The following is a 57,671-nucleotide window of genomic DNA, read 5'->3' on the forward strand; positions in this document are numbered from 1 at the left end:
AGTATGCCTTTATTGACTAATTTTCTGATGACTGATAACGAAGTGTTGCGATTCAAGTTAAAACGTTCACTAAAATCACTGCAACATAGTGGTTCCTGAGCATTCCAAAAACAAATCAGAATCTCCCACTCTTTTTTTGAAAAATTCAAATAATCCATATATGCCCCTTTCTCTTTACTCATTCCATGAACAATGTTCCATAGCTGATTTCCTGAAACCAGTCTCACTGTAACGCTGAATTGAAAAATCTTTTTTCAGTTATTCTTCATTCATACATCAATAATAATCTATATTTGCCATTTTTACAAAATAATTTTATGATTATTGAATAAATATAGCGTAAATTTAAACAAATAAACAGCCGACCACTGGTGCTGGTCGGCTGCTCCTTGCGATTTTAGGAAATAATTTATTTGATATTGAAGATAAGGCTTTCATGTTCCTGATCTTTCAAAGAATAACCGCAAGATTCTTTATTTAAATGAGTATAATCGGTTTCGATCATTTGGATGATTTCTTCTTCTGTCAAGAATTCATCTCTTACTAGAATCAATGAGTTCAATAAAACAAACCGTGAATCATACCCAAGTATTTCTGGAAAAAGTTCCCAAAAGTTTGAACCATCTATTTGTTGAACAGTACATTTGAAAGAATCAATCAATTGGTGGATGTAAGCATATACCTTAGGGTACTCTACTTCCACAAGGTCAAGGACCTCTTTATCGATCACTTTCTCCAAATAGTCAGCTGTTTCTTTATAGAGCATTAAATCAATCACGCGAATTACCAATCCTTTCATGCGGACAGTTCACAGTCAATCTACTGAAACTTCCTACGTATATATATATCATAAAATCGGCTAAAATTATTCTCATTTTGAGGGAATAACGAAGAAAAAAATGAGAATAACATCACAAAGTATGAGTGAAACTGAGATTTACTCAACAAAACAATGATTTTAGCCAAGATAAATTTGTTATATATAACGGTAGTATTATTAAAAAAAAGGAGGATTTTTAAGGACCTGCTTTAAGAATCAAAAAGGCCCGTAACTTATAAGGCAAACATAGCCAGATAATCTAAGTGTCTTGCATCTGCTATCACAAAAATCACAGTTATCGGGTTTGTTTGCTCTTAGTCACGGACCTACACCTATTAATGTGCCTGATGATTGACTGAAAGAGATGATGCTGTGCTAGTTGAATGATCATTCTTAGCACGAAGCGCAGATAGAATGGATACTGTATCGATCACTTCTTGTAACAAAGCGCCAAACAATGCTGGGATAACGCCCGTGCTGGCAATCAACATTAAAACGATACAAATGAAGATTCCTAGCAATACGGATTGGCGGGCGATTCTCATCGTGTCTTGAGAAATCTGTACGGCTTGAGAGACCTTGCTGAGATCATCTTGTAGTATTACCGCATCTGCTGCTTCCGTTGCAGCACTAGTACCATGGGCTCCCATAGCGATGCCTATATCAGCAGCTGCTAAAGCTGGGGCATCATTAACCCCATCCCCTACCATGATGATTGGGCGTTCAGCTGGTTCTGTTTCTTTTATAACGGCAATTTTTTTTGCCGGCAAGCAGTCTGCTAGAACGGTTTCGATCCCTGCTTCAGCTGCGATCTTCTGAGCAACGAATGCTTGGTCACCTGTCAACATGATCGTCTTTTTCAATCCTTGATGACGCAACTGCTCAACCGTTTGTTTGGCTTCCTTACGTAATGTATCTTCAAAAAAGATCGTTCCTATCCATTGGTCATCTTTCCCAACACAAACATTGGTTTTCGCTTCATCTACACCAACTGCTCCAACAAATTCGGGTTTACCGATTTTGATCTTGTGTCCAGCAACTGTTGCTTCGATCCCTTGCCCTACCACTTCTTTCAAGTTGGTGACTGGCAGCAAAGTCAGCTTTCGTTCCATAGCAGAAGCAACCAGAGAGCGGGCAAGAATATGAGTGGAATCCTGCTCAGCACTAGCTGCAATGCGCAGAAGCTCTTCGACCGATAGTTGATCATCGCACACTGTCATTTTCTCAACGTGCAACTTTCCCTCTGTCAATGTGCCTGTTTTATCAAAAGCGATCGTCTTTGCTTTGGCTAATTTTTCGATCGTGGTACCATTTTTCATGACAATCCCATTGCGGCTAGAGCGACTCATGCCTGCTACTAAAGCCACTGGTGCTGCCAAAATTAATGGACAAGGTGACGCCACTACTAGGACTTCCGCAAAGCGGACAGGATCTTTTGATACAAACCAAGCAATGCCTGCAATCACATAGGCTGCCAACGTAAATGGTACGGCATATTGATCCGCTAAACGAACAAAGCGCGCAGGTTTTGCTTCAGATTCTTTGACTAAACGAACAAGAATTTGATATTGGCTATCTGCTGCTTTTTTCGTCACTTCAAAAGTAATCGCAGTTTCCCCATTGACTGAGCCAGACATCAATTCATCACCAGGATTTTTCTCTATAGGTCGTGACTCACCAGTCAAGGATGATTCATCGACAAGGGTATTTCCTTCAGTGACACAGCCGTCTACGGGAACGATTTCTCCCGGGCGGACAATGACTAGATCACCAATAGCTAGTTCTTCAACCGGAACATCTTTTTTATCATTCAGCCGATGGGCTGTCTGTGGAGAACGCTGCAACAGTTGCCGAAGTTCTCGGCTAGCTTGTTTACTGGCGTATTCTTCCAGACTATCGCCGCCTGTCAGCATGATCAAAACCATCAAACTGGCCCAATATTCGCCAACAGCAAGTGTAGCAACAATGGCTGTGATCGCTAACAGATCCACGCCATATTTTCCTGAACGCAATGTTTGGATCATGTCGATCAACATCGTCAACGCTGTCAATCCGCCGATGATCGCGATCAAACCAAAAGCAATGGGAGGTCGGTCAAAGCCAAATTCAGCGATCAACGCCGCAGCTCCTACGCCGATGGCAATCAAAAATTTACTTAAACGATTCATTTTATCCACCTCACCTTTCACCAAAAGCGTACCACTTGCAGGAATCAAATGAAACAAAAAACCGTTAAATGAGAAAGAGAATCGTTAACGCAGCAGGCTTTCAACCTGTTTTCAAAGTTCATCCGCCTCATTGTAGATAAACCTACTGCTGGTGTTTTAAGGTAGCACGTCAAATCTCCCGAATCATTCATATGCAAGAAAATAGTGTATCCGCGGTTACTGATTGCTTTGAGAGGAGAACAGCGTTATCTCGGACATAAACCCGTTGTCCATGTATAATTGATAGTAAGAGATTGATGAAACATCGATAAAATTGCAAAGGAGACGGATCAAATGAAAAAACACTGTAGTTGCGGGAAAAAACTAGATGGCGCTGAAACGAAATGTGCTGCTTGCAAACAAAGCAAAAAACAAAAAATCGAGTCGCTTGAGAAATTTGTCAAGTATGGCAGTTTTGCCTTGGCCGCCCTTTCTTTAGTACTAAAAGTAGTCAAAGATCGGGAAAGCTGATTTCTTATCCTTAGATAGACAAAAAAAACGCCATTTCGGCGTTTTTTTTCTGTCTTTCTGACCAACGTGCATTAGTCTGTGATCGTGCTGTCTAACTGCCAATTGACTTTCCCTTGATAGGTTCCTGGGGAAAGGGTATCTATCTTAGGGGCAAAACGTAAATAACAATCATACTGACTTAAATCGACAGAGAGGTCTTTATTGCTAGGCGTCTGCTCAAAAATCACTTTTTTATCTGAGGTAATAGTGCAAAACAATGAATTATCAGTAGAATCGTATAGAACTAGTTGGACTTCATCAGCCAATGAGGCGCCACTATTCATAAATGGGGTGGTTTGTCCCGATAATTTCCACGTACCTTCACTCGTATTGCTGATTGTAAGAGTCTTGCTGGTTGTTGCAATTGGAACTTTTATTGATGCCAAGCCATTAGAATCCATTGCTCGAGCCAACTCGTTGATTGTGACTGTTGTTCCTTTGAAAGATTCTGGGACAGATTTTAATTCGACGATTCCTCGAAAATCAATGGCAAAGTAATGGATTGCTGATGAATTGCCTTCTGTGTCAACGACATATGCTGCAAAATAATAGGTAGTCCCTGGTGAAAGACCACTCGTCTCTGACTCTAAAGTGTAGTGGAACGGATCGGACAAATCTGTTCGTTCAAGAACTGTTTTTAGTGTAAAATCTTCTTCCTGTAACTCCTTCTGTTGTGAAAATAAATCACTTATAAATAATTGCGCCTGCGTTGAATTGCTGTCTTCCACAGAGATGTCAGTATAGGCATTTCGATTTTGTCGAAGGATCGGCGCAGTTTTCTGCGCTTCTGACATTGTGGCTTGTCCGCTGGTCAATGTTGGGGGGAGTTTACCCTTTACCGTATAAAAATGGGTATCGGCTCCGCCAGAAGTAAAACTGGATACAAAAGCATTTCCACCAAAGGTAGTTTCAACTGGTATTACTTCATCAATATTCGCATCTACAGGGGTCCCACTATACTTGACCCGAAAATGAACAATATAGGCATTCCCTTTTTCCAATTTCGGCAATACTATACTTATTTCTCCTGTCTCTCTTGTATATTCGATTGGGGTCCCCCCATCAGGAAAACCGTTGAGCATGATATCTTCTGGTTTACCAAAATAGACAGTATCTTTCACGGATACATTATCTGGAAGTGTCAGTTTGAGTTTAATTCCTGGATTCAAACTTGAAAGATCGCTTGTTTGTTTAAAATCAATATAGGTTGCATAAGTCATCTCTTTACTTGCATCCACTTCAACTGGTTTATCCATTACTGTTCCCGTGTCTAGCATAACCTGATCTGGCTCTCTTTGGAAGACACCCGTCCGCATATCAATTTCGACTAGACCTTGAACATCCACGAAAGCGACTGCTTTGTTTTGGGCAAAGCCTCCATTGGCACCGGTAAAACCAAAATAAACTGGCGCCGAATTTGTTAAATTAAGATTGCTTTTAAAAGTATCATCGACAGGAATCGTCACATCCACGTTGAAATCTGGAACAACGTAATGAAATTGCTGGTTAGCATGATTATACTCTACAATAAAGGTATGCCATTTCCCATCGGAAATATCAGACACACCAACCGTATTGTAGTGATTCAACACTTTATCTACCATTAACCAACCATCTGTCGTATAAGAAGCATTCGATCCGGGATAGGACCAAGCAATATGGTGGCCTTTTGTTGGCACATCACGATCCATCATCCGATCCGTAGCAAGAATACCGCCATTATTATTATAATAAGTATCAAATTCAATCGCGATACTATTAGGGATCGCGCCTTTACTAAGAGGATCAGTGCCAGCGATATTCGCCCAGACACCAATTGTAGAACCAACCTCAGCACCAATAGCTTTGGGACCGCTGCTTTGCATCACGAAAGCCAATCCATCACTATCATTAGCCGTATTCTCAATATAAAAGGCCATTTCCAGATGGAAATCTCGTGTGAAAGAGATTGGGTTATTGAACCACACCGCCCCACTTGAATTTGTTGTCGTATCATTGATTTGAACGTAGTTGTGCCCTTCTGTCCCTTGTAATGATCCCGCTTTCCCAGCAGTAGAGATCATCACTTGATTGATCGGTAAAGTAGTAAAGCCCGGCGCAGTGACCGCCGCAAAGACCGTTTGCTGTCCTTGCAACAGCCAAAAAGTTCCTATAAAAAGAAGCGATAAACAAAAAGATTTTAGCAGTTTTTTCATTCTTCTCACTCACTTTCATCGGAGTTTTTACGTCGCTTCACTAACAAGAAGAGGATGATTGCAATCAATAGAATGATTATAGCAATCAATAGATAGAACAGAAAATTTCTTTGAGCGATAGCCGCTGCATATATCGTAGTTTGGTTGACAGCTTTTGCTGCTTGACGATCGATAACGACCTTATCATCAAAAACCCATGTGCCTCGCTGAGAGGATAATTCGATGCGAATCGTATAAGTGCCCGGTTTGAGTTCTTCTTGCCCAAATTCACTGTAGAGATCCAAGACAGAATTTTGCGCAAATTGGAAATTTTCTGACTTAAAGCCGCCAACAACTGCTCGATTCTTGTCACGAATCACCGTGTTTACGGAAATGTTCCCAAACGCGACAGGTCGAACATTACTGATGCTGCTTTTCAAAGCCGGTTTACCGTTTTTTTCTACTGCTTTGGTTTCAATTAGTTTTAATTCTGGTTTAGGCAGTTCTTGTAAGCTTTGCCGCATGCGCACGCCTAACTGCAATTGATAGTTCGATTCTAAATTAGCATCAGATTCCGTAGCAGTTGCTTGCGGTTTGATTTCTTCAAATAAGAAAGCACCCAAGATTTCTCCTGGAAATTCAACATCTTTTAAATCTAGTTTAAAGCTCACATTTCGTTGCTCATCAGGTTTTAAGCGAATGTCCTGATGTTGCTTTGAGACAAATTCAGTAAAGGATTTTCCTCCATACTCTTCCGCTGTTTTCTTTTTTTGATAACTAATGATTCCAGTAGAAGCTGAATAGCTGTTCAATGCATCGGCGGCGACCGTTATCTCTTCGGAACTCGTATTGTGTATAGTGATGGTCAATTCCTGGACGGTCTCTTTATTTACCAGCAAATCGAAATAGGTTGCTTCACTTGCTTGATTTTGGGGAAGTTCTGGCGTCACAGTAAATTTGGTGGTCTCAGCATAACCACGAGTCACAGGAAAGTAGACAAAACCGATAAATAGGAAGACCCCTATTGCATTCTGAAGAAATTTTTTCATTGTCGTTCTTCCTGTCAATTTGCTTGATAAGAGTTCGTTAATGTCCAAGTGATCGTTCCTGTATAGTCACCACCATAGACATTTTGTTGAGGAACTGTCAAAGTCGTTGTCGAAAAATCAAATGTACTAATTGCTAATCCAGTCGTACCATTTGCTGTTGCAATGGAAGTAGGATCGGTAGCTCCGGCAATCAATTCAGCATTAGCTGTCAAAGCTGCATTCCCTACTGTTTCAGTACCTTTAAGCGTTACTTTCGCGTTTGTTAGTTCTTTTTGAGTGGCGTTTGTAATTTTTGATAGTTTTGCCGTCAACTGCCAACCTGCTGTATTCGGTCCATGAAAGTCAGAAACAGAAGACGTTTCATTCGACAACGTAGTGATTACTTTCTCTTGTTGGGCAAAATCCGCAATATCACCAGTACCAAAGTCAAAATTCGACACACTGTCAAGAGACAAGATCCCTGGATTAATGGTCAATGATGCTTCACTAGTCATTGAAGCAGTTGGATTTGCTTCAGCTGCTAAACCAGTCACTGGGATACCTAAACTACTCACACCTAAGATTCCTAATGCCAACACCAATTTTTTCATAAGTCATTCCTTCTTTTGTATTTATTAAATGAGTAATCAATCCATCGCTAGCAAACAACTTTTTCATTTATTTCTCAACCTATGCTTTGCGTTCCTGCATTGACTTCTCATTTGTACTTAGTATAATCAAAAGTGGCGAAAACGGAAGGAAGAAAGTCTTCAAAACAACCCTCCTATTTCGCGTAAAAATGGAGCAAAAAAGGAGAATCCAGATGTACAGAGAGTTCATTTCTCCCGCAGAAGAAAAAAAGTTAGAGATTTTCAAGCTTGTTTGCAATACGAATGGAATTACATTATTAAAATTATCAAAACTTTTGCAGATCCCGCTGAAAAGTCTACAAAAACATATCTATTTTCTTAACGAAGATCTCAGACATCTTTCCGTTGATTTAGCGTTGACCAAAAATTCCTACAATCAATATTTTATTGAAGTCAACAATGAGGATACTCCTTGTTATTCTCAACTGATTTATCATTACTTGCTCAGTTCTCCACAATACCAGCTTGTCCAATACCTCATTGGCCACACCGATTCATCGATGGCTAAATTATGTCGCGATCTTCACGTCAGTCAATCACATATGTATCGCTTGATGAAAAAAGTGAATCAAATACTAAAGACGTTCCATCTATCTGTCATTACAAATGAAGAAAACACCATTGAACTATCGGGAAAAGAATTGGATATTCGAATCTTTATTTACAGCTTTTTGACCCAAAGCGCCCCAGCAGACCTATCACTACTACCAAACAGCACATCTGCAGAAGCTGAGAAATTCAATGATTTTTTCGACTTCGCTAGACTAGATCAATTAACTAAAAACAAACTTTTCGCTTTTTGGAAAACAATCATGATCCGCACTTCACAAAAGAAGTACTTACCTGAGATTCCGAAAAAGTATCAAGCGCTGTTGAATTTCTACACTTTCTTGCCAAAAGACGTTCTTGAAATTTTTCCTATAACTTTAAAAATAATAAATGAGGAAATTGTTCAAGCAGAATACTTGTACTTAAATTTCTTTCTGCAAATTTTTCTACCTGCAGTGGTGGATAGCGAGAAAAATTTGGCAATTACTGATTCATTCCATCGATCAAAAAAATCGCTCGTATTGTTTTTTGCAGGCATGATTCGCGATTGGCAACAAACTTTTATTCCATTGATGGAGGAAGAAGATTTCGATCAATTGTTGAATAGTTGCCTCCTTTTTTTCAATCTATCCATTCTGATTGATGTGGACCTGTTAGAAGTATGGAATCTAGAGTATAATCTCCTAGCTGATGACACTCTGTACCATGATGATCGAACCTATACGGCAATTGCCAATCTGTTGACAGAGCACGCTATGCAATACCCTTATGATGATTTTGACAAAACATTCTTTGTCGAAAAGCAACTCTCTTATCTCACTCAGTTGTTGTATTTGGAGACTCGGATGCATCAAACACCAAAAATCAAAATCTATGTACGAACGACGATTCAATACCGTACAAAGAAAATGATCGAAACCCGGATTCGTGCCATTTATTCTGAGTCCTCAGTTTCTTTTACACAAGATATCGAAGAATCTGATTTGATCATTACTGATAGTTATGAAGAAGTCGCTGTGACCGAAAAATTACTACTTCTTTCAAGTATCCTGAATTCGCTTGAATGGGAAGCACTTTTCGCTAAAATCAACCAAACCCTTATGAAGAAAATGTTTGCTTTGAAGCACGGTTTGAGTTCTTAACTATATAACAAAAAAGGCAGCAACTGAGTACCCACGTGATTGGTGGGTTTCTCTCAGTTGCTGCTGTTTCATTAACGATCCTCTTAGGCGAAGAAGCTTCCGCCTGTTACACTATATACTTGTCCAGTAACATAGCTAGCTTCATCTGATGCTAAGAAGACATAAACCGGTGCTAATTCAACGGGTTGGCCAGCCCGTTTTAATAATTCTTTTTGTCCAAATTCAGGGATCGCTGATTGCGGTTGTCCTCCTGAAATTTGTAGTGGTGTCCAAATTGGTCCTGGTGCCACTGTGTTCACGCGAATACCTTTTGAACTCAATTGTGCTGCTAATCCTTTACTAAAGGAAGTAATCGCCCCTTTAGTTGCTGCATAGTCTAACAGATGAGCACTAGGCTCTGCACTTTGGATGGAAGTAGTGGTAATGATGCTGCCTCCAGCCGGTAAATAGTCTAGGGCTTCTTGAACCGTCCAATACATGGAGATGATATTTGTTGTAAACGTGTCCGTGATTTGTTGGGTGGTCAAATCTTTGATATCTTTGACCGCTTGTTGCATACCTGCATTCAAGACCAAAATATCTAGTCCATCCAACGCTTTCGCTGCATCATGAACCAACTGACGCGCAAAAGATTCGTCTTTCAAATCACCAGGAATCAATACAGCTTTTTGACCTGTATCTTCGATGATAGTCTTCACTTCTTGGGCATCTTCTTCTTCAAAAGGCAAGTAGTTGATAGCCACATCCGCGCCTTCTTTAGCAAAGGCAATGGCTGCTGCACGACCGATGCCTGAATCCCCACCTGTGACTAATGCTTTGCGGCCTGCTAATCGTCCTGAACCATTGTAGCTAGTTTCACCACAATCTGGTACTGGCTGCATTTTTCCTTGGACCGCTGGTGCTTCCTGTTCCTGCTTTTCAAATGTGCCGTTATAGTACTTCGTTAATGGATCATTGATTTTTTTTGACATGTTCATTTCCTCCTTATTTCTTTCATGCTCGTCATGTAGAACCATGACCTTACTTAAAAGTGTAGAGGAATGTTCATGAAATGAAAAACAAAACGCTCACTACATGGAAAAATGCGTTTTTCTTGCAATTTTTGAAAAAAAGGACCACGAATCCTTTAGGATTCGTGGTCCTTTGCTTTATTTTGCGATTATTGTTAATAGCGCGTCACGGAGAGTCTCATAATCAGATGCTGTTTGTAGGAACAGATCTGGCTGACTTTGGTGACTATCTACCATCCATTCTTGACTATTAGGGTTTGTCAAAAAAGTATCCAGTAAGTCTGCTGTCTGTTCTGGCTGTTGTCTTTCCGCCTGTTTGATTAGATAGAAATCTTCGATTCCCCGCTGTAATTGTTTGTAGCGTAGCGACAGTGCCAAATGTCCGGAGTAAGCTGGATAGATCAAGCACATATCACCGATCGGCAGCGAACTTGTATTGTAGCGAATATCTTCCCGCGCATTTTCTGGCCAGCAATTGTAGGCCCAGCGCAAAAGCCCATCGGTTTTAAAATGGTGGGCCAAGATCCCTTGAACGCGAGTTTCAAGTAATGGACTATGGAGGAATGTATTCGGCTTGTCTGGGTAATTGCAGACATAATACTGGGTTTTTCCTGAATGACTTTGACTCAACTCTTGGTAATGATTGCAGGTACAGTAATAAGAAGTCACTGGATAATCAATCAATGGCAAAAGTTCCGTCAAGACATCCTCTTTGTCAAAAGCAACTTTGACTTGCAGCGTCTCATCGATTGCTTTTAATTCAGCAAGCGACTCTTTGAACAGGTTGATCTGATGTTTTTTTGGTTCATCAGAAACGATCCGGACTTTTTCCCAGACACCCAGCTCTTTAAAGTGGGCAAAAACTTGTCCAATGTAGTTTTGCAAATCTGCTTTCTGCTGAATAAACATCATTTTGCCAGTCGCTTCATCTAAGTAACGAACCACTAACGCCTCCGGATAATCAATAGGCACTACCGGGAAGAAAGGCGGCTGCCAAACACCTAACAGACCAAAAACATCGATCTCTTGATCAATCCCTGCTTGAAAGAAACAATTCAAATACCGATCTAGGACAGAAAAATCACAGGTGATAGCCCCTGATTCTGTCTTATTGACGTTGATCATTGAATACTCATAGAGATTCGCAGGATAGTCTTTGACGATATAATTAAACCAGCCTTTCCAGGGAATTTCACCGGCAATCACAGTAATCGCCTTCTGACCGATTTTGGCTAGACTTGCTGCCATTTCCTCTAACAGACAGAAATGTTGTTCACTCCATAGCGGTACATCATAAGTTCGCGCAAGAATCGATGGCTGTTGCCAAACATCTAAGTTAAAGCCATCGCGGTAATCTACCGGAAATTCAAATGCGGAAACTTCCACCGTGATTTTTTTGCTTAAAACAAGTGAATCAGCGCCGGCCAATTGGGAGCGGTAAATAGCGATCTCCACTGGATAGCTGCCTGCTGCAATGGACTGATCCAATGGGAATTCTAAATAAACTGTAGCCATCCGATCTCCTGGATAGGTTTTGGCTGTTTGATCCAGCAATTTATCTGCAAAATCGATTTCATGCTGTCCGGTATAATAGCCGACAAATTGACTCGTAACCGGCAATTCGCTAGTGATTTCGATCCGGTACATAGGGATTTCGATCTCATCTGGGATCGCAAATTCACGTCCCAAAATAAAATGGTTTCGCTTCCCATCATGCAGCAAAAGCTGACAAGCGGCAAAACTATTTTTGCACCCTTTCACCGTTGATAGTTCAGATGGTACCTCAGCAAAAGGTGTCGTGGCTGCTTTATAGCTTTCATGAACGAGCCATGCTTTCATTGTGTTTCTCCTCTCCTTGGATCCACCAGCTGTGCAACTAACTGCTCACATTGTGCTTGTGAAAAACGCTCTGGAATGATGGCAGTCAACTGTTGCAAACTGAAGTTTTTTACGATTTTAAAGGTACTTTTCTCTTGCCAACTTGGAAAACTGCTGGCCAATAACGTGCGATTTTTCGGTTCTTTGATCAAGGATGTGATGGGCCAATCCGCAAGGTCTGCTGGCATTTCAACAGTCGCTGTCTCTTCCCAATTGATTTCCAACCATTCCACACATTCGTTGAACCAGCGGCCAAAGCGAGGATCGATCATTTCTTCACGATTACCGAAACGCTTTGTTGCCAATGAAAGACCGTGTTTGCCTTTTTGAAAAAGATGCGTTTCGAAAGGCACATCATTTTCTTCCAGCGCCCGCAGATATAAAAGTGAATTCTCAATTGGTACCACATTGTCTTCAAAGGTCGAAAAGACGAAAGTGGGCGGTGTCTCTGGTGTCACACAGGCTTCTAATGACGGGGCCTCAATTTGCATGACTTGTGCAAAAGATTGTAAGATCGCAGGATAACCTAAAATACAAAGACTGGGTTTCCTCTCAGAAAGCGTCGATAATGCGGCTGCCAGATGGCCACCGGCAGAAAAACCAATCACGGCGATTTTCTCTGCATCGATCGAAGGCCATGCTCCAGCACTCAATTCGGTGATTTTAGCTAGTGCTTCTTGCGCATCTTGCAAGGAAGCGTCAAAACTGCGAAACTCCCCGACATGATAACGAAGCACCCCCGCATGGTACCCTTGAGCAAGAAAATTCAATGCAATGGGTTCCGCTTCCCGTTCGCTACAAAAGGAGTAGCCTCCTCCGGGAATCACTAAAATGAATGGTCGTTTGCCGACACGAGCAAACTCCGGTTTTTCTTCATGAAGGTAAACGGTTAGTCCTGCCCCTGCTGCTTCATCGAAAGAGTATTCTTGCATGTACATAACTTACTCTCCTAATCCATTTTGTGCAATCACTTGTTGATACCAGTAAAAACTATCTTTTTTCACTCGGGCTAAATCCAACAAATCATCTTCTGTGCGATTGACATAAATGAAGCCATAACGTTTCGTGATGCCTTCATGGGTACTGATCAAATCGATGGCACTCCAAGGACAATACCCAATCACTTCGACGCCATCTTTGACGGCTAATTCCATTTGAGCAATATGCTGCTGCAGATAATCAATGCGGTATTGATCGTGCACCTGTCCATCTTCTGTTAAAACGTCTTTGGCTCCGATACCGTTTTCGGTAATCAAAATCGGCAAGCGATAGCGAGAATAAACTTCATTCAATGTGAAACGGAACCCTTCTGGGTCAATGGGCCAGCCAAATTCAGTCATTGGTAGATTTTTATTTTCAACTGCTTGGAAGAACCCTGGAATCCCAAAGCCTGATTGCTGATCGATTTTATTTTCTTTCTGATAATAACTGCTGACGGTCATCGTGTTGTAGTAATTCAATGCAATATAGTCACAAGTGCCGTCAAGAAGGATTTGTCGATCTTCTGCCGTAACTTCTGGTGCGGCACCAATGGTTTCCAATAAGTGCCAAGCATTGTGATTGTATTTCCCAAAAACGGCCACATCAAGGAACAACCAATTTCTCAATGCGCTCATGTATAAAGCGGCCATCTGATCTTCAGGCTTATCCGAAGCTGGATATACACTGGCAATATTTGGCGCTGGTCCAATCTTCCCGGTAAAGTTTCCTGCATGGAATTGCTTCGTGACTAACGCTTGTGCCACCAGCATATGATGATTTTCTTGGAATTTTTCTTTCATACTCTTTTGGCTTGTACCGATGACAGAACCAGCTAATGCCATCACATTTTGTTCATTGATGGTTTGCCATAATGGTACTTTGTCACCAAAGTGTTCAAACAGCACTTGGCAGTAGTCTGCAAAGGCCTGGATCGTTTCCCGATTTTCCCAACCCCCTTGTTCAGCGATATAAACAGGTAAGTCAAAATGGAAAACTGTGACGACCGGCTGAATCTCGTTTTCAAGCAATAAATCGATCAATTTCTGATAGAATGCCAAACCTTCTGGATTAACGACGCCATTTGGCATGACACGACTCCATGAAATAGAAAAACGGTAGGCTTTCATACCTAGTTCTTTGAACAGTTTGACATCTTCTTCATAGCGATGGTAATGATCCGAAGCCACTTTAAAATCTGTGGTTCCAGCAGGAATCTCTTTGACATCTTGGACAGAAGGACCTTTTCCATCTGTATCCCAAGCCCCTTCTACTTGATAGGCACTGGTTGATGCCCCCCATAAAAAATCATTTGGAAATTTACTCATACGTTTACTCCTTTACCGCGCCAATCAAATTTGCATCTGCCTGAAACTTGGCCGCTTCGATGTTGATTGGTCGTAATGTTTGTTCAATGATTGGTGCTGCTTTTAGTAGCCGCTGATAGCAGCTTTGGATGGTTGCAATTAGTTTCGGCTGTTGGCTGATCCCGCCGCCAATCACGATTTTGTCGATATCCAATAGGCATTGGATGTCAAAACAGAGAACGGCGACCTCTTGGCAATAACCAAGAAAGAGATCCTGTGCCGTTTGGTTATCAGAGTCCGTCAATGTTTGAAACACAGTCGGTCCATCGTTTGTGACTTGTAATGCTTCCGCTAATTTTTGGATCAATCCAACAGCGGAGAGTCCGATACCAACAAATGAATCTGGACCTGCAATCCGCCGGTCTCGGATCATGAAGCTGACCTCTCCTGCTTGATAGTGACTCCCTTTGTAAAGCTGACCATTGATACACAGTCCAACACCCACACCGGTCCCTAAAATAATCGCTGCTCCATTGGTTACATTTTGTAAATGCCCCCAAGTCATTTCTCCTAATGTGGCTGCCTTGGCATCGTTCTCAACGGATACTTGATAATCTTCCGTAAGATCGAGGTTTCCAATTAGCTGACCTAAGTTGACTTCATTTAGATAAGGCAATGCGCCACCAAAGAAGACAGTACCGGATTCGTTGACCGAACCTGGTACTGAAAAAGCGATTTTTTTAAATGAGTGGCTCTCTGAATAGCTGTTGATGATTGTTTCCAGCAATTCTGAAAATTCTTCGAGAGACTGAGGTGTTGGGAAATTGTTCTTTTCTGTGACGATATCTTGCTGGACCAATCCTGATTTGATTTTCGTACCGCCGATATCGATACTTAAATGACTCATTCTTCCCACTTCCTTTAATTACGCTTAAGCAAACTTGATTATGCTTGAATTTCTTCTGCAATCATTTCTGCTTCTGTTTCCTGTGCTTTCATCTTTTCTGATTCAAGTTCTAATTCGTATTCTTTCTTGTCTGCAATTTTCAAGAATGGATACCACATAACGATACCAATCAGCATACAAATCACCATCAAGATCGTGTAATTTACGCCACCTGAGAATGGCATCTTAATAAATGTAGGTGTTGTCCATGGCAATAAGCTCATTGTTGGATTCAAATTGATCGGTAAGATCGTCGTCACAAGTCCCCAAGTCACAAAGCCAGCGATCAACTGAGTAAATACTTGCGGGATAAAGAACAATGGATTCAAAATAATCGGCATCCCAAACATGATTGGTTCAGTGATATTGAAAATCGATGGGATAAAAGATAATTTACCTAATTGTTTCATTTTTGCTGATTTGCTGCGGATCATAAAGAATGTGACAAAGCCCATGAACCCAGCCGCATACATGCCCATGTAGATAACTGATGGAACGAGATAAGGAAGTTCTTGTCCTTGTTGGTATGCCGCAATATTTGAAACAACCATTGTCATACTGATTGCCCCAAGAGGTCCTTGTAAAACAGCATTGTGGATACCGAAGAACCATAGCACCGCCAAAACTTCCATAATAATGATGATGGACAGTGGACTAGCGACCAATGAATTCAACGGCGCGTTCACCACATCAATAAAGAATTGGAAGATTGATCCAGAAGCCGTTAAGCCAAATAATACGCGAATGATAAAGACAAGAACAAAGATAATCGTAACGACAAAGACTGGAGCCAAAGATTGTGTCACCATTGGCGGTACACTGTCTGGCAATTTGATCATGATGTTTTTCTTAGAAAGAAAGGCATAGAAACGAGTAACCAATAATGCCGTCAACATACCAATAAAGAGTCCTTGGCCCCCTAAGAAGTCCAATTTCAATGCGCCAATCGTTTGTTCTACGGCTTGACCATCTTGCATCACAGTTGTAGCGATCGTTTGAGGCATCAGCATGATAAAGCTGGCTAATGAAATAATCGCTGAGTTCCGTTCATTTGAACCTAACTGTTTGGCATATGAATACGCTAAGCTATAGACAACATACAATGCAAAGACGCCAGTAGCACCATTAGTGATGGCTTCGACATGTTGAAAAATACCGATTTTCGTTAAGTAGTCTGTCCAACCAGGAATTGGGAAGTTCCCGACGATCGTAATGAAGGCGATCCCCAAGGTAATCGGACTGGTACGAATAAATCCTTCCATCAATGCAGCTAACACTTTATTTCGTTGTAGCTTTTGAGACATTGGCAATAATTTGCTACTTAAAATTGCTTCTAATTTTTCCATGTTTTTTTACACTCCTTCTCTTATACTGTCACAGTTAGTGACTCTTCTTTTCCATCAATCGCTAAAACGAGCTGATAGTTTCCTTTAGTAAAATGTTTTTGTCCTTGATTATCATAAAAGGCAAGATCTGCCAGCGATAGTTCGATGTTTAAGGAACGTTCTTCCAGTGGTCCCAACGAAACAAATTCACTAGCCACCAATTGTTTTATGGGACGTACGATCGTTGCTGGCCGTTGATTCAAATAAACGTGAACAACTGTGTCGGCCGTGCGATCAGAATCATTCTTGATGTGACATTGTAAGTTGATCGTTTGCTCATTGACCTCACTGTCCAGCCATTTTCCTTGGAACGAGCTATAGCTAAGCCCTTCACCAAACGCAAACAATGGGTCATTTGACTCGTCCCGATATTTAGAGATAAAGCGATCTGTTGGATTATCCGCTTTAAAAGGACGTCCTGTCGGAAGCTGTGCCCCATAAATAGGAATCTGTCCCTCACTTCTTGGGAAAGTCATGGTCAACCGTGCAGATGGATTGGCTTTGCCTGTTAAGAGATTCGCAATTCCGATCCCTCCCATGATTCCGGGATACCAAACGAGTAACAAACTATCGAATAGTGGTTCCACATTTGTCAAGACCAGCGGGCGCCCGGTGTATAGGACACCAACGATTGGTTTGCCCGTTTCCTTCAGCGCTTTGATCAAGCGAACTTGTTTTTCCGGCAGGTGCAGATTCGTCCGAGAAGCGCCTTCGCCGCTTTCTAAAAACTGTTCGCCGAACGTCAAGACGATCACATCGGCTGCTTCTGCGGCTGTCACGGCTTCTGTCAATAATTGATCAGCAGGCTCGATCGGACCATTCAGCATTTCAATCCCAGCTTTTAGGGGACCAAACCCGTCATAAGAGTCAAACAAATTGTAGCCGCGAGCAAATTGAACTTGCTCGGTGGATAAATTCTTCAATAATCCTTCTTTTAACGGAACAGCATCTTGCGGTTTTCCACTGACGGATGCCCAGAAGCCTAAAGTCAATCGGCTTTCTCCATAAGGGCCGACCACAGCGATCTTTTGGTCTTTTTGCAAAGGAAGACTGCCATTATTCTTCAGCAGTACGCTGCTTTTTTCGACAAGTTTGACTGCTAAAGTTTTGGCTTCTTCCGTTAAGATTTCACCAGTTTGCTCACTCTGCAAGCCTCGGTAAGGATCTTCAAAAAGTCCTAATTTATTTTTTAATTCCAAAATGCGCCAAACCGCTTCATCCAATAATTCTGCGAAGGCAGGCTCTTTGATTAATTCCGGTAGATGTGTGGCGTAGACCGAAGTCATCATATCAAAATCGACGCCTGCTTCCAATCCTTTTTTGGCTGCTTCTCTGTCATCCGCAGCATAGCCGTGTGGAACTAGTTCTTTGATTGCCGCGTGATCTGAGACAAGAACACCATCAAAATCAAAACGTTCCCGCAAAATTTCTCGATTTAACCACTTGCTGCCAGTTGACGGTTCGCCGTTCAACACATTGAAAGCTGTCATGACTAACATCGTTTGCGCCTCGATCGCCGCTTGATACGGCTGCAAGTATTCATTGAATAGACGCTGATTGGACATATCGACAGTGTTATACTCACGGCCGCCTTCCGGAGCACCGTAAGCTGCAAAATGTTTGATACAGGCTGCGACATGATTCTCAGGGACGCCATTGCTACTATCTCCTTGGTAGCCAGTCACAACACTTTTGGCAAATTGTTTCGCGGTATACACATCTTCTCCTGGTGATTCCATCACCCGACCCCATCGTGGATCCCGAGATAAGTCCAACATTGGTGAGAAAATCACGTGCAATCCATTCAGATAACTCTCTTTCGCTGTCATTTCAGCTGCTTGTTGAATCAAATCAAAATCATATGATCCAGCTTGTGCTAAAGGAATTGGAAAAATCGTCCGAAATCCGTAGATTACATCTGACATGAATAGTAAGGGGATTTTATGCTTACTGTTCTTCATTGTTTCTTCTTGCAATCGTTTTAATTTTGCAAAATCGTTTACATTATAAATCGCACCAATCTCGTAAAAGTTCAACTCTTCTGGTAAACCCAAATCTTGCATCGGACCTGTATTCATTACATCGTTTTCCACGACCAAACTTCCGTTAAGCTGGACCGTCTGGGCAACTTTTTCTTCAGGTGATAATTGCATAAATAACTTTCTTAATTCTCTTATGTCCATTATGTTTCCTTTCTGTAAGCGTTTTAACATAATGTATTATAAAAAGAATTCAACAGATTTTATACTAAAAAAATAGCGTTCATAGCAAAATATTCGTTGCATGCTAAAAAATTTTGATTATACTTTGAGTAGAGGTAGAACTACTAGGTAGAACTATTATGCAGAACGAATAGATAAGGTGGTCAACACATGAATATAGAAAGCATTAAACTTGCGATGGATCTTTTATACCGGAAATATCTGATTCCTATGATGTTGTTAGATGAGGAAGGCATTTTGCTGCACCCAGAAAGTTCATGGCAGACAAAAAAGCCCATCAGCCACTATTTAGAAGCAGCTGACGAACAATCTGTGACGCTTTATCATTTTGGGAAATATATGCTAGGGTGTTTTCAATTTCAATTGGAAGGCAAACGCTGTTACTTAATGGTTGGTCCTTGCGGCGTCATCGGGACACCAGAAAACTCCTGTGTTTTTCTAGGGCACGAATACCATTACAACATTCACTACTCTAAAGAAGACAAATATTCATTTGAAGAATACATTCAATTAGTGCATACCTTGTTTGCGAATCAACCTCTAGCTCAAGAACAATTGCGCTGGTATTACCAAACAGAGCCAGGTAATCGATCGATCCAGACAGACTTTAATTTGGAAGCCAACCTGTACGACCGGCGTGTCCATGAATCAACTTTTGACTCTTATCATTTTGAGTTACGCTATCTTGATTATATCAAGCGGAATGAACCAGAAAAAGTCGCTTGGGTCTTCAATAAGATGAAGGAAACTTACAGTGTCTCTTTGTCTCCTTTTGAACTGGAGGGCTTGAAATTAAAATTTTCTGCTTTTGTGGCTGTAGTCACCCGCATGAGTATCGATGAAGGCGTCCCAGTCAATCAGGCATTCGGATTATCGGATTCATTGATTCAAGGATTGATCTACATCCACTCAGCGGATGAATGCCTGCGATATATCAAAGAAGCAACCTATCGTTTTATGGAGCTATTGCACAGCTATCCTTTCGCTCAAAAATCGTTGCTGGTCAAAACGATCGTCAACTATATCGATGGCCACCTCTATGAAAAAATCACCATCGATGATTTAGCGGATATTACTCAAAAGCATAAGACCCATCTTTGCAGTCAATTCAAAAAAGAAATGGACAAAACAATCCATAACTATATCCAAGAAAAGAAAATTGCTGAAGCCAAACACTTACTCTTATTTACGGATCATTCTTATGAAAAAATCAGTACATTATTGGCTTTCTCCAGTCAAAGCCACTTTATTCAAAGTTTCAAGAAAATCACTGGCACAACCCCAAAAGAATTCAAAAATATTCATTACGCTCATGCCCTAAGCTGATTTCGCTAAAATCATATCAGCTAGATCGATAGGATCTTTCCTGTCATTCAACCAGTGAAACGCTTTTCTCAGCGTTAAGCAGAATAATGAACAAACATACCCGAAAGACTTAGCAGCAGTAGCGCAAATGTACAGTCTGCGCCACGATGCTCTGGCATTTCCAGAACACGGCTACTTAGTCCTCCGGGTATTCATTTATAGCGAAATCCTTTTTACTTTTTTGCTTTATACTTTTTACTTTCTTCTATTTATTCTATCTCTACTTTACCGAGAAGTATCCGTCACACCAATCGCAGCCCATGGATTATGATCGACATCATAAGCCCATGAAAAATTCGTCACGCGGTCAGAGATCGGCAGGATCTCACTTCGGAACAATGTTGGAATCGCAAATGCTTCTTCAAAGGCGTATTCTTGCCATGCATCAAAAGCTTCTTTCCGTTTGTCATCATCAAATGAAGCATTCGAGTCGATCGCAGCTAATAGTTCGGTATTCTTATCTGACTGATAACGTGTATAGTTGAAAGCGGAATTTGGTCCCCATAGCCCTGTTGGCGAAGGATCGGATCCGGTACTCCAAGCACCCATGAAAACATCAATGTCTGGATCATCATTTTCCAATTTGTCATAAAATGCTTGAAAATCAATCAAGCGGCCAGTCGAAAACTGAACATCCAAACCGATTTCTTTCCATTGTTGTACATAGTAATCGGCTAATGGTTGGGCAGTCTCTCCGCCAGACATAGAAGCAAAATTGATCGTTAGTTTATTGCCATCTGGATCTTCACGGAACCCATCACCATCGGTATCGACATAGCCAGCATCGTCGAGTAGCTGATTGGCTTTATCCAAATCTAACGTATAGCCCTTGATCTCATCATTATGCAAAGAACCAAAAACTGGTGGGATCAATGTGGTTGCATTGGTGCGCAATCCATGATAGAAACGTTCACCGATGGCATCATTGTCTACTGCATAGCCCATTGCTTGTCGTAATGATTTGTTTGCCATTTTAGAATCAGGATCATAAGCAACAGTATTGTTCTCTGCATCCCATGTTCCAAGTTTAAAGCCAAGATAAGTATAAGACTGCTGTAAACGGCCAAGCATTTGATAGCCATTAGTATTTTTGTACGCGTCATAAGTATCAGTTGGCATCGACAAGGCTAAATCATATTGCTTAGCATTTAGTGCCTCATTGATGGAAGCTGTCGGTACACCTCGGAAAACGATCTTGTCTAATGTTGGTTTTTCCCCATAATAATACTCGTTGGGGACATATTCTACTGTTTCCCCAGCCACGATATTGGTCATCACATAGGGACCAAAGCCAATGGGATTTTTTCGAACGGGATCACTGGATTCCATGTCTTTGATTTCAATTCCTTCAAAGGCATGTTTTGCTAATGCAGACATCCAGACGCCTCCGCCTGCCTGCATCATACCCGGGTGAACTTCTTTGTATTCGATTTGAACAACTTTATCATTGACAGCAGTAATTCCAGAAATTGTGTCTGATTCACCAGCATGATATTCTTCCATACCAATCACGTTCGTGAAATCATTGTCATAACGAATCCCTGTGTAATCTGCGTGGCCGATCACTTCGTAAGCAAAGATCACATCTTCTGCAGTTACTTCTTCCCCATCCGACCATTTCAAGTTGTCTCTTAGTGTAATGGTGGCAATTTTGTTTTCTTGGTCCAATTCTAAATCCGCAGGGCCACCATCCACAATCTTAAAGTCATCATCATTTAAAAATAAATATTCATGACTTGGAGACATAAAGTGACGATCATAGGTATCTTGATAGAATTCCCATTGAAATAACCCCTGAAACTGTGTATCCATTACAACTGCTACATCAAGGGTTTCTCCCTCGATAGGATCACCATCATTTTTGACCTCTAGTGGCATATTTTCTACATTGTTTGCTGTTGTATCCTCTGTTCCTTGTGCCCCTGTCGAGTCCGTTTTGTTATTTCCTTGGCTACAGGCGCCCAGCACAAAGACTGACATAAGTGTAATTAAGCCAAACCGATATTTTTTCATAGCTTCCTCCTTAGTCTTACCCGATAATCGTTCACTTATTCGTTTTTCCTTCTCTCAGACTAATTTCTATTTATTCATATACTGCTACAACAGTTAACCTGTGAAAGAAGGCGACTTTCCCCGTCGACCAATAAGTTTGCTCTCTAAATGCGCATAAATTAAAAAATAAAGAGAGATTAATGTTGATTATAGCAAGTTTCCTCATTTTTTATATGTCATTATTTTCATCGATCACTGAAATATTTGATTGAAAGATGCGCTTTTTTTCAGTCATAATTAGTTCTGCCAATCATTCAATAACACTTTATGCTTTCGAAATTTAGCAGCTCATCTTTATGCAAATCCGTGCCAGGTCTATCCTATCTTTTCTCAGAAATAAAAATGTATAGCACTTTATTAGCGTATTCACTAACCAATCTCAAAAAACAACAAAAAAACTTTGTTGAATGACTGAAAGTATCCCGAATCCAGTCGATCTATGCTAACATAAAAAAAAAAGGAGGATTTATGGCAAATAAAAAAATCTTTTATCAAACAACGAATAAGTCTTTTGCACCGATTTCGCAATTGTTGACACAACGATTATTGATTGCTTACAGCATCCTTTTGATTGCTATTGGTGTCTTGAGTACACCGATAAGTGATCTATGGTTTGGCTCACTACGGATCTTGACTTCTCCTAGTAATCTCGTTTCGGATTACTTTGCCATCGGCAACTTAGGCAGTGCCTTTTTAAATAGCGGCGTGTTGACCTTGGTAAGTATCCTATCCACCAAAACAAAAGGAAACAGTATCACCGGGCCAATGATTGCTGCCTTTTTCACCATTTCTGGATTTTCTTTTTTCGGGAAAAATTTATTCAATTCGATTCCGATCCCTTTAGGCGTTTATCTTTATGCACGGATTCAAAAAAAGCCCTTTGGACAGTACTCACTTGTTGGTCTATTCGGGAGTGCAGCTTCACCTGTCATCAGTTATTTGGCTTTTGGGATGGGTTTTCCACTAATGACCGGCGTTCTATTAGGCTATACTATTGGAATTATCTTAGGCATTTTATTGCCGCCCCTAGCCGCACAATTCCTACACTTTCATCAAGGCTTCTCTTTGTATAACATTGGCTTTGCCACCGGAATCGTGACCATGTTCTTTACAAGTTTCACGCGTCTATTTGGACGTGACATTACCGAACAAACGTATTTGACGACTGAGTACAGTTCCTTTCTACTCTTCTTTTTGTGCGGCTTATGCGGGTTGCTCTTTTTAACCGGTTATTTATTGAATCACCGTTCTTCCCAAGGATTGGCTCATCTATTCGATGTTTCCGGTAAACTGGTGACAGACTTCGTCACGATTTTTGCATTAGGGGTCACATTGATGAACATGGCGATCATGGGGATGCTACTGCTTGTATTCATCTACTTGCTTGGAGGCCAGCTATCAGGCCCATTGCTTGGTGCTGTTCTGACAGTGATTGGCTTTAGTGCTTTCGGAAATCACTGGAAAAATAGTCTGCCGATTTTGATTGGGGTCGTTCTTGCCACACGTTTAGGTTTTACCACTGAGACTTCGACCTTTCAATTGCTGTTGACTGCGATTTTTGGAACAAGTTTAGCACCAATCAGCGGCTACTATGGACCAATTGCAGGAATCTTTGCCGGTATTGCCCATGCGGCGTTAGTAAGCAATATCACCTACTTACATGGCGGGTTGAATCTTTATAATAATGGTTTTTCCAGTGGCTTTGTGGCGGCAGCTATGGTACCTTTGTTAGATGAGATCAACCAAATCAAAAGGCGGATGAACCAATGATAGAAAAGGAACAAGCACGGCGGATCGTGGATGAAGTAGTCACCTACTTTCTTTCCCACGACTGCCCCCATATCACTACTGAGATGTCTTTCGAAAAAACAGGATTTCGAGCCATTATTGCTGGAACCTGTCCAGAAGAGCCCAGTGATTTAGCCCTATTTGCGGAAATGTTGAATACCCCACGCGACATTGCGCTAGAAAGTTATTATATTGAACTTTTAGGCGGGCACCAGTCGATTCATGAAGAAAAAGACTTTTATTTATTAGGATTGTTGATCGATGAAGCAACAATCAGTTACGAGAAGGACCGTTTGATCATTACATTGTTTCGAAAAAAATATTAAAGACCATGGGATCTCTTTGATGAAGGAGATCCCATGTTTTTTCGTTTTCAGCGATTTCTTGATACAAGGAATGCGTTGAAAAGGTGAACCTGTGATTAACAGCTCCCAATAGAAAGGAGGGCATCATGAAATTGCTTTCATGACAAAAATGAAAGTTTATTGATAGGTTTTTCACACTACAATTGTTTTTACGCCCGCTATAATTCTCTTTAGACTTTACAAATTAAAGGAAGTGAGAATAGATGAAGAAATTTTGGATCGGCCTGGGTATCCTAATGATCGTTTTGTTTGCCGGGTTACAAATTGCTGAGAAAGTCATCATGGGCGGCCAAAGTTACTATGTTCAGATCACGACCGATGGCGAAAAGATCGAAACCGAAGACGATCGAGGCAATCAAGTGATTGAATATAAATATGAACTACCTGGTTATGACAAAGACGCAAAGAAGAAAAATCTTGAATTCTTAGGGATGAAAGATCGTCCTTTGAAAAAAGACGCTTACTTAAAAATTACCTGGAATCAAAACAAGGGCGTGACTTCCTATGAAGAAGTGCAAAAGAATGCTATTCCTGAAAAAGCGTTGAAACAATTAGAAAGTGAACGGTGATGAACAAATGGCAAAAATTATTGAAGCAAACGAATTAACGAAAGTTTACGGCAAAAATAATGAGAAAAAAACCGAAGCCCTAAAAGGAATCAGCTTTGCGATTGATAAAGGCGAGTTTATTGGTATTATGGGTGCTTCCGGTTCTGGTAAATCAACGTTGTTGAATATTTTATCCACATTGGACCATCCATCTTCCGGAAACATCCGCATCAACGAAAAAGATATCACAAAATTACGCGGTGATGCCTTGGCAGACTTCCGCAGTAGAGAAATCGGCTTTATCTTCCAAGATTTCAATCTACTAGAAAATCTAACGGCTTCCGAAAACATTGCTGTGCCCCTCTCCTTACAAGGCGTACGGCCGAAGAAGATCAAACAGCTCATTCAACAAGTCGCGAATCGCTTATCCATCAGCCAAATTTTGGATAAATATCCTTCCGAGATCTCTGGTGGTCAAAAGCAACGGGTAGCCGCTGCGCGAGCATTGATCACCGAACCAACGATCTTGTTTGGGGATGAGCCAACGGGTGCCTTGGATTCAAAAAGTGCCAAAGATTTATTAGACATGATGGATGATTTAAACAAAAATGACCAAGTATCGATCTTACTCGTAACACATGATCCCCTTTCCGCAAGTTATTGCAAGCGAATCTTATTTATCAAAGATGGTAAGATCCATCAGGAAATCAAACGAAATAATCAAACCCAAGAAGACTTTTATCGTCAGATCTTAGTCATCTTAGGAAATCTGGAACAGTAGGAGGATAATGACATGCTTTGGAAATTATCACTTACTGGTATCAAAGGCCGCTTAAAAGACTACATCGTCTTGTTTTCTGGTCTGGTTATGGCTTCTGCCATCTTTTATATGTTTCAATCAATGGCTAGTAATGAAGAATTCTTGAAAAACAATTCAACGATCGGTGTCGTTGTCATTATTTTTCACTTTGGAACGGTCTTACTAGGAATCATCACATTTGCCTACATTCTCTATGCCAATTCTTTCTTGATGTCGATGCGGCAGAAGGATTATGCCATGTTTATGATGTTAGGAGCAAAAGGGCGAAAAATCGCCCAAATGATCTTCATCGAAACATTTTTTGTAGGGATTATTGCAACCATTACTGGTGCTTTAGCAGGTATCGGATTGACGAAAATTGTTAATGATCTTTTAGTACAACAGTTAAATATAAAGATTACTCATTTTTCGCCATTCAATGTAAAAGCACTTGTGATCACACTGGTCTTTTTTGCCATTCTCTTCCTGATCGCAGCAATCGTCAATGCTTCAGCCATTGCCAAAAAAGCCATCTTGGATTTGTTGAGAGAAACTAGTACTCCTGCACAAATCAAGCAAAAATTCCCATTCTTATTGATTCAAACCCTCTTGGGGATCGTCTTTCTTGGAATTGGTTATTATGTTATGAGCGATCTAATGAAATTTCAAATAATGGGTATTGCGATTGCCCTAGTCACGATCGTTTTAGGAACCTATCTAGTTTTCCGCTCTGTGATCGTATTGATTTTGACATTATTAAAGAAATCAGATGCCATCGCACTGAAAAAATTGAATAATTTCACTTTGTCTCAGTTAAACTTCCGTATCCGTGACTATACGCAGATGCTCTCGTTAGTATCCATGCTGTTCGCACTAGCACTGGGCGCATTAACCGTTGGTCTTGGTTTCAGAAATGAAATCCCTAAAATGGCCAAAGCTATGACCTCTTATGACTTGGTTCTGAATAATGCCCAAACTGTCGACCAACAAAAAATCGCGGATTTACACCCAACATTGAATGTCAGCTATCGCCAAAAAGAGGATGACACAGCCGTTTATTACATTCAAGAAGAATTTGACAAAGATCCTTTGATCGTTACAGAACAGGGAGATCTTAGTCAGAGAGATGGTTACCGCTCATTAAATGGTCAAGCGATCGCTGCTGATCTTGCAGAACAGGACCAGCTGCGCAGCTTTGAATTGCCAGAACAGCGGGCGAAAGAAGTCAAGCTGCTTTCTGCCAGTGCCTTTGAACAAGTGAACGCACCAGAAACGATCTTACAAGTCATTCAAGTCAAAGACTTTGAAGCTGTCCTGCCAAAATTAACAGCACTTGCTAAGCTGGATCAAAAAAACAATCCATCCTTAGCCGGAGAAAGTAATCTTATGCAGCGGGCAGATGCTTATGACACATTCAACGGCATTTTCTCGGGATTTGAATTCATGGGCTTCTTCTTAGGAATTGCCTTTCTAACAATGTTAGCTAGTTGCTTGATGTTCAAAATCCTTTCAGGGGCTAACAGTGATATTATGCGCTACACCATGCTTAGAAAAATCGGTGCTCGCAATGGGCTTCTGAAAAAATCGATCCGCAAAGAGATTGGCGTGCTTTTCTTAGTCCCAGGATTATTAGGAATCGTTCACGTACTGTTTGGACTGCAAATGTTTAAAATGCTATTGAGCGATCCCTACGATCAGATCTGGTTACCATTTGCGATCTTTGTTGCCCTTTATGCCGTTTATTATCTTTTAACGGTATGGCTCTACACCAATATCGTTTTAAAAAATACCGGAAAACAATAAGCACCCGCAAAATGAACACAGTGAAATAGACAGCAAAAAAACCAACGTCCAGTGTGAACTGACGTTGGTTTTTATTTTGATCTGAAGCACTTGTCTTTGTTTTCGAAAATGAGCTGATTTTCTCAGTAACATCCCTTTACCAGCTTCTATGTCAACACATGCTTTTTTATTGGATTCAGTTGGTTGGTTTATATCCGAGATGCATGGCTACAGTACCTCCACTATAGCTTTTGACAACTATATTAGTCAGTCCTGCTGATTGAAAGTAGCGAGCCAATTCTTCTTTGCCAGGAAAATCTCTAGCTGATTCTTGCAACCAAGAATATTCTTGGTAACTTTTAGCAAACAGTTTTCCTAACAGCGGCATAATGAATCGGAAATACGCATAATACAACTGCCGCCAACCAATTAAAGTGGGCTGTGATGTTTCCAGACAAACCACTTTTCCGCCAGGTTTTACGACCCGCTGCATTTCTTTTAGAACGGTTACAAGATCAGGAACATTTCTCAGACCAAACCCGATCGTCACGACATCAAAGGTATTATCTGCAAAAGGAAGTGCCATCGCATTTCCTTGCATCCATTCGATCTTTGTCTTTTGCCCCGCTGCTTTTTTCTTTGCCACAGCCAACATATTCTCACTAAAATCGATGCCGATCACGTTTCCAGTGGGTCCTGTTGCTTCTGCCAGTGCCAATGTCCAATCTCCTGTTCCGCAGCAGACATCAAGGATATCATTACCTGCTTGGACTTGCATCCGTTTCATCGTATCTTTTCGCCAGCGTTTATGTTGTTGAAAAGAAATCACGGTATTCATCTGGTCATAGTTCTCCGCAACACGCTCAAAAACGTGATGGACACGTGCTTCCTTGCCTTTGTCGCCTATCAACCTCTACACCATCCTTTTGCCTTCCAATCACGCAACCTGCGTAACCAAACGATTGAAAGCTTTTTCCATTTACTACAAAATTTAGTGTAGCATGGATAGTCAAAAAAGAAAAAATTCCTGTTTAAATCTGCATATTTTCTACTAACGTCTCTATTCTTTTCACTCTCAGACTTCTGGCTCTTCAAATCATTAGTAGAATTGGTGGTAACGCAGCAGAAAGGCTATATAGTTTCAGGAACATTTCTAAAAAAGGCTCCTGCGACATGGACACATCGCAAGAGCCTTCTCTTATGGATCAGCAATTATTTGCTTTGGTCCAGTTTCAGCAGTTATTGATTTTTTTTCTTTCTTGATTTGAAGAAACCAAGACCACCGATCGCAACCAGTGCAGCACCGATCATTGATGCAAACCAAGTACTTTCACTGCCAGTTTGCGGCAAGTATTTGCCTCCACTATTGTTACTATTGATGTTGTTGCCACCGCCAGTATTGCCACCGCCAGTATTGCCGCCGCCAACTCCAGCAACCGGAACTGTTACTGTAGCAGCTGCACTGCGATATTCTTTGCCACCAGCAACGACACTAGCAACAACGTACAAATTATCTTTTGGTTCGACGCGATTGGCTGCTACTACGATCCGGTAATTGCCTTCACTGTCTGTCGTACCAGTGCCCACCACTTCTCCTTGAGCATTAGTGATTTCAATAGTTACATTTGGATCAGCTTTACCCGTAACCGTATACCCAGATGATTCATTGCCGCTGATTGTTGCAGTAGGTGCGGCAACCGTCACGGGACTAACGACGATACTCATCGGATCACTGACATATTTCCCATCAGTTTGTGCAGTAGCCGTTAACACATCTCCTTCCGATAGCTCGGCTACATTGATACGCCAATTGCCAGCTTCATCCGCTCTTAATTCAACTGGTGCGGCAAAGGCACGGGTGGTGTTCATTCCACCCAGAATTCGCGCCATCACTAGTGCTGCTTCATTGATGGTCAGAATGACTGAAGAACCTGGCTCTGCGGTTCCGCTGACTGTTTCGTCCCCGGCAATCGCTGGATCAATGAGTGGCGTAGCCGTTTTTTCCATAGGTACTGTGATTGGTGTATTACCACTGCGGTATTCTTTGCCACCAGCGGTCACGATTGCTGCGACATTCAAGTTTTCTTCTGGGTCCACTTGATCTGGCGCGATCACGATTCGGTAATTGCCTTCTTCATCGGCTGTGCCGGTACCCACAACTTCGCCTTGTTCATTAGTGATTTCAATCACTGCATTAGCCACTGTTTCCCCAACAACTGGATAGCCATCGGTCTGATTGCCGCTGATCGCTGCGGTTGGTGCATCAACTGTCAACCCATCCACCGTCACTGTGATTGGTGCACTTGGATCCTTGCCATCGGTTTCTGCCACGACAGTTATAGTGTCGCCCTCCGAAACTTCTGGTACTTCAGCGGTCCAGTTTCCTTCCTCATCTGCTTCAACGACTACAGGATCTTTGTCGCCATTGGTGATGGTGACAGTGGAACCTGGTTCTGCTGTTCCAGTGATTGTATCGTCTCCGGCTGTGACGGGATCTACTGTTGGACTCGTTGTTTGATTCTCTTTTGGCACTGTGATTAGTGTATTACCACTGCGGTAGTCTTTGCCACCAGCTGTTACGATCGCTGCGACATTCAGAGTTTCTTCTGGAGCTACTTGATCTGGAGCGATCACGATCCGGTAATTGCCTTCTCCGTCAGTAGTGCCAGTCCCTACTACATCCCCTTGAGCGTTAGTAATTTCAACTGTGGCATCAGGTGCTGCTTTACCAACCACTGGATAACCGTCAAGCTCGTTGCCGCTGATTGATGCGGTTGGTGCGGTAACCGTCAGTCCATCCACCGTCACCGTAATTGGTGCGCTCGGATCCTTGCCATCGGTTTCTGCCACAACCGTTATGGTGTCCCCTTCGGAAACTTCTGGGATGTCAGCAGTCCAATTGCCTTGATCATCTGCTTCAACAACGACGGGATCTTTGTCGCCATTGGTGATAGTGACGGTTGAACCTGGTTCTGCCGTTCCACTTACAGTTTCATCACCAGCTGTTACAGGATCAATCGTTGGAATTCCTGTTTGGTTGTCTTCTGGCACAGTGATCGGCGTGTTGGCGCTGCGGTAGTCTTTGCCACCAGCAGTTACGATCGCTGCGACGTTCAAGTTTTCTTCTGGATCTACTTGATCTGGAGCGATCACGATTCGGTAATTGCCGTCGCCATCAGTAGTGCCAGTCCCTACCACATCTCCTTCAGCGTTGGTGATTTCAATAGTTGCATTTGCTGCTGCTTTACCAACTACTGGATAACCAGCAAGTTCGTTGCCGCTGATCGATGCAGTCGGTGCTGCAACATTTAACCCATCCACCGTTACTGTGATTGGTGCACTTGGATCTTTTCCATCGGTTTCTGCCACGACAGTTATGGTATCCCCTTCGGAAACTTCAGGTATATCAGCAGTCCAATCGCCTTGATCATCTGCTTCAACGACAACGGGATCTTTGTCGCCATTGGTGATAGTGACGGTTGAACCTGGTTCTGCCGTTCCGCTGATTGTCTCATCACCGGCTGTGACGGGATCAATCGTTGGCGTGGTCGTTTGGTTTGCTAAAGGCACGGTAATTGGTGTTGCCCCACTGCGATAGTCTTTCCCGCCAGCGGTTACGACTGCCGTCACCTTCAAACTTTCTTCTGGAGCTACTTGATCTGGCGCGATCACGATCCGGTAATTGCCATCGCCATCAGTGGTGCCAGTAGCTACCACATCCCCTTGCGCATTGGTGATTTCAATGGTTGTATTCGCCGCTGCTTTACCAGTCACTGGGTAACCATCGATCTCATTGCCGCTAATTGATGCGGTTGGTGCAGCAACGGTGATTCCTCCAACAGTGACACTGATCGGTGCGCTTGGATCTTTCCCATCCGTTTCTGCCACAACGGTTACAGTATCACCTTCGGAAACCTCTGGCACATCCGTCGTCCAATTGCCTTGATCATCTGCTTCGACAGTGATTGGAGTTTCTCCGGTGACTGTAATAGTGACGGTTGAACCTGGTTCTGCCGTTCCGCTAATGGTTTTATCACCGGCACTAACAGGATCAATCGTTGGTGTTGCTGTTTGATTTTCACGATTATCGGCTGGCACAACTACTGTGGTTGCTCCGCTGCGATAATCTTTCCCGCCAGCAGTCACTATTGCTGTCACATTCAAACTTTCTTCTGGAGCCACTTGATCTGGAGAGATAATGATTCGATAATTGCCTTCTCCATCGGCGGTACCAGTGCCAACGACTTCTCCTTGCGCATTGGTGATCTCAATCGTTGCATCAGCGGTTGTTTTGCCGACAACTGGATACCCATCAGTCTCATTGCCGCTGATTGTGGCAGTCGGTGCTGAAACAGTCAAACCGTTAGCAGTGACACTGATTGGAATACTTGGATCTTTTCCAGCCACTTCTGCTACCACCGTGACTGTATCGCCTTCGGAAATTTCCGGTACATCCGCCGTCCAATTTCCTTGACTATCTGCGACGACTGACACTGGATCTTCCCCATTCACCGTCACTGTGACCGTTGCATCTGGCTCAGCAGTTCCACTAATAGCTGTATCCCCTGCCGTCACTAGCTCGATCGTTGGTGTCTCCGTTTGATTTTCACGATTATCTGCCGGCACAACTACTGTAGCCGAAGCACTGCGATAATCTTTCCCACCAGCAGAGACGACTGCTGTGACATTCAAGTTCTCTTCTGGTGTGACTTGATCTGGCGCGATCTCAATACGGTAATTGCCATCGTCATCTGCAGTACCGCTACCCACGATCTCTCCTTGGGCGTTGGTGATTTCGATCGCTGCATTAGCTACTGCTGTACCAACCACTGGGTACCCATCGGTTTCGTTCCCACTAATTGATGCAGTCGGTGTTGCGACCGTCAAACCACTAACACTTACTGTCACTGGTGCGCTTGGGTCTTTGTCGTCAGCTGTAGCTACGACGGTCACTGTATCTCCCTCTGACAATTCCGGTACGTTCGCTGTCCAATTGCCTTCTTCATTGGCATTAACTGTTACTGGCTCTTCGCCACTCACATTGACAGTGACTGTTGCTCCAGGTTCTGCTGTCCCGTTGACCACTGTATCTCCTGCTTTAACTGGATCGACAGTCGGTGTTTCTGTAAGAACCGTTGCGGGAACAATGATTGGTGTATTGCCGCTGCGGTAGTCTTTGCCTCCGGCAGTTACGACCGCTGCCACATTCAGATCCTCTTCTGGTGACACACGATCCGGTGCAATCACGATGCGATAGTTACCATTCCCATCAGCAGTGCCACTACCTACGATTTCTCCTTGCGCATTGGTAATCTCGATCGCAGCGTCAGCCACAGATTTACCCGTAACCGGATAACCGTCCAACGTGTTGCCACTAATAGAGGCTGTTGGTGCATTGACGGTCAATCCATTGACCGTGACGCTCACTGGTATACTTGGTTCTTTGCCGTCAGCAGCAGCTACCACAGTCACTGTTTCACCTTCAGAAACTTCCGGTACATTCGCAGTCCAATCACCTTGGTCATTCGCAACGACTGTTACTGGCTCTTCTCCGTCCACAGCCACTGTGACGCTTGCCCCTGGTTCTGCTGTACCGTTGATTGCTGTATCTCCTGCTGCTATCGTATCAATGGTTGGGATTTCTGTTTGACTGGCTGCTGGAACCGTCACTGGTGTATTGGCACTCCGATACTCTTGGCCTCCGGCAGTCACGATTGCTGCCACATTCAAGTTTTCTTCAGGTGTCACTTGATCTGGGGCAATCACGATCCGGTAATTGCCATCACCGTCGGCAGTACCACTACCTACGACTTCTCCTTGGGCATTGGTGATTTCAATGTCTGCATTCGCAGTTGTTCGACCAGCTACAGGATAACCATCTCTTTGGTTACCAGTAATTGATGCAGTTGGTGCAGAAACACTTATTCCGTTGACGATGACACTAACGGGTGTACTTGGCTCTTTATCACCAGCAGTAGCTACCACAGTCACTGTTTCGCCTTCAGAAACTTCCGGTACATTCGCAGTCCAATTACCTTGGTCATCCGCAACGACCGTCACTGGCTCTTCTCCGCTGACAGTTACCACTACATTGGCATTCGGTTCAGCTGTACCGCTGATCGTTTGATCCCCGGCATTCACTGGATCGATCGACGGCGTTTCCGTTTGGTTTTCTTGAGTATCGGCTGGCACAACAACCGGTGTTGCTCCACTACGATAGTCTTGCCCTCCGGCAGTCACAATTGCTGTAACATTCAAGTTTTCTTCTGGGGCAACTTGATCTGGCGCAACCACAATCCGATAGTTGCCCTCCCCATCTGCGGTTCCGCTGCCGACAACAACTCCCTGAGCGTTCGTGATCTCGATGACAGCATTAGCAACCGTTTTTCCGATCACTGGATAGCCATCTGTTTCATTGCCGCTAATCGTGGCAGTCGGTGCTGCAACCGTCAAACCGCTAACGCTCACACTGACTGGCGAACTTGGTGCCTTTCCGTTAGCTGTGGCTATGACTGTGACCGTTTCTCCTTCAGTCACTTCTGACACATCAACCGTCCAACTTCCTTGATCATCTGCAACTGCTGTGACTGGTTCTTCCCCACTTACCGAAACCGACACGGCTGCTCCAGGTTCCGTTGTTCCGTTGATCGTAGTATCGCCAGCCGTTACTGGGTCAATCGTCGGCGCTGTTGTTTGTTCCGCTGTATCATCGATTGGAACAGTGATTGCTGTTTCTGGACTACTGTAGTCTTGACCACCAGCCGTCACAATTGCTTTGACATTCAAGTTTTCTTCTGGGGCGACTCGATCGGGGGCAATTACGATGCGATAGTTGCCATCGCTGTCAGTCGTTCCACTGCCGACAACGTCTCCTTGAGCGTTCGTGATCTCAATCGCTGCATTCGGCGTTGCTTTCCCAATGACCGGATAGCCATCTGTTTCATTGCCACTAATGGAGGCTGTAGGTGCTGCAACGGTCAAACCTGCGACGCTCACTGTCACTGGCTCGCTTGGATCTTTGCCATCTGCTTCTGCCACAACGGTCACTGTTTCCCCTTGAGAGACTTCTGGTACCTCGGCTGTCCAGTTGCCTTGGTCATCCGCCACTGCTGTGACTGGCTGTTCATTTCCGATAGTCACTGTTACCGTTGAACCTGGTTCTGCTGTTCCGCTGATAGTGGTATCACCAGCCGCAACAGGATCGATTGTTGGTGTTTCCGTTTGTTCTGCTGCAGGTTCTGCTGCTAACCAGATGGAATTATTGCCATCCTCATCTGTAAATAAATCAAGTGTGAGTAGATTAGATTGAGAAAAAGTACCTGCAAATCGAGCTTCGTATGGATTCGACGGATTCGTCACACCATTTGCAATCAGCTCTGAAGTCGTTGGTGTCGTCACGGTCGTTGGCATCACAACTGTCGTTTGACCTAAAACAGATGCCGATGCGATTTGATCAGCAAGATCTGTCGTTCCATTCAACACAGCTTGTGCAGCATCGACGGTAACATTCAGAGTGGCTTTAGCTGTGTTGACTGTTTCTTGGACAAGTGTATTAACGCCATTGATCAATGAGCCAATCCCAGGAATGTTACTTGCTCCGTCTAAGATGCTCACTTGGATTTGCGCCTGTTTCAAGTTCTCCAAAATGGATTGGATGCGTTGGTTGACCACAATAAATAAGCCGTCATCCACATTGGCAATCAAGGCACGTTCATTATCTGTCAATCCAGCAGGCACTTCAAAATCGGCTTGTCCAAATTGTCCTAACTGATTCAATAAATCCAATTGTTCATAGATGTCATCTAAATTAACGGATATGACTCGACTAATGTCGACAATAGAGGCTGCTGTATACAAAGGATTCGGTAAACCGGCAATCGTTCTAGGAATTTCTAAGGCATCTGCCAAATTCTGATTCACAAGAGCATCCACTGTGCCCACTAATGTGTCAACAGCAGGTGTAAGCGTTCCAATCAGTGTTTGGATAGCGGCAATATCACCAAGTTGCAGAGTGATATTTGTTGATACCCGGGCATTGCCATTTGGTTGTACAAAGCCAGTCAGCCCTTTTGGCACACCAACGATTGCTACTTTATCACCGTTTAAGACGTCAAGCGTCACCGCATTCGATCCGCTGATGGTAAAGTTGACTGGGTTGGTATCTCCAGGATTTGAATATGGCGCTGCAGCACTTGTTCCAGAATCATTTGATGCTTGGACATTACTAAAAATCTCAGCAGAAACTAATGATGCTTCTGCGGTCTTTGGTGCCCACAACAATGTAGTGGGAACAGCCACAGAACTCGTCAGTAACATCCCGCTGACCGTTAAATTCGCTAGTAGCGATTTTTTGTTTATTGCGCGTCTTTTTCTCCTTGAATTCATTATTTTTTTATAGTCGTTGCCCTTCATTCTTACTCCTCCTATTCAAATAAATAAAACCAACAAAAGTGACCAACCAACTTTGGCATTCGTCTTTTGATGTTCGCTATGATCACATATCCGGAGAAAGAGATCACTAACAAAAAACGTTTGCAAAATAAAAAAACACTCATTCAAATACTCGAAAAAAACCTCAATTACATTTTTCAACATACCAGAACGATTTCCGTGCTTTTTTGTGATTAAATAACTAAAATATTCAGTTATTTAAGCAAATTCTAGCATTTTTATTTTTATACAACAAATTATTAAGACCATGAATAATTAAAAAAACATTCTATTAGAAATAAAATAACAAAAACCTTTTATTTTTATCGCTATCATTAATTATTTATTACCTGTGTTCCTCTTTTCGCAAAAAAATCATTAAAAAGAGATTTTTTTGATTTTACTCCTTTTTATTAACAAAAATTAGAAACTTTTTAATGTTCTCAGAATGCGCTTCCATCTTTTCTTCTAATATTTATTTTGTAAAAAAGTGAAATCAGAATTATTTTCTGAACAGTATTCTGTTTTTTTAAAATCTTTTAAAAAAAACAGAAAAAATCTCCTTAAAAAGGCGATTTCCACCGCTTTCTCCTTTTTAAAAACAATTTTCAAACAAATAAGCCACCAGAAATCGTGAGTGATTTCTGGTGGCTTAGATCATTGTATGAGCTACTTCTAAAGGATCAATCTTGTAATTTCTTATGCATAAACAACGTTGCTTCTCGATAGTCATAAAAGATTTTTGAGAAGGCCATCAAGTCCCCTTCTCGCAGGTAACTGTCGTCTCGAACGACCAAACTAGGGCTCCCTGCGTTCATACCAAAAAAGGCCGCTTGTTTAGCAGTTAGTAATTCACAGCGGATAAATTTGTCGATGAAACTGACGGTCAGTTCCTTTTCTTGTGCAAAGTATTCAAACATGGAACCATAGATAGCCGACTCTGGAATCTGACCAACGATATCTGCCAGATAATAGGACTTCTCAATCAAATAAGGCTGATCATCCAGTGTGCGAAATCGTTCGACTTCTATAAAAAGCTGATCCTCAGAAAATCGCTGGTGGCTTGGCGAAAAGTCGATCTCCGCGTACGAGACCAAACGCTGCGTTGCTTGAACGGTTTGAATCAGTTTTCCTTCTCTAGCAAGATCTTCGGTAAACCCAAGATCACTTTGGACTGCTTTTTGCTCTTGCGTCAATTGATCGTGGACATAGGAGCCTCTCCCTTGAACTTGATAAATATAGCCGCGTTTACTCAATCTGCTTAGTGCTTGCCTTAAGGAATACCGAGAGACTTGATAGTGTTCCATCAATTCCTTCTCACTAGGTAACTTTCCGTTGCGATCAGCTAAATTCTTTTTTTCGATTCGGTCAATTAAATCTGCCGCTAATAAATCGATCGTCCATTGTTTTGTCATTACACTTCTCCCCCAAATGTTGTACTATTCCTATTTTACCGCAAAAGCCACTGCCTGAGTGGGAATCTTTTTTTTATCTCATGATGACAAAAGAAAACCCAGCTAAACATGCCTTAGCTGGGGTCTGTTCATTCAATCTTGCACTTTCAGTCAAGCTTTTTCTTGTTCTTGTGCAAAAAGTTTGCCATCATACATTTTGATGAATGGGAACCAAATAAGAAAGGCGACCAAAGCGCAAATTAATGCCAGTACAAAGGCACGCCAATCGCCACCTGAACCAATAAATCCTGAAAGACCAATTGGGGTTGGCCAAGCGACTTGGGCGATCGGTGGATTGACAAACCCTAAATTGATTGCAAAATATGCCACCGACATAGAGGCCATTGGTGCCAAAAAGAAAGGAATTGCCGTATATGGGTTATAAACAACTGGCATCCCAAACAAAATTGGTTCATTAATGTTAAAGAATGATGGGACGATCGCGGCTTTACCTAATGCACTTAGTTGTGCCGATTTAGCAAAGAACGCGATGAAGATAACCATGCCCAGTGTTGCTCCTGAACCGCCAATGGTCACGAAACTATTATTGAATTCACCGGCAAAAGCAATGTTTGCACCGCTTTGGTTTTCAACCATGTTGGAAAGAACGATGGGCGTCAAGAATGAGGTCACGATCGTTGCTCCGTGGATCCCGACGATCCACAATGCATGCATCAAGAAATAGATGACTAACAATCCAACCCACGTACTCGTCAATTGCGAAACAAAACTAAAGGGAATCGCAATGACTTTGAAGATATCGGTCCCTAAAGCTACTAAAGCACCGTTGATCACGATCACAAATAAAGCAATCAACGCAGTCGGAATCAATGCAGTAAATGAACTTGAAACACCAGTTGGTACAGTATCAGGCATTTTGATGTAGATATTTCTCTTGACACAAAACGCGTAAATCTTCACTGCAATAATAGCCATAATAATCGCAGTAAAAATACCAGTCGTTCCTAAGCGTGTCACACCGCCCGCCATTTCCCAACCATCAATGATTTTTTGATCATCGGAAATGATGGTCACAAGAGTCGCTACTCCGCCTTCAAATACTAATTGAGGTAGACACATGAAGAATGCCATCATTGACAACAAGGCCCCATTTACAGGACTTAACGAAATTTTTTCTTCTTGCGCTTGGATCTTGGTATATTCATAACCAAAAACAATACAGAAATATAAGGCCAAGATCCCCATTGTTGCAGTATTTCCTAGCATATACAAACTTTGTATCTTATCAAAAGAAGCCGCCCAAATCGATGCCAAAGCTGGGAAACTTTGAGGTAAGACACTAATAATCAGGAACATTGAACCAACGATCGTAAACGGAATCGAAGCCATCCCGGCCGCCATCACCCCACGGACGATTCGAAATTGCGAGATTCGCCCCATTGGTCCCATTAAGTACTTATCCAGAAAGGTAAACATTTTACTATTTTCTGTGTTCATTTATTTTTCCTCCTTTATTCTCAAATACCCGCAGATAGTTCAAGTAACTATCCCGATCTTTTTCGATCAACCATGCTTTTCGTTCCATATATAAACAACAAATCAATCCCAGAGTCAGGCTAACCAGTAAACTCGGTCTGGCCGCAAGGTTCAAAAATGGAAAAAATCGGGCTTGCCACCCTAGCAGGATAAAAAGGATACCAGTAGTGTTGACCCCTGTTTGAATCCAATAACCAACTTTAGTCAAGTGCAATCGATTTGATGTCTGCCAATATTTTTGTGTCTGCTCAAAGATGATGGCGCCATCAACCAAAAGCAAGAACACCGGTACCAAACCCATCACTGTCCAATTTGCCAGACTAAGCAACGCCCAATAAAGATTGATAAAGAAAAAAATTGCTGTCATATAGCGAAAAATCAGATAGCGGTTAAATCGCATATTTTTTTGTGCGTACGCATTGGCACCGGACGAATGATTTTGTCCTCTCATAGTTATGATCCACTCCTCTCTCATCATTTTTATCGCGAATAATAACCAAACTTGTTCGAACAAGTTAATTTTAGCATAAATCAAAAATCATGCAAGCGATTACTTTTTGATGTTTGGTTGTAAAAAATAAACTCCTGAAGAAAATCGGCTATTTTCGTACAACTTTTTAACGACTATTCAGGTATCTTCCAACAAAGTTTTGCTCTTGTGAAAACGGGGATTTTATGTTAAAAATGAATAAAAGGGATGTCTATCCAACATGATGTTCGCTTTTTAAGAAATAAAAAAGGTTTTAGGTGTAAAATACTTACTTTAAAAGGAGAAAGACGAAAATTATGTTAAAAGAAGTAACCTACGAATTTATCAAAGAAATTCCCAAAGCTGAACTCCATCTGCATTTAGAAGGAACGCTGGAGCCCGATTTGAAATTACGATTGGCACAAAAAAATCAAATTGATATTGGTCAATCAACAATCGAAGAGGTGGAAGCAAGTTATCAGTTCGACTCCTTGCCTTCTTTTTTGAACATTTATTATCCAGCGATGAATGTCCTCCAAACAGAAGAAGATTTTTATGAATTGGCAATGGCTTATTTCAAGAAAGCTGCCGAACATCACGTAACTTATGCTGAAGTTTTTTTTGATCCGCAAGCCCATACCTCTCGCGGTATTTCTTTTGAAACCGTCATCAACGGCTATTATCGAGCGACACAAGAAAGTGAACAAATTGGTGTACGAAGTGCCCTAATTATGTGCTTCTTACGAGATTTTTCTGCTGAATCAGCAGAGGAAACCTTAGAACAAGCACTACCTTTTAAAGATAAGATCTTGGGGATCGGGCTTGATTCGGATGAAAAAGGCAATCCACCACTGAAGTTCAAAAAAGTCTTTGAAAAAGCAAAAGCCGCTGGGTTTCATTTGACGATGCACTGCGACATTGATCAAGAAGATTCAATCGAACATATTCGTCAAGCCATTGAAGAGATCCAAGTCGAACGAATCGATCATGGAACAAATATCGTAGAAGATGAACAGTTAGTCGATTATGTGCGGGCGCACCAAATCGGATTGACTTGTTGTCCTGTTTCCAACGGCTTCGTCGTGGATGATATGAAAGGAAAAGAAATCATTGAGTTATTAGCAAAAGGCGTCAAAGTGACGATCAATTCAGATGACCCAGCTTATTTCCAAAGCTATATTTCTGACGACCTTTATGCATTGAGCAAAAATTATCAGCTAACAGAGGACCAAATCATTCAATTGGTCAGAAATGCCTTTGAGATTGCTTGGTTACCAGCAGAAGAGAAGAAGTTGTATCTAGCGGAAGTCGATGCTTTTGTCGCGGAGAAAAACAATTAATTTTATTCTTATACAGGCAAAGCTGCACAAGGGTAAAACAAACAATCACTCCAAATACAGGATTGGAGTGATTGTTTTTTGCTTGTGCACTAAATATGAAGATCCTTCTTACAAAAGACCATGCCCGATGCCACGAACAGGATACACGCTCCGATCAATAGGACAAAGATTCCGATGAGACCACTACGATCTCCTGCGATCAAAGCATCTGGATCAAACAATGTAAAGAAAGTAAAATACTTTACTTTTTCTGCATTTCCGCCGGTGTTGGCAAGCATCTGTAAGACGTACATTAATGCTGGTATCCCACCGCCGACAGCAATACTGTATTTTGAATCATTAAAAACACAAGAAGCTAAGAAAGAGATTCCTGCGATAAACAACTGCAAACAAAGCAACCCACCATTCAGCAGCAACAATTTGGGAATCTCGAGTTCTCCTTTAAATTGTAATCCGCAAAGGATCTCTAATGCAGTGCCATAGATGATCAAAAAGAAAATACCCGTTAAAAGAACCGACATCTGCGTCATGACAATCGTTTTCCGCTTGATTGGTGCTGCCAGCAGGGCCACCATCGCATTACTGTCCACATATTTGGCAATCAATGCATTCCCTCGAAGAATCGAGAATACCATTGGAAAAATGATCAAAATAAAACCATAGAGATAAGAAGACATGAAACCCAATAATGAGTTAGCGCCGGCTTTCATGCCGACTGCCGACATCAATTCTGGCAACATCTTGCGCATCTCTTCAAGAGACTGCATCATTTCTGGATTGTACATACTGACAATGATCGAGATGTAAAGGGTCATGACGGCACCAAAAATCACAAGCGTCAGGATGCTGCGGCGTAATTCGCGTTTGTAAAGGGTGAAATTGATCATTTCTCTTCACCTCCATAATAATCCATAAAGATCTGTTCCAATGTTTGACTCGTACTGACTTGAACCTGACTAGGTTGTGCCGGATCGATTTCTCCATTGAAATCTGCTGCAAAGGCTACCGCCAGTTGTTCATTTGGCAAAGTGACGGTATAACGACGCAGATGTTTTTCTCTTAATGTGTCGGTGGAATCCAACGCAACTAATTTTCCCGCACGAATGATGCCAATTCGATCACAGGTCCGCTCAACTTCTTCAAACATGTGGCTAGACATGAGGATGGTTTTGCCTCGCTTCTTTTCTTCAGTGATTAAATCAATAAAACGTGACTGCATCAAAGGATCCAATCCACTAGTAGGCTCATCCAAAATCAGAATCTCCGGATCGTGCATGAAAGCCACAACGATGCCAATTTTTTGTTTCATCCCTTTACTCATTTTCTTGATCTTGCCGTTCGGATCTAACTCAAATCGATCAAGTAATTCTTTGGCCCGTCCATTTTCAGTATTTCCCCGATACTTTGCTATAAAGGTAATAAATTCTGTTCCAGTCATTTCATCAAAAAATGTCATTTCGCCTGGAATGTAGCCTAAATTTCTTTGGATTTGTTCCCGTTGTTGCCAACAATCCAGCCCATTGATTGAACAACTGCCACTTTGAGGTTTAATGAACCCCATTAGATGACGGATCGTCGTGGTCTTCCCCGCGCCATTGGGCCCCAGAAATCCAAACGCTCCTGTTTCCACAGAAAATGACAGGTCAAAAATTCCTTTGCCATTGCCATAATCTCGTGTAAGGTTGGAAATATCAATTTTCCCCATCGTACATTCCTCCTATTGACCAACACCTATCCACTAGCAAATCATTTGCTGCTTCGATCTACTCGCTTTTTGATGCTCCCGCTTTGCAAGTGATCAGTCAAGGCCATCGGTCTTTGCCATACGTTTCGTATGATGATAGACAAAGTATAGACCATGTTGCTGCTTTTGACTATCAAAATATTCATCGTGTCTCAGAAATAAGCTCGCCAAAAAAAGCTGTTTTTTAAGTCGCAAACTGATCACAAAAAAGCAGCAGTCCCATAAATCAAGAGACTGCTGCTAGTATCTATCGAAAAGAAATACGTTACCATTCAAAAATCATTCAGAACCCAAGGCACCCATCATGGTCAACATAAAAGGAGTTTATCAAGTACCAAGAAAAGTTGTCATTACCTGTCGATAATGTGAGAACAGTTTAGACAAAAGGTGCCTTTTGTTCCTTGCTTCCAGTCTACAAAAAGAAGCTGCACGATACAAGAGGAACGAGTAAGAAAGCTCCTGTCCCGGTCCTTCACTTTTATTCTGACTAAATAGAACACCTATTTTTTGCTGCTCGTCGTCTCCTCGTGAATAAATTGCTGCCAGCGGGCTCTCAACTTCTGACGATAATAATAGCGAGACTGTTTTGATCCCACTTGATTGACCCAATCGAGCCACATTTGTCGTTCTTTCGGTTTCAGAAATGCCCAGAATTGCATCAGCAATAGATGATTGTCGATGTCTTCTTTCAAATCAATCGTTTCTTCCTGCTCTGATGCTATTGCTTGAATCAGTTGTTTTTGTCGATTACTTTTTCGTTGTAAATCAATCACTCGCCATAGCAAAAAGCCAAATAGATAATTCACTTCATTTTCGTTGCGAAAGATCCCTTCATCAGGATACTTTCGTGCACGCTCAAAGAGCATGAGTCGCAACTCTTGCAAATAATCTTCAAAATCTGGATGGCTGGGGAAAATGCCCGCCCGAATCAGCACTTTGTAAAAGAGGCGCTCATAAGAAGCCATCAGTGTTTGCCATTCTTTCATTGTATTCCTCCTTTTGCTTGGTGTTCCCGCGGGTACATTAACCATAGCAAAAAGAGGAAGTGACTATTTTTATCAAAAATCAATAAATCATTTGAATTATGCACTTTTTATTGCAAAAATAGTCAGATAATTTTATAGTTGAAGTATCTAAAATGAAGGAGTTTTTCTATGAAGAGATGCTACTCCCCTACAAGTTAGAATAAACTTGATCCTTACCGTCTGTCCTTTGACCCAAAATGTAAACGATTCCTCAATTCTAGTGATCAGACCACTTGCCATGAACTTGCTGCTTTGATCCGCCCAACCATGACAATCGACTTCGAGAAAGAAATTTTTGCCATTCTGCCTTTTGTTCGTGATGATCGCACGCATTCTTTGATCATTTATCAAGACTATTGTTCTCTGCTTCCACAGCCGCCATTTCCTATCATCAAACAGATTCTTCTCCATTTCCATTTTTATGAGTACGCGCTTTTCAAAGATACACTGTACCATTTATTCAGCCAGTCGAATATCAAACGTCAATACAAGATTCCTTGTGCGACTAGCGAATATAGCTTGCTACCACTAACAAATGCGACCAAAAAAGACACGATTTGGGTGAACCCTGGAAAAATCATGACTTTGTCCGCTTCTGGACCGCAGCTATTCATTGAACTGCACAATCAGTTCTCTTTCCCCTGTTTGGTTGAGTCCCGCCGCTTAAAGCAAACCATGCTGATTAGTTTCCTTGCTCATGGCATTATCAAACGAGAACATAGCTATCAACTGCCTCGGGCGAACACTAGCCTCACTGAGTTTTTGGAACTTTCTTTTTCTCCCCTCACCAACCACTTACTAGAAGATCTTCATTTTCATGATCTTCCCGGCAAACGAGGAAGTTTTAGTCTGATTTATCAAGATCTCTATGCAGAAGAAAGCCAACAAAAAATGCGACAAAAATGAGTGCATTTGTTCAATTTCCCCTCTTACCAACGCTTTTGCTTCTGAAAGGAGCAACTACAGAAAATTTACAAGAAATTCAAAAGAAAAATATTTTTTGATCTTTTAGCGTATTTTATTTTTGAGAAACAAAAAAGCACTAGTTTAAGAAAATAGTGCTTTAAGAAAGTAACGCTTTAAAAAAGTAGTGCGTTAAGAAAATAGTGCTTTAAAAAAATAGTGGCGGAATGCTGCGAAGGAGGAAAACTATTATGCGTATCGTTAAAATTTCGGAGACAGAGATCTATGTCGAAATGACAGGGAAAGAATCATTTACAGTTACTTGCAGCAGTGAGCAGCTCGCTGAGCGATGGCTGGCATTGTTAGAAGGTTTATCCGAGTAGAGCAACTGATCTTCGAAGCAAGATCCGCAAGCGAGACCGCAAGTCAGCTGACCCCATTGGCAGTTGGCTGATGCAATGCCTGAAATGTCTTTCTTTTCTCATAAGAGGACAGCAACCAGTGCCCATAATAAAAAGCAGCGGCTGCTTGCAGTGACCCGAAAAGTTGGACCAAAAGCCAACTTTTCGGACACACTTCATTTTTGCCGCTGCTTTTTTTATTTAGAGGCCTAATTCAGACGCGGGGTCGAAGAAGCCTGACCATAGTCCTGTCGCCATCCCCAAATGTAGATGGACACCAGTCGAATTCCCAGTTGTTCCCATTCCACCAAGGTATTGACGTGCTGTGACACTTTGACCGCTGCTAACAGCAGGCAATGCATTGAAGTGCATATAATAACTATAGATGCCGTTCGGATGCTTTATAATCACATAATTTCCTGTGGACGGACCATAACCGGCTTCTACCACTTTCCCACCTTGAATCGCATAAATCGGTGTTCCACTACTACCAGTAAAGTCGATCCCATTGTGCTGGTTGCCGGAAGAACCCGTTGGATCTGTACGGTATCCAAAACGACTCGAGATATGGACAGAATCGACCGGTAAAGACCAACCGCTTGTTTGATTTCCACTAGCAAGCTCCGGTGTTTCTTGGTCAGTATCTTGATTGGTTTCTTTTTTACTTGTTTCTTCAATGTTGGTCGCTTCTTTGATTGGTGCAGAAGCATTAGCGGATGACGTTGCTTCTGCGGCAGTTTCTTTTGCCGACTCTTTTTCTTGAGAGACCGCTGCTTCAGCGGCTACTTGTTTTTTCGCTAGTTCCTGAGTTTTTTTTGCCTCAGCTTGTGCTTGTTTCTTAGCTTCTGCAGCTAACGCTTCTTCTGCTGCTAATTGTTTCAGTGTTTCTTCCCGTTTCTTTTCAGCAGCCGCTTTTTCTGCTTCCAAGTCAGACTTTTTGCTCTCTTCTTGATTCAGAGACAATCGTAAGTCGGCTAATGCCACGTCCTGATTCAATCGTACATCCGCAAGCTCCCCTTGCTTTTGTTGCAGCTCGCTCGCATGAGTTTCAATTTCGGATAGTTTTTCTTCTAGTTCTTTTTCGAGCTTGATACTTGTCTCGATGTCTTTTTGCTGTTGCTCAACGATACTATTGCTGGCATTCATAATGGTGACAGAAGCAATGGCTCGTTGGATCGCTTCACCTAGTGAGTCAGCATCAAGTAATGTCGTCATCATGGCATTCGAAGGTTCTGAAACTTGAATATCTCTTGCTTGATTCGCCAGTGTTTCTTTCCGTTTGGCGATTTTTTCTTCCAACTCCTTGATTTCAACCGCGATTTTGTTGACCTTTTGCTCTGTGCTGGCCTTTGACGCCAAAATCGAATCCATTTCAGATTCAAGTTGTTGGATCTCCGCTTCCGTCTTTTGTTTGAACGCTTCTATTGAAGCAGATTCCCCTTTGATTTCATTGATTCGCTGGGTTTGTTGTTGAATTTGACGATCGACATCTTCTGCACGTGCAGTTAATGGCAAGCCAATCAACATCAGTGAACTTGCTACTATCAGTTTTTCTAGTTTTTTCATGCTATCTCCTTAATCCAACAGTTCGTTTCTACTAGCATACCGAAATTTCTGATTCTTTTGGGAAGAATCACAAGAAAAACATCTGGTTGCAAAATTCTGACATCTCGTTGCAATCAACTTGTTAGATTCCAACATGAATCGTAAGTTGCTTTTTATTTCTTTTCATGAGGAAAAAAACAGTTGAGAATTTTTTTGCAAAAAAAGGTAGATAAATGCTCAGTCATTGAACATTCATCTACCTCCGTTGGACTTTCATTTGATGATCGACAAAATCAGATGAATCGCCTAGCTGCCAAATCAGCGGCAGCTACTACCATCGCTTCTTCAGGAAAAACCATTCCGGCGGTAAAAGCATTGGGATAAGCCAATACTTTCAAGCCCGCACTTAAAGCGGCCGTCACCCCGGTTGGACTATCCTCCAGTGCAATAACTTCTTCTTCTGACAATGCCAACTGTGCAAGACATTTCTGATATCCCTCAGGAGCTGGCTTGCCTTCCTTCACATCATCCCGAGTTATGATAAGATCAAAAACTGACATCAACTCTTGATGATGAGCAAAGAAATGCATCAATTCTGCTTTCCTTGAATTAGAGACGATCGCTAGCTTCAACTGGTTCTTTTTGCCATACTGGATAACTTCTGCAATGCCTTCCCGCAATGGTACCTCAGGATACTTCGTTTTCTGCGCTTGAGTAAAACATGCTTCAATGGCTTCTACATCGACAGGCTTCCCTAGAGATTTTTCTAAGTGTTGATAAAACACCCCATCTGCTGAACCAATACTTTTTTGGTAGTCTCTTCTTGTATAGGTTACCTGGTAGGTGTCACGAAGGTATTGCTTTACTGCTTGATAAGCAACTTCCTCGGTATCCACAAGCGTACCATCAAAATCAAAAATAATTCCCTTTACCATGTGCTCCCCCATTGAATCTTTTAGAATTGGATCTTAGGTTTCATTTCAATCTACTTCCCGAAACGCAGCGAAATCTTCATAGAACGTCTTGGGCGGTACATCCGACTTTTGCCGCTGCTTGTTAGGGATAAAAGTCGTTCCCGCTACTTCCGTAAAACTAAAATAGTGTTTTTGCCCGGTGGGCTCTTGATGGCATCCAGTTTGTTCCCCAATGTATAAATCATCTACTGAACTGATCGTCTTTGTCGTAATTTGTGATGATACTGAAGCATACAGCTGAATCTCTGAATCGACAATGAACAAATTGGAATGCTCGTCTTGAACGAATTGATCGATCACCGTTGCCAGCGTCGCTAATTTAGAAAAATTATAACGGTGCGGCAGACCAAATCCTAAAAGCAATACTCCGCCTACTACCAATGCAATCGCAATGGACCATAACCACTGCTGCTCACCAATCATTTTTGTGACCGCAAAGATACCTAGAGCCCCGGCTAAAATCAAAGCTATTTTTATCATCCCCAAAACTTTGATATAGCGTAACCGACTTTCTCTTGTCAGATGGTCTTTCCCCCAAGGAAACCATTCTGGTGTCGAGATATCAATGATCAATGTGTAAGTAGCATTTTCTCTGAAGAAGTAGTCTCCTGATTGCTGACAATTTGTAGCTTCAGTTAAATACTTACCGAGCCATTGCCGAAAAGCTTTTTTCTGCTTCTGAGTAAAAATCCGAGGAAAATACAAGCAAAGAAATTCGAACAGTTCTTGTTTCATTTTTAATACGCTACTTTCCGATAATATCTGCGTGTTTTAGCACTTTTTCCAGTTTTTTCTGTATAGACAGTCAATAATAGATCAAAGAAGTGATTCAAAAACCACGGCATCAAAAATTTCTGTGTTTCTTTTGAAAAACGATCCAACCCAAATTCATTTAAATCAACCGTTTTAGCTTGCGTAGAGTGAGAAGCGATAAAGCGTTCCACCCGTTGATCTTGTTCACGATTAGAATCAGCGTTCATAATCAAGTTGACTTGGTAATTCTCGGCAACCATTTCGAAGGGACCATGGAAAAATTCAGAAGAATGGATCGGCTGTGCTTGGATCCATTGAATCTCTTCCAAAATATAGTTACAGAAGCAACAAACTTCACCCCATAAACGTCCAGATGTCACCCACATTTGCGGTTTCGTCACATCGACAGTCGCAATCAGTTGTTGCGCGAAGTCTTTGGCCCCAGCGATGGCTTCTCCGACAAATGTGCCAAGTTGGAGAATTTCTTTTCGCATCTTAACCAGTTTGTCTTGATCCATTTGAGTATAGCACTCAATGAACCAGCCGAACAGAACCAAATGGACATCTGTATCAACAGAGCTCGTTCGGTAATCAAGAATATCCGCTTCATCCAAAAGTGTGTCATCATCACCGATAAACCCATAAATCGTTGTTTCAGGGTAAACTTGATATACTTTACCAAGTGTATCAAGAATCTCTTGCGTAGAACCCGTCTTTGTACCGGCAATAATCAATGTTTGATCATCGATTTGATCAAAATAAAGGCTTAGCAACTCTTCCGGGCTGACAATCAAAAATGGCACAGATAATTTTTCAAACAATAGTGGTCTTAAGCCGACAAATTTGGTGAACGTTCCCCCACAACCCATCAAGAAGATCTTAGTAAATTTCTTTTGCTTCATTTCGTCAGCTGTTTCTTTCACCGCATCTAATTGATCGATCACTTGAGAATAGTTGCTAATAAATTGTTCTTTTACAAATGGCATGAGTTTCTCTCCTTTTCTATACCGCTAAAAATCCGAATACCGCCCCTAAAATACTTACAGCTAGAATCGCCAATAAGATATAGAAGACTTTGACATCCTTTTTCAACAAACGGCAGAATAGGAATGTGATCAGTAACGGCAACAAGGCTGGCATCATCGAATCTAGCAATCCTTGGATCGTTTGCGCATCTTTACCGCTGGTCAATTTCACTGGGATATTGATGATCACCATTGAGGCGACCATCCCACCAATTACGGTATTTCCCAGAATATTGATTGCATAAGTGATATTATCCATCAATCCGCTAGACATCTTGTCAATAAAAGAAACCCCGGCTTTATAGCCCCACATAGTACCGAAATAACGAACGAGAACATTCGGAATGTTAAATACGAGCAGAAACAAAATTGGACCAAGAATACTTCCTTGTTTCGCTAATGAAATCCCGATACCACTGGCAATGATCCGCAAACTTCCCCAGAAGATCGAATCACCGATACCTGAGATTGGACCCATTAATCCAGCTTTCATGGCATTGATAGAAGATTCATCAAAAGAAGGATCATTTGCTTTCTTTTCTTCCATTGAAGCAGCAACACCTGCAATGAATGGAGAAGTCGCTGATGTACAGTTAAAGAATTCCATGTGTCTTTTCATTGCTTTTTTCTGATCTTCTTTGTCTGGATAAAGTTTTTGAATCACGCCGCCCATCGTATAAGCAAACGCTAAACTCATCATCCGTTCATAGTTGAATGAAGCTTCCATCGGCATTGACCGCCAAAAGACGCCCATCAAATCTTTCTTTGCGATTTTTTTAGAAGTCATCGTATTGTTCCTCCCCATCCGTCATCACTTGCCCTTTGTTTTTTTGGATCGCATCAAAAATGATGTACATGATCCCTGCAAAAATAGCGCCAATCATTGCAGTTGCGATCATATCTAATTTCAAGTACGCTGCACAAACGAAACCTAAGAAAAAGAAGGGTGCCACTTTTTTAGAGAAAGTCATATTGATCAACATAGCAAATCCGACAGCAGGCAGAATATTGGTTGCAATATTCATCCCATCAATAAAAGCTTGTGGTATCAATTTCAAAATTTTATCGACTGTACCGCTGCCGATTACATAGGCAACAGTAGTCACGACTGTCATCAATCCAATCCGAGTGAAAGATGCCCATAAATGCATATTGGCCGCTTCTTTGATCTTGCCTTCTTCAATCAAGTGATCAGCTTTATGAGTCATTGCCGGAAAGATCACCACATATAAAATGTTTTTGATGGCTAATCCTAAGGCTGCGATCGGCAAGACAAGTGTCAATGCCACATCGACACCATAACCATTTTTTAAAACAAGTGCGGTAGCCAAGATTCCGCCGATGATTTCATCCGGCGGCACAGTGGCGCCGACCCCCATCAAACCTAGAAAGGCCAATTCTAAGGTCGCACCCATGATCAAGCCTTGGGTCACGTCCCCAAATAATAACCCAACAAATAATCCTGTGACTAAGGGACGGCCAATGAAGGAAGAACCTAGAAAATCCTGCATATTTGCTATTAGTGCAATAATAAAAATACCAATCGTTTGAACAATCATCATCCTTACTCCCTTCGGCTAAACTAACGATCTGAATTCTATATTGGCATCATTGGGTGCTTGTTTAACTAAGATTTCGATGCCAGAATTTTCCAGTTCCGTTAGTTCCTTGATTTCCTCATCTGTGACATAGACTGCTTTCGCAATGTTCTTGCTATCGTCACGCTTTGCGGATAATCCTAAATTGATTTTGTTGATTTCCGGAGTTCCTTTTGCCAATCGGTAGGCATCATGGACATTTTCTACAACGATGAACACATTGTATTTATCTGTGACACCGCTTTTAATTGCAGCAATTGAATCGTCAATGCTTTTAAATATCAATTTCGTATCATTAGGTTTTGCCAAATTCAATGTTTGCTTTCTAAATGAGTCGTTCACTACGTTGTCATTTGCAATCAGAATCGCATTGGCAGATAAATTTTTTGTCCACGCAAATGCTACTTGTCCATGTAATAAACGGTAATCAATTCTTGTCATTTTGATCATGTTGACTCTCTCCCTTAAAATTCGTCTTCATCTGGTTGATCTGGATTAACTTCAATCAATTTGACACCACTTGTAGCGGTTACAATCACTTGCTGGAGCTGTTCCTTGATCTTTGCTGGTTCTGCAGAAAAACTCATTGAAACAATTTCTAATACCAATGGCAAGTTCATCCCTGCAATTAGAAATTGGTTCTCTTTTCCTGCAATTGTTTCAGTGATCACACGGTTGACGCTCCCTCCAAGCAGATCACTGATAAATATGATTGGTTCCTCTGCCATTTCTGAGATCAACGCTGTAAGCTGTGCCGAAAAATCAACCTTCTCATCAACATAGGCGGTGATCGCAGATAGATTTTCTTGCTTCCCCATAATAAATTCAGCCGTATCTTTCATGCCTTGCGCTAAATTAGAATGGCTCGCCAAAACAATTTTCATGTGTCTTCTCCTTTCATCTGTAATCGTTTCCCAATTACTTACAACTAGATAATAGAACCCCTGCGATAGAAAAACAACAAAAAAAAGACCAATTTCTTGAATAGGTCTTTTTTAGCAACCAATTTTAGAACCACTTAATAGTCGGTCTCTACATTGAAGGTTATTTTCTCTGGATTAAAAAAAGATTTTGTATATTCCACCAACTCATTCTGATCAGTATAGCCATAATATTCAATACATAAGACGTATTCTCCAGGCCGCATATTGATTTTGCTGAACTGTTTTTCGTCTTCCACTCGGCTAGCATAAAACTGTTTCTTGAATTTGACAGGTCGCTTATTTTTGTATTCCATATAGTCATAGAGTGAAAAACTACCAAAATCATAGCGATGAGCATCTTTAAATAAACGAAAAGGGAAATAGGCAATTTGCAAGGATACTTTGTCTTCATTAGCCTCCCGCACCCGGATCAATTCAAAAAACTCAAAGTATTCTGGAAAGACAGCCATCAACTCCGGATCATCGTAAACCAGTTTGAAGGATTCAACAAAACTGCTAGACTCCATTCCTTTGATTCGAATCCCTTGTGTCAAAGATAGCGGCGACTCGTCTCCAACCTCAAAACGATTGGAATGTCCCTCATTGGACAGAAAAGTTCCCGCGCCCCGCTTTTTATAAAGAACGCCATCTTCTACCAGGGAACCAATGGCTTTTTTAACTGTCATCCGACTATACCCTAAGATATCTGCCAATTCACGCTCACTCAGGATCTTATCATTTGAACCAAAGTCGCCGCCTTGAATCATCTCAACAATTTTTCTTTTGGCTTCTAAGTACAAAAACTTTCCCATTGTCTCACTCCTCAAACAAATACGCATCTGGATCAGAGATTTCTTCTTCGTAGCGGATGATCGTTTTAGCTTGATCCAAAAAAAAGGTTTTTTCAATCAACACTTGACTGTCTCCAATGATCTGCAGTTGCTGTGCCTCGATTTCATTCGGCCATGACAGGGCAATCTCTTTTCTAATACTAGATACCCCTTTAGACTGGTCTACTAATAATTCTAAATCAGTACTTTTTCTTTCTACCAAATAATCGACTGGTATCCACGATTTCAGCAAAGCAACAGGTTTCTTGCCTTCCTGCAAAAGAAACTCCCGCTGCATAACGTCGCCGATGCGGTCGTCGTTAAACAACACATTATAAAAATTTTTCTTTTCTGCAATCGTCTCTGATGATAACGTTAATTCCAGTCTTTTATCGGCGACTCTTGCGAACGGTGTATGATATTCTCTGATTTTTTTCTTTATTCTCATTGACTTTCCCTTTTCCTTACGCATTAGTTACACGTACTTCGGTTCTATTATACTGAATAATTATTTTTTTTAAAAGATAGTCTTCTAATGACACCATTTCGACACAGAATAAATGTGTCTAGTATAACTTTACTTAGCAGAAAAGACCTGGAATCCCTTTCTGATTTCCAGGTCTTTGCTTTTTTAGTTCTTCAGGAGACTCCTGCTATGGCTCTTCTTTCACTGCAACTATCAAACTAACACGATCATACTCAGTTTCTCTGTAACATTCGCAATCACTTTAGCGACAATCGCCGTCCTTCTGCTTCAAAAAAACTATTTCAATCGTCCTACAGCCGATCCAATCGCATTCCCTGCTAACATCCATGCCTTAGCTGCTTTTTGTAAGGTAGTGTTTTCGGGATACTTACTGACATCTCTGGAAACAGTATTGAAGACCCAGAGCACCCCTTCATTCTTATCTGGTTCTGTCAGTAACAGTTCATAATCATTTCCAAACAAAACCAGGTTGGAAGTTGCTGGCAACCAATCTTTCAATTTTGGTGAAAGCAACCAAGTATCGGTCACGATTGGCGCTGAACAGTATTTTGGAAAATACTGTTCAAAAAATCTTCTTGCTGCTTGATAATTTTTTTGGACTTGTTCATGAACCAGTTTCGCATCTGAAGGGATGTGCACCGAAAGATAGGCTTGTCCTGCCAGTTGCGGTGCTTTGCTCTTATGATCCGCGGCGATCATTTCAAATTCTAGCTGATCGATCCTAAATTCTAATCCGCACAAATACCGCCACGTCCAAAATCCACGATCAAACACATCCTGATTGCCAACTTGTTTCGTTTCCTTTAAGAATCGAGTAAATGCCCTCATCGTAGCCAAATAAATCTCATGAGGAATTTGCAGCGGTTGATAAATATGTTTCCAGCTGATGGTCGCTGCATACAAATGGATCGCCAATTCTTTCATCGACTCCTCTTTGTACAGTTGGGATAACCGCTTGGCTTCTGCTGAAGCTGTTACTGGATCGAGCAATTTATGTATACTAGTAATCATCTCTTGTTCTTGCAGCTCCTCTAAGGCTGCGTTCACTTTCTCTTGGACTAAAACGGGGATTTCAATTAAATCCATCAATTGCTGTAATGGCTCACTGTTAGCTAACATGTTGTTCCTCCTATTATCAACCTGGAATTCTTCTTATTGATCAATGACATCAAAGCTTTTTTTGTAACCGCTTCATCCAATTATAAAAAGTCTAGCGCTAAAATGATACTAAAATGTACCGGTTTATACTAAAATCCTAACCCATTTATTGCTTCAAAGAAGATAGACTCATTTGGGTCGCCTCTCTAGGCAATTTTTTCACGAAGAAATCCATCCTCTATCCGAAAAGGCACTCTCACACATTCCTTCAAGAATATATTCGTAAGAGAGCGCCCTCTGATAGCTGAAACAGCTAACTTTTGGAGGGCGCTAGATCGTTTTCGATAACAGTTCTTTCTTGATTGTCCTTTCTTGATATTTCTTTTTTATTGCAGGAATGACGATTGCTGAAAGTGACAGTTTTTCAAAAGTACGATCGACTTAATAGCAACTGCTAAATCACCTAGATAGGATGTTTAGCAGTATTTAGTTGGGGCTGTTTTATAAATCACAGCCCCAGACTTCATTGTTGCGATAAATCGCTAGCTCCTGAAAGCCTAATTTCTCCGCTGCAGTTCGTTTTCCATTTGCCACTGCGATCATCTCAGAAAGGATTCTTTCGCCACCTTCCTCGATGGACATATCGCCGGTAATGATCGCAGATAACTCAAGATCCATATGTTCGGTCATTCGTTGATACGTCTCAAAATTACCGGTAATCTTGATCATTGGTACGATGGGATTTCCAATGGGCGTGCCTCTCCCCGTTGTAAAGACACAGATTTGGGCGCCGCCAGCCACCATCCCCGTCACAGATTCAATATCGTATCCTGGAGTATCCATGATGATCAACCCTTTTTCAGTGGTAATCTCTCCATATTTGACGACTTGATTGATTGTGGCGTGTCCAGCTTTCATGATTGCGCCTAACGATTTTTCTTCAAGTGTCGTCAAACCACCTTTTTGATTACCAGGTGAAGGATTTGCTCCTCGAATATCCACTTGGAGACGTTCAAATTGTTTTTCGAGACCGCCAATGATAGTCTGAATATCCCGTTTGACTTGTTGGTTTTTGGCACGACGGATCAAGATATGCTCTGTGCCGATCAATTCTGTCGTTTCTCCTAGGATTGATCGACCGCCTGCAGCTACCAAAAGTTCTGTCGCAACTCCCAAAGCAGGATTGACGGATAACCCACTGGTTGCATCACTGCCGCCACAGTTGGTCGCTAAAGTAAGCATCGATAATTCAATAGGTTCCCGCACCAGCTGATCTGCTGCAACAACCAATTTCTCCAATAAAGGAACCATTGTCGCAATCGTTTTTGTTGTACCGCCTTCCTCTTGAATACTAAAAGAGTAAACAGGTTTGTCGGATACTTGTTGGACCCGTACCGCCATTTCATGTGGCTGAATCGTTTCACAGCCTAATCCGACAAAAACTGCTCCATAGACATTAGGATTCAAGACAAATCCTGTCAGCGTTCGTTTAGTGATCTCTACTGCATCTCCTATTTGACCACAGCCTTTTCCAGCTGGGATAAATACTGTTCCTTTGACCTGCTCCGTTATTCGGCGTGCAGTTTCATTGGCACAGCCCACTGTCGCAATGACTAAAATTTTGTTGCGGATTCCATATTGCCCATCGGATCGTTTATAACCCATTATTGGTTTCATTAGACTCTGATGCTCCTCACATTATGTGTATGCACATGTTCTCCTTTGGCAATCGCAGCTGTAGCAATCCCTATCACTTCCCCATATTTGATAATCTTTTCGCCAGATTCAATGACTTTTACAGAAAATTTATGGTAGCTATCAATAGGCTGGGCAATGAGAACCTCATTTAGAGATACTTGATTAACAATCCTAACTGCTGTTTTAGCTGGCGTTGGCTGCAAAACCATGGCGACATTGTCTTCGGGACGCATCATTAATGCCGTATACATAGACTGCCTCACTTTCTTTTTTCAATTCACTCATGATTATCTTGAAAGACAATCGTGTCGATCGCTGTCTGACGCAAATGTGCAACTAATTGCGGCAAAGACAACTGTTCACGTTGCATGATTGCTTCGATCACTAATGGCAGATTGAACCCCGCGATGATTTGATAGTGAATGGCGGCAAAGAATTTCGAATTATAGTAAGCGCAATTGTAAGGCGTCGCTCCAAACATATCAACAAAAACTAGGACCCCATGCCCCCTATCCAACTTGCGACTTTGATTTAAAATTTTTTGACGGAAACTGTCGACCTCTTCATTTTCAGCAAGTGTATCGAACGCCATCTGCTGTGTTTCACCAATGATCATTTGTAACGAATGGACGATCCCTTGGCTGAGTTCGCCATGAGAAATAACTTGAATACCGATCATAACGGCCAACTCCTCTCATTCACCAGATCAAAGGGTTCTAGGTGCGCAAAAAAGCGCTCAATATTCGTCACTACATGATCTCCCATTCCGGCTAAACTTTCAGAAGTATACGCACCGATATGAGGAGTCAATGTGACATTTTCAAAAGCCAGTAATGGATGCGCAGGATCTAACGGTTCCTGACAAAAGACATCGGCAGCATAACCGGAAATTTCTTTTCTAGCCACCGCACGGATCAAAGCAGCTTCATCCACCAATTCCCCACGTGCAGTATTGATTAGCAAGACATTCTGCTTCATTTGATTAAAGGCTGCTTCGGACAGCATCCGTTGGTTTTCATCTGAAAGATTGCAGTGAAGTGTGATGACATCCGCTTCTGACAATAATTCTGGCAAAGATACTTTTTTGCCTCTTGCTTTGTGAATTTCTTCAGCAGACTTATAGGGATCATAAACCAGCACTTGCGTTCCAAAGCCATCATGCAGTATCTCACCGACCTTGGAACCAATATTCCCATAGCCAATTACACCTATTTTGGCATGTTTGAGTTCAAAACTATTACAACTCGACCGCAAGTGCCACTCATCATTTTTGATCAGCCGCTGCCCTTTATTGATCTTACGAAGTTCGTTCATTAACAAAGCAATCGCATGTTCTGCTACCGCTTGCCGTTCGATTGGTCCTAAGACTTTGGTCACCAGTACCTGATTTTCGGTTGCAGCGTTGAGATCCACATTATCGACGCCTAAACCATGACGGCAAAGCAATCCTAGATTTGGTGTATTCTGAAAAAACGTACGATCGAAATTTGGCGTGACACTAGCGATAATGCACTGATAGTCACTGAGTGCCTCAGCCAGTTTTTCCCCTTTAATCGTTGGTTCAAACAGATGAAAGTCCACTTCACCAAATGCCTGCAGTCGTTGGACATGTTCCGGAAAAAACTTGCCAAAACTTTTTGAATTGACTACTGCAATTTTTTTCATCGATGTCCCCCCTAAATCGATTTCTTCGCTGCTTCAGGAACCGTTTGCGCATAAATCTTGATGTCCTTTTCAGCTGATAACTGACGCAATTGTTCCAACTCTGTCTCGGTTAGGGCAACATTTTTGATGAAGAACTCGGCCGCTTGTCTTTTTGGCGTGCCGCCTAGATTCAAACAAGGTAACGGTAACCCCAACTCCAAACACTTGATCGCTGTTGCTACCGTTTTGAACAAAGCAAATACTTTATCTGCACCGAACTGATTGGCTTCCCAAGCTGCCAGCGCTTCCGCTATGCTGTATACCTTCA

50 protein-coding genes (2 of these 50 cut by a window edge) are annotated in these 57,671 nt (G+C 41.9%); 11 read left to right on the forward strand and 39 right to left on the reverse strand.

What is annotated here, in order from left to right:
* The 3 genes from EG2_RS06745 to EG2_RS06755 all read right to left on the reverse strand — a co-directional run.
* Positions 1-182, reverse strand: the 5' end (the start) of a protein-coding gene (locus EG2_RS06745) for a hypothetical protein (RefSeq protein WP_249024266.1). It extends 220 nt beyond the left edge of the window; only the first 182 of its 402 coding nucleotides appear in the window; its start codon is at positions 180-182; its stop codon lies beyond the left edge, outside the window.
* A 227-nt stretch (positions 183-409) separates the two neighbouring features.
* Entirely contained in the window at positions 410-799 is a 390-nt protein-coding gene (locus tag EG2_RS06750) for a DUF7006 family protein (RefSeq protein ID WP_228158940.1), read from the reverse strand.
* 356 nt (positions 800-1,155) lie between these two features.
* A complete protein-coding gene (locus EG2_RS06755; protein ID WP_060814087.1) occupies positions 1,156-2,988 on the reverse strand; it encodes a heavy metal translocating P-type ATPase in 1,833 nt (610 codons plus the stop codon).
* 333 nt (positions 2,989-3,321) lie between these two features.
* On the opposite strand from EG2_RS06755, the gene EG2_RS06760 reads away from it, so the two are divergent.
* Positions 3,322-3,498, forward strand: coding sequence for a hypothetical protein (locus tag EG2_RS06760; RefSeq protein ID WP_060814088.1), 177 nt, complete (start codon positions 3,322-3,324; stop codon positions 3,496-3,498).
* Positions 3,499-3,569: 71 nt separating this feature from the next.
* On the opposite strand, the gene EG2_RS06765 is transcribed toward EG2_RS06760, so the two are convergent.
* The 3 genes from EG2_RS06765 to EG2_RS06775 are packed head-to-tail and all read right to left on the reverse strand — an operon-like array spanning position 3,570 to position 7,350.
* Entirely contained in the window at positions 3,570-5,732 is a 2,163-nt protein-coding gene (locus tag EG2_RS06765; RefSeq protein ID WP_060814089.1) for a lectin-like domain-containing protein, read from the reverse strand.
* Between the two features lie 5 nt (positions 5,733-5,737).
* Positions 5,738-6,760 (reverse strand): DUF916 and DUF3324 domain-containing protein, encoded by a 1,023-nt coding sequence (locus tag EG2_RS06770; RefSeq protein WP_060814090.1) that lies wholly within the window; start codon positions 6,758-6,760, stop codon positions 5,738-5,740.
* Positions 6,761-6,774: 14 nt separating this feature from the next.
* Positions 6,775-7,350, reverse strand: a complete 576-nt coding sequence (locus tag EG2_RS06775; RefSeq protein WP_060814091.1) for a WxL domain-containing protein — start codon at positions 7,348-7,350, stop codon at positions 6,775-6,777.
* Between the two features lie 212 nt (positions 7,351-7,562).
* Between EG2_RS06775 and EG2_RS06780 the strand changes: the two genes are divergently transcribed.
* Positions 7,563-9,080 (forward strand): helix-turn-helix domain-containing protein, encoded by a 1,518-nt coding sequence (locus tag EG2_RS06780; protein WP_060814092.1) that lies wholly within the window; start codon positions 7,563-7,565, stop codon positions 9,078-9,080.
* A gap of 83 nt (positions 9,081-9,163) precedes the next feature.
* On the opposite strand, the gene EG2_RS06785 is transcribed toward EG2_RS06780, so the two are convergent.
* The 7 genes from EG2_RS06785 to EG2_RS06815 all read right to left on the reverse strand — a co-directional run bounded on the left by EG2_RS06785 (position 9,164) and on the right by EG2_RS06815 (position 18,767).
* On the reverse strand, positions 9,164-10,051 hold the full coding sequence (locus tag EG2_RS06785; protein WP_060814093.1) for an SDR family oxidoreductase: 888 nt from the start codon (positions 10,049-10,051) through the stop codon (positions 9,164-9,166).
* 177 nt (positions 10,052-10,228) lie between these two features.
* On the reverse strand, positions 10,229-11,929 hold the full coding sequence (locus tag EG2_RS06790) for a DUF4091 domain-containing protein (protein WP_060814094.1): 1,701 nt from the start codon (positions 11,927-11,929) through the stop codon (positions 10,229-10,231).
* Complete coding sequence (locus tag EG2_RS06795; protein ID WP_060814095.1) at positions 11,926-12,906, reverse strand: alpha/beta hydrolase; 981 nt, start codon at positions 12,904-12,906, stop codon at positions 11,926-11,928. Before EG2_RS06795 ends, EG2_RS06790 begins: the two co-directional genes overlap by 4 nt.
* A gap of 3 nt (positions 12,907-12,909) precedes the next feature.
* Complete coding sequence (locus EG2_RS06800) at positions 12,910-14,274, reverse strand: glycoside hydrolase family 1 protein (RefSeq protein WP_060814096.1); 1,365 nt, start codon at positions 14,272-14,274, stop codon at positions 12,910-12,912.
* 4 nt (positions 14,275-14,278) lie between these two features.
* Positions 14,279-15,160: an ROK family protein gene (locus tag EG2_RS06805; protein WP_060814097.1), complete on the reverse strand. Its 882-nt coding sequence runs from the start codon at positions 15,158-15,160 to the stop codon at positions 14,279-14,281.
* A 38-nt stretch (positions 15,161-15,198) separates the two neighbouring features.
* Complete coding sequence (locus EG2_RS06810; RefSeq protein ID WP_060814098.1) at positions 15,199-16,545, reverse strand: PTS sugar transporter subunit IIC; 1,347 nt, start codon at positions 16,543-16,545, stop codon at positions 15,199-15,201.
* A 20-nt stretch (positions 16,546-16,565) separates the two neighbouring features.
* The gene (locus EG2_RS06815; protein ID WP_060814099.1) at positions 16,566-18,767 is read right to left on the reverse strand and encodes a glycoside hydrolase family 3 N-terminal domain-containing protein; all 2,202 of its coding nucleotides are present in this window, start codon (positions 18,765-18,767) and stop codon (positions 16,566-16,568) included.
* Positions 18,768-18,956: 189 nt separating this feature from the next.
* Here EG2_RS06815 and EG2_RS06820 point away from each other — a divergent pair, with 189 nt between their 5' ends.
* Positions 18,957-20,132, forward strand: coding sequence for an AraC family transcriptional regulator (locus EG2_RS06820; RefSeq protein WP_060814100.1), 1,176 nt, complete (start codon positions 18,957-18,959; stop codon positions 20,130-20,132).
* 264 nt (positions 20,133-20,396) lie between these two features.
* Here the strand turns inward: EG2_RS06820 and EG2_RS06825 are convergent, their stop codons facing one another.
* On the reverse strand, positions 20,397-22,184 hold the full coding sequence (locus EG2_RS06825) for an oligopeptide ABC transporter substrate-binding protein (RefSeq protein WP_060814101.1): 1,788 nt from the start codon (positions 22,182-22,184) through the stop codon (positions 20,397-20,399).
* A 507-nt stretch (positions 22,185-22,691) separates the two neighbouring features.
* Between EG2_RS06825 and EG2_RS06830 the strand changes: the two genes are divergently transcribed.
* The 5 genes from EG2_RS06830 to EG2_RS06850 all read left to right on the forward strand — a co-directional run bounded on the left by EG2_RS06830 (position 22,692) and on the right by EG2_RS06850 (position 27,526).
* The gene (locus EG2_RS06830; RefSeq protein ID WP_060814102.1) at positions 22,692-23,993 is read left to right on the forward strand and encodes a DUF1576 domain-containing protein; all 1,302 of its coding nucleotides are present in this window, start codon (positions 22,692-22,694) and stop codon (positions 23,991-23,993) included.
* Entirely contained in the window at positions 23,990-24,337 is a 348-nt protein-coding gene (locus EG2_RS06835; protein WP_060814103.1) for a hypothetical protein, read from the forward strand. Before EG2_RS06830 ends, EG2_RS06835 begins: the two co-directional genes overlap by 4 nt.
* Positions 24,338-24,579: 242 nt before the next feature.
* Positions 24,580-24,945 (forward strand): YxeA family protein, encoded by a 366-nt coding sequence (locus tag EG2_RS06840; RefSeq protein WP_005471036.1) that lies wholly within the window; start codon positions 24,580-24,582, stop codon positions 24,943-24,945.
* A 7-nt stretch (positions 24,946-24,952) separates the two neighbouring features.
* Positions 24,953-25,705 carry an ABC transporter ATP-binding protein gene (locus EG2_RS06845; RefSeq protein WP_003126103.1) on the forward strand — a complete coding sequence of 251 codons (753 nt, stop codon included), beginning with the start codon at positions 24,953-24,955 and terminating at the stop codon, positions 25,703-25,705.
* Between the two features lie 12 nt (positions 25,706-25,717).
* Positions 25,718-27,526 carry an FtsX-like permease family protein gene (locus EG2_RS06850; RefSeq protein ID WP_060814104.1) on the forward strand — a complete coding sequence of 603 codons (1,809 nt, stop codon included), beginning with the start codon at positions 25,718-25,720 and terminating at the stop codon, positions 27,524-27,526.
* A gap of 175 nt (positions 27,527-27,701) precedes the next feature.
* Here the strand turns inward: EG2_RS06850 and EG2_RS06855 are convergent, their stop codons facing one another.
* From EG2_RS06855 to EG2_RS06875, 5 genes are all read right to left on the reverse strand, one after another.
* Positions 27,702-28,415 (reverse strand): demethylmenaquinone methyltransferase, encoded by a 714-nt coding sequence (locus tag EG2_RS06855; RefSeq protein ID WP_060814105.1) that lies wholly within the window; start codon positions 28,413-28,415, stop codon positions 27,702-27,704.
* 329 nt (positions 28,416-28,744) lie between these two features.
* Positions 28,745-35,917 carry an Ig-like domain-containing protein gene (locus EG2_RS06860; protein WP_060814106.1) on the reverse strand — a complete coding sequence of 2,391 codons (7,173 nt, stop codon included), beginning with the start codon at positions 35,915-35,917 and terminating at the stop codon, positions 28,745-28,747.
* Between the two features lie 701 nt (positions 35,918-36,618).
* Entirely contained in the window at positions 36,619-37,350 is a 732-nt protein-coding gene (locus tag EG2_RS06865) for a GntR family transcriptional regulator (protein ID WP_060814107.1), read from the reverse strand.
* A 150-nt stretch (positions 37,351-37,500) separates the two neighbouring features.
* Complete coding sequence (celB, locus tag EG2_RS06870; protein ID WP_060814108.1) at positions 37,501-38,847, reverse strand: PTS cellobiose transporter subunit IIC; 1,347 nt, start codon at positions 38,845-38,847, stop codon at positions 37,501-37,503.
* Entirely contained in the window at positions 38,831-39,337 is a 507-nt protein-coding gene (locus EG2_RS06875; RefSeq protein WP_060814109.1) for a hypothetical protein, read from the reverse strand. The genes celB and EG2_RS06875 overlap by 17 nt, the downstream gene beginning before the upstream one ends.
* A gap of 335 nt (positions 39,338-39,672) precedes the next feature.
* Between EG2_RS06875 and add the strand changes: the two genes are divergently transcribed.
* Entirely contained in the window at positions 39,673-40,695 is a 1,023-nt protein-coding gene (gene add / locus EG2_RS06880) for an adenosine deaminase (RefSeq protein ID WP_060814110.1), read from the forward strand.
* Positions 40,696-40,784: 89 nt separating this feature from the next.
* Here add and EG2_RS06885 read toward each other — a convergent pair whose 3' ends face one another.
* From EG2_RS06885 to EG2_RS06895, 3 genes are all read right to left on the reverse strand, one after another.
* Positions 40,785-41,582 (reverse strand): ABC transporter permease subunit, encoded by a 798-nt coding sequence (locus EG2_RS06885; RefSeq protein ID WP_060814111.1) that lies wholly within the window; start codon positions 41,580-41,582, stop codon positions 40,785-40,787.
* A complete protein-coding gene (locus EG2_RS06890) occupies positions 41,579-42,400 on the reverse strand; it encodes an ABC transporter ATP-binding protein (protein WP_060814112.1) in 822 nt (273 codons plus the stop codon). Before EG2_RS06890 ends, EG2_RS06885 begins: the two co-directional genes overlap by 4 nt.
* A gap of 539 nt (positions 42,401-42,939) precedes the next feature.
* Complete coding sequence (locus tag EG2_RS06895) at positions 42,940-43,425, reverse strand: sigma-70 RNA polymerase sigma factor region 4 domain-containing protein (protein ID WP_060814113.1); 486 nt, start codon at positions 43,423-43,425, stop codon at positions 42,940-42,942.
* A 291-nt stretch (positions 43,426-43,716) separates the two neighbouring features.
* Between EG2_RS06895 and EG2_RS06900 the strand changes: the two genes are divergently transcribed.
* Both EG2_RS06900 and EG2_RS19520 read left to right on the forward strand, forming a co-directional pair.
* A complete protein-coding gene (locus EG2_RS06900; RefSeq protein WP_249024265.1) occupies positions 43,717-44,370 on the forward strand; it encodes a hypothetical protein in 654 nt (217 codons plus the stop codon).
* Between the two features lie 248 nt (positions 44,371-44,618).
* Positions 44,619-44,750 carry a hypothetical protein gene (locus EG2_RS19520; protein ID WP_255210070.1) on the forward strand — a complete coding sequence of 44 codons (132 nt, stop codon included), beginning with the start codon at positions 44,619-44,621 and terminating at the stop codon, positions 44,748-44,750.
* Positions 44,751-44,793: 43 nt separating this feature from the next.
* On the opposite strand, the gene EG2_RS18785 is transcribed toward EG2_RS19520, so the two are convergent.
* The 17 genes from EG2_RS18785 to EG2_RS06980 all read right to left on the reverse strand — a co-directional run.
* Complete coding sequence (locus EG2_RS18785; RefSeq protein ID WP_156424229.1) at positions 44,794-44,943, reverse strand: hypothetical protein; 150 nt, start codon at positions 44,941-44,943, stop codon at positions 44,794-44,796.
* Between the two features lie 26 nt (positions 44,944-44,969).
* On the reverse strand, positions 44,970-46,334 hold the full coding sequence (locus EG2_RS06905) for a peptidoglycan DD-metalloendopeptidase family protein (RefSeq protein ID WP_060814114.1): 1,365 nt from the start codon (positions 46,332-46,334) through the stop codon (positions 44,970-44,972).
* A 272-nt stretch (positions 46,335-46,606) separates the two neighbouring features.
* Positions 46,607-47,248, reverse strand: coding sequence for an HAD family hydrolase (locus tag EG2_RS06910; RefSeq protein ID WP_060814115.1), 642 nt, complete (start codon positions 47,246-47,248; stop codon positions 46,607-46,609).
* A gap of 45 nt (positions 47,249-47,293) precedes the next feature.
* Positions 47,294-48,022 (reverse strand): hypothetical protein, encoded by a 729-nt coding sequence (locus tag EG2_RS06915; protein WP_060814116.1) that lies wholly within the window; start codon positions 48,020-48,022, stop codon positions 47,294-47,296.
* A gap of 2 nt (positions 48,023-48,024) precedes the next feature.
* Positions 48,025-49,026, reverse strand: coding sequence for an SIS domain-containing protein (locus EG2_RS06920; RefSeq protein ID WP_060814117.1), 1,002 nt, complete (start codon positions 49,024-49,026; stop codon positions 48,025-48,027).
* 16 nt (positions 49,027-49,042) lie between these two features.
* Positions 49,043-49,852: a PTS system mannose/fructose/sorbose family transporter subunit IID gene (locus tag EG2_RS06925; protein ID WP_060814118.1), complete on the reverse strand. Its 810-nt coding sequence runs from the start codon at positions 49,850-49,852 to the stop codon at positions 49,043-49,045.
* The gene (locus tag EG2_RS06930; protein ID WP_003126075.1) at positions 49,842-50,627 is read right to left on the reverse strand and encodes a PTS mannose/fructose/sorbose/N-acetylgalactosamine transporter subunit IIC; all 786 of its coding nucleotides are present in this window, start codon (positions 50,625-50,627) and stop codon (positions 49,842-49,844) included. The genes EG2_RS06925 and EG2_RS06930 overlap by 11 nt, the downstream gene beginning before the upstream one ends.
* Positions 50,628-50,642: 15 nt before the next feature.
* Entirely contained in the window at positions 50,643-51,113 is a 471-nt protein-coding gene (locus EG2_RS06935) for a PTS sugar transporter subunit IIB (RefSeq protein WP_002343746.1), read from the reverse strand.
* Positions 51,114-51,127: 14 nt separating this feature from the next.
* Complete coding sequence (locus EG2_RS06940) at positions 51,128-51,547, reverse strand: PTS sugar transporter subunit IIA (protein WP_060814119.1); 420 nt, start codon at positions 51,545-51,547, stop codon at positions 51,128-51,130.
* Positions 51,548-51,681: 134 nt separating this feature from the next.
* Complete coding sequence (locus EG2_RS06945; RefSeq protein ID WP_034704258.1) at positions 51,682-52,398, reverse strand: GntR family transcriptional regulator; 717 nt, start codon at positions 52,396-52,398, stop codon at positions 51,682-51,684.
* A gap of 4 nt (positions 52,399-52,402) precedes the next feature.
* The gene (locus EG2_RS06950) at positions 52,403-52,864 is read right to left on the reverse strand and encodes a hypothetical protein (protein WP_060814120.1); all 462 of its coding nucleotides are present in this window, start codon (positions 52,862-52,864) and stop codon (positions 52,403-52,405) included.
* 315 nt (positions 52,865-53,179) lie between these two features.
* Positions 53,180-54,022: an acyltransferase domain-containing protein gene (locus EG2_RS06955; RefSeq protein ID WP_060814121.1), complete on the reverse strand. Its 843-nt coding sequence runs from the start codon at positions 54,020-54,022 to the stop codon at positions 53,180-53,182.
* A 480-nt stretch (positions 54,023-54,502) separates the two neighbouring features.
* Positions 54,503-55,678, reverse strand: coding sequence for a UxaA family hydrolase (locus tag EG2_RS06960; protein WP_060814122.1), 1,176 nt, complete (start codon positions 55,676-55,678; stop codon positions 54,503-54,505).
* Complete coding sequence (locus EG2_RS06965) at positions 55,678-55,950, reverse strand: UxaA family hydrolase (RefSeq protein WP_060814123.1); 273 nt, start codon at positions 55,948-55,950, stop codon at positions 55,678-55,680. The genes EG2_RS06960 and EG2_RS06965 overlap by 1 nt, the downstream gene beginning before the upstream one ends.
* A 26-nt stretch (positions 55,951-55,976) precedes the next feature.
* On the reverse strand, positions 55,977-56,378 hold the full coding sequence (locus EG2_RS06970; RefSeq protein ID WP_060814124.1) for a PTS sugar transporter subunit IIA: 402 nt from the start codon (positions 56,376-56,378) through the stop codon (positions 55,977-55,979).
* Positions 56,375-57,364 carry a D-isomer specific 2-hydroxyacid dehydrogenase family protein gene (locus EG2_RS06975; protein ID WP_060814125.1) on the reverse strand — a complete coding sequence of 330 codons (990 nt, stop codon included), beginning with the start codon at positions 57,362-57,364 and terminating at the stop codon, positions 56,375-56,377. The genes EG2_RS06970 and EG2_RS06975 overlap by 4 nt, the downstream gene beginning before the upstream one ends.
* A gap of 11 nt (positions 57,365-57,375) precedes the next feature.
* Positions 57,376-57,671, reverse strand: partial view of a PTS sugar transporter subunit IIB gene (locus EG2_RS06980; RefSeq protein ID WP_005470998.1) — the 3' portion only. It continues 175 nt past the right edge of the window; the window shows 296 of its 471 coding nt (coding positions 176-471); the start codon falls outside the window, past its right edge; it ends in the stop codon at positions 57,376-57,378.

It is taken from the genome of Enterococcus gallinarum NBRC 100675 (assembly GCF_001544275.1).
Lineage (GTDB): Bacteria > Bacillota > Bacilli > Lactobacillales > Enterococcaceae > Enterococcus_D > Enterococcus_D gallinarum.

What these genes read in the sequence shown, in the direction of transcription:
- EG2_RS06835 (WP_060814103.1), top strand. Translation starts at nt 23,990, where the DNA reads ATGATAGAAAAGGAACAAGCACGGCGGATCGTGGATGAAGTAGTCACC.
- EG2_RS06875 (WP_060814109.1), bottom strand. Translation starts at nt 39,337, where the DNA reads ATGAGAGGACAAAATCATTCGTCCGGTGCCAATGCGTACGCACAAAAA.
- EG2_RS06970 (WP_060814124.1), bottom strand. Translation starts at nt 56,378, where the DNA reads ATGATCGGTATTCAAGTTATTTCTCATGGCGAACTCAGCCAAGGGATC.
- EG2_RS06885 (WP_060814111.1), bottom strand. Translation starts at nt 41,582, where the DNA reads ATGATCAATTTCACCCTTTACAAACGCGAATTACGCCGCAGCATCCTG.
- EG2_RS06755 (WP_060814087.1), bottom strand. Translation starts at nt 2,988, where the DNA reads ATGAATCGTTTAAGTAAATTTTTGATTGCCATCGGCGTAGGAGCTGCG.
- EG2_RS06830 (WP_060814102.1), top strand. Translation starts at nt 22,692, where the DNA reads ATGGCAAATAAAAAAATCTTTTATCAAACAACGAATAAGTCTTTTGCA.
- EG2_RS06760 (WP_060814088.1), top strand. Translation starts at nt 3,322, where the DNA reads ATGAAAAAACACTGTAGTTGCGGGAAAAAACTAGATGGCGCTGAAACG.
- EG2_RS06840 (WP_005471036.1), top strand. Translation starts at nt 24,580, where the DNA reads ATGAAGAAATTTTGGATCGGCCTGGGTATCCTAATGATCGTTTTGTTT.
- EG2_RS06890 (WP_060814112.1), bottom strand. Translation starts at nt 42,400, where the DNA reads ATGGGGAAAATTGATATTTCCAACCTTACACGAGATTATGGCAATGGC.
- EG2_RS06915 (WP_060814116.1), bottom strand. Translation starts at nt 48,022, where the DNA reads ATGAAACAAGAACTGTTCGAATTTCTTTGCTTGTATTTTCCTCGGATT.
- EG2_RS06845 (WP_003126103.1), top strand. Translation starts at nt 24,953, where the DNA reads ATGGCAAAAATTATTGAAGCAAACGAATTAACGAAAGTTTACGGCAAA.
- EG2_RS06790 (WP_060814094.1), bottom strand. Translation starts at nt 11,929, where the DNA reads ATGAAAGCATGGCTCGTTCATGAAAGCTATAAAGCAGCCACGACACCT.
- EG2_RS06930 (WP_003126075.1), bottom strand. Translation starts at nt 50,627, where the DNA reads ATGATGATTGTTCAAACGATTGGTATTTTTATTATTGCACTAATAGCA.
- EG2_RS06805 (WP_060814097.1), bottom strand. Translation starts at nt 15,160, where the DNA reads ATGAGTCATTTAAGTATCGATATCGGCGGTACGAAAATCAAATCAGGA.
- EG2_RS06940 (WP_060814119.1), bottom strand. Translation starts at nt 51,547, where the DNA reads ATGAAAATTGTTTTGGCGAGCCATTCTAATTTAGCGCAAGGCATGAAA.
- EG2_RS06960 (WP_060814122.1), bottom strand. Translation starts at nt 55,678, where the DNA reads ATGAAACCAATAATGGGTTATAAACGATCCGATGGGCAATATGGAATC.
- EG2_RS06860 (WP_060814106.1), bottom strand. Translation starts at nt 35,917, where the DNA reads ATGAAGGGCAACGACTATAAAAAAATAATGAATTCAAGGAGAAAAAGA.
- EG2_RS06965 (WP_060814123.1), bottom strand. Translation starts at nt 55,950, where the DNA reads ATGTATACGGCATTAATGATGCGTCCCGAAGACAATGTCGCCATGGTT.
- EG2_RS06975 (WP_060814125.1), bottom strand. Translation starts at nt 57,364, where the DNA reads ATGAAAAAAATTGCAGTAGTCAATTCAAAAAGTTTTGGCAAGTTTTTT.
- EG2_RS06780 (WP_060814092.1), top strand. Translation starts at nt 7,563, where the DNA reads ATGTACAGAGAGTTCATTTCTCCCGCAGAAGAAAAAAAGTTAGAGATT.
- EG2_RS06795 (WP_060814095.1), bottom strand. Translation starts at nt 12,906, where the DNA reads ATGTACATGCAAGAATACTCTTTCGATGAAGCAGCAGGGGCAGGACTA.
- EG2_RS06945 (WP_034704258.1), bottom strand. Translation starts at nt 52,398, where the DNA reads ATGGGAAAGTTTTTGTACTTAGAAGCCAAAAGAAAAATTGTTGAGATG.
- EG2_RS06770 (WP_060814090.1), bottom strand. Translation starts at nt 6,760, where the DNA reads ATGAAAAAATTTCTTCAGAATGCAATAGGGGTCTTCCTATTTATCGGT.
- EG2_RS06920 (WP_060814117.1), bottom strand. Translation starts at nt 49,026, where the DNA reads ATGCCATTTGTAAAAGAACAATTTATTAGCAACTATTCTCAAGTGATC.
- EG2_RS06955 (WP_060814121.1), bottom strand. Translation starts at nt 54,022, where the DNA reads ATGTTAGCTAACAGTGAGCCATTACAGCAATTGATGGATTTAATTGAA.
- add (WP_060814110.1), top strand. Translation starts at nt 39,673, where the DNA reads ATGTTAAAAGAAGTAACCTACGAATTTATCAAAGAAATTCCCAAAGCT.
- EG2_RS06825 (WP_060814101.1), bottom strand. Translation starts at nt 22,184, where the DNA reads ATGAAAAAATATCGGTTTGGCTTAATTACACTTATGTCAGTCTTTGTG.
- EG2_RS06820 (WP_060814100.1), top strand. Translation starts at nt 18,957, where the DNA reads ATGAATATAGAAAGCATTAAACTTGCGATGGATCTTTTATACCGGAAA.
- EG2_RS06950 (WP_060814120.1), bottom strand. Translation starts at nt 52,864, where the DNA reads ATGAGAATAAAGAAAAAAATCAGAGAATATCATACACCGTTCGCAAGA.
- EG2_RS06925 (WP_060814118.1), bottom strand. Translation starts at nt 49,852, where the DNA reads ATGACTTCTAAAAAAATCGCAAAGAAAGATTTGATGGGCGTCTTTTGG.
- EG2_RS06935 (WP_002343746.1), bottom strand. Translation starts at nt 51,113, where the DNA reads ATGATCAAAATGACAAGAATTGATTACCGTTTATTACATGGACAAGTA.
- EG2_RS06765 (WP_060814089.1), bottom strand. Translation starts at nt 5,732, where the DNA reads ATGAAAAAACTGCTAAAATCTTTTTGTTTATCGCTTCTTTTTATAGGA.
- EG2_RS06750 (WP_228158940.1), bottom strand. Translation starts at nt 799, where the DNA reads ATGAAAGGATTGGTAATTCGCGTGATTGATTTAATGCTCTATAAAGAA.
- EG2_RS06815 (WP_060814099.1), bottom strand. Translation starts at nt 18,767, where the DNA reads ATGGACATAAGAGAATTAAGAAAGTTATTTATGCAATTATCACCTGAA.
- EG2_RS19520 (WP_255210070.1), top strand. Translation starts at nt 44,619, where the DNA reads ATGCGTATCGTTAAAATTTCGGAGACAGAGATCTATGTCGAAATGACA.
- EG2_RS06785 (WP_060814093.1), bottom strand. Translation starts at nt 10,051, where the DNA reads ATGTCAAAAAAAATCAATGATCCATTAACGAAGTACTATAACGGCACA.
- EG2_RS06895 (WP_060814113.1), bottom strand. Translation starts at nt 43,425, where the DNA reads ATGAAAGAATGGCAAACACTGATGGCTTCTTATGAGCGCCTCTTTTAC.
- EG2_RS06810 (WP_060814098.1), bottom strand. Translation starts at nt 16,545, where the DNA reads ATGGAAAAATTAGAAGCAATTTTAAGTAGCAAATTATTGCCAATGTCT.
- EG2_RS06800 (WP_060814096.1), bottom strand. Translation starts at nt 14,274, where the DNA reads ATGAGTAAATTTCCAAATGATTTTTTATGGGGGGCATCAACCAGTGCC.
- EG2_RS06850 (WP_060814104.1), top strand. Translation starts at nt 25,718, where the DNA reads ATGCTTTGGAAATTATCACTTACTGGTATCAAAGGCCGCTTAAAAGAC.
- EG2_RS06905 (WP_060814114.1), bottom strand. Translation starts at nt 46,334, where the DNA reads ATGAAAAAACTAGAAAAACTGATAGTAGCAAGTTCACTGATGTTGATT.
- EG2_RS06910 (WP_060814115.1), bottom strand. Translation starts at nt 47,248, where the DNA reads ATGGTAAAGGGAATTATTTTTGATTTTGATGGTACGCTTGTGGATACC.
- EG2_RS06775 (WP_060814091.1), bottom strand. Translation starts at nt 7,350, where the DNA reads ATGAAAAAATTGGTGTTGGCATTAGGAATCTTAGGTGTGAGTAGTTTA.
- celB (WP_060814108.1), bottom strand. Translation starts at nt 38,847, where the DNA reads ATGAACACAGAAAATAGTAAAATGTTTACCTTTCTGGATAAGTACTTA.
- EG2_RS06865 (WP_060814107.1), bottom strand. Translation starts at nt 37,350, where the DNA reads ATGACAAAACAATGGACGATCGATTTATTAGCGGCAGATTTAATTGAC.